General features: G+C 73.8%; 48 protein-coding genes (2 of these 48 cut by a window edge). 14 read left to right on the top strand and 34 right to left on the bottom strand.

The window, feature by feature from the left end; all coding sequences use genetic code 11:
- The 4 genes from PU704_RS04210 to PU704_RS04195 all read right to left on the bottom strand — a co-directional run.
- Window positions 1-1,316 carry the 5' portion of an RNA polymerase sigma factor gene (locus PU704_RS04210; protein WP_277550316.1) on the bottom strand. Its footprint begins 190 nt before the window's first position, so 1,316 of the gene's 1,506 nt are visible here — the first part of the coding sequence; its start codon is at window positions 1,314-1,316; the stop codon falls past the left edge of the window.
- Window positions 1,317-1,503: 187 nt separating this feature from the next.
- Complete coding sequence (locus PU704_RS04205; RefSeq protein ID WP_277550314.1) at window positions 1,504-2,967, bottom strand: DUF4192 family protein; 1,464 nt, start codon at window positions 2,965-2,967, stop codon at window positions 1,504-1,506.
- A gap of 118 nt (window positions 2,968-3,085) precedes the next feature.
- Window positions 3,086-4,381, bottom strand: a complete 1,296-nt coding sequence (locus PU704_RS04200) for an MFS transporter (protein WP_277550313.1) — start codon at window positions 4,379-4,381, stop codon at window positions 3,086-3,088.
- 82 nt (window positions 4,382-4,463) lie between these two features.
- Complete coding sequence (locus PU704_RS04195) at window positions 4,464-5,381, bottom strand: proteasome assembly chaperone family protein (RefSeq protein ID WP_277550311.1); 918 nt, start codon at window positions 5,379-5,381, stop codon at window positions 4,464-4,466.
- Between the two features lie 257 nt (window positions 5,382-5,638).
- On the opposite strand from PU704_RS04195, the gene PU704_RS04190 reads away from it, so the two are divergent.
- From PU704_RS04190 to PU704_RS04175, 4 genes are all read left to right on the top strand, one after another.
- Entirely contained in the window at window positions 5,639-7,192 is a 1,554-nt protein-coding gene (locus tag PU704_RS04190) for a leucyl aminopeptidase (protein WP_277550310.1), read from the top strand.
- Between the two features lie 143 nt (window positions 7,193-7,335).
- Window positions 7,336-8,703, top strand: a complete 1,368-nt coding sequence (lpdA, locus tag PU704_RS04185) for a dihydrolipoyl dehydrogenase (RefSeq protein WP_277550308.1) — start codon at window positions 7,336-7,338, stop codon at window positions 8,701-8,703.
- 109 nt (window positions 8,704-8,812) lie between these two features.
- A complete protein-coding gene (sucB, locus tag PU704_RS04180) occupies window positions 8,813-10,675 on the top strand; it encodes a 2-oxoglutarate dehydrogenase, E2 component, dihydrolipoamide succinyltransferase (protein ID WP_277550306.1) in 1,863 nt (620 codons plus the stop codon).
- 133 nt (window positions 10,676-10,808) lie between these two features.
- On the top strand, window positions 10,809-11,150 hold the full coding sequence (locus PU704_RS04175) for a hypothetical protein (protein WP_277550304.1): 342 nt from the start codon (window positions 10,809-10,811) through the stop codon (window positions 11,148-11,150).
- Window positions 11,151-11,187: 37 nt separating this feature from the next.
- Here PU704_RS04175 and PU704_RS04170 read toward each other — a convergent pair whose 3' ends face one another.
- Window positions 11,188-12,948, bottom strand: coding sequence for a protein kinase (locus PU704_RS04170; protein ID WP_277550302.1), 1,761 nt, complete (start codon window positions 12,946-12,948; stop codon window positions 11,188-11,190).
- A 95-nt stretch (window positions 12,949-13,043) separates the two neighbouring features.
- Between PU704_RS04170 and lipB the strand changes: the two genes are divergently transcribed.
- The 3 genes from lipB to PU704_RS04155 all read left to right on the top strand — a co-directional run bounded on the left by lipB (window position 13,044) and on the right by PU704_RS04155 (window position 15,739).
- Entirely contained in the window at window positions 13,044-13,745 is a 702-nt protein-coding gene (gene lipB, locus PU704_RS04165; RefSeq protein WP_277550300.1) for a lipoyl(octanoyl) transferase LipB, read from the top strand.
- A gap of 69 nt (window positions 13,746-13,814) precedes the next feature.
- Window positions 13,815-14,822 carry a lipoyl synthase gene (gene lipA / locus PU704_RS04160; RefSeq protein WP_075872408.1) on the top strand — a complete coding sequence of 336 codons (1,008 nt, stop codon included), beginning with the start codon at window positions 13,815-13,817 and terminating at the stop codon, window positions 14,820-14,822.
- Between the two features lie 119 nt (window positions 14,823-14,941).
- Entirely contained in the window at window positions 14,942-15,739 is a 798-nt protein-coding gene (locus PU704_RS04155; protein WP_277550297.1) for a DUF4191 domain-containing protein, read from the top strand.
- A gap of 67 nt (window positions 15,740-15,806) precedes the next feature.
- On the opposite strand, the gene PU704_RS04150 is transcribed toward PU704_RS04155, so the two are convergent.
- Window positions 15,807-16,253: an RDD family protein gene (locus PU704_RS04150; RefSeq protein WP_047801481.1), complete on the bottom strand. Its 447-nt coding sequence runs from the start codon at window positions 16,251-16,253 to the stop codon at window positions 15,807-15,809.
- Between the two features lie 194 nt (window positions 16,254-16,447).
- Here PU704_RS04150 and glnA (PU704_RS04145) point away from each other — a divergent pair, with 194 nt between their 5' ends.
- A complete protein-coding gene (gene glnA / locus PU704_RS04145; RefSeq protein WP_075872407.1) occupies window positions 16,448-17,872 on the top strand; it encodes a type I glutamate--ammonia ligase in 1,425 nt (474 codons plus the stop codon).
- Between the two features lie 105 nt (window positions 17,873-17,977).
- Here the strand turns inward: glnA (PU704_RS04145) and PU704_RS04140 are convergent, their stop codons facing one another.
- Window positions 17,978-21,043 carry a bifunctional [glutamine synthetase] adenylyltransferase/[glutamine synthetase]-adenylyl-L-tyrosine phosphorylase gene (locus PU704_RS04140; protein WP_277550292.1) on the bottom strand — a complete coding sequence of 1,022 codons (3,066 nt, stop codon included), beginning with the start codon at window positions 21,041-21,043 and terminating at the stop codon, window positions 17,978-17,980.
- Window positions 21,044-21,062: 19 nt separating this feature from the next.
- A complete protein-coding gene (glnA, locus tag PU704_RS04135; RefSeq protein ID WP_277550290.1) occupies window positions 21,063-22,403 on the bottom strand; it encodes a type I glutamate--ammonia ligase in 1,341 nt (446 codons plus the stop codon).
- Window positions 22,404-22,548: 145 nt separating this feature from the next.
- Here glnA (PU704_RS04135) and panB point away from each other — a divergent pair, with 145 nt between their 5' ends.
- Window positions 22,549-23,385, top strand: a complete 837-nt coding sequence (gene panB / locus PU704_RS04130) for a 3-methyl-2-oxobutanoate hydroxymethyltransferase (RefSeq protein WP_277550289.1) — start codon at window positions 22,549-22,551, stop codon at window positions 23,383-23,385.
- Between the two features lie 10 nt (window positions 23,386-23,395).
- Here the strand turns inward: panB and PU704_RS04125 are convergent, their stop codons facing one another.
- On the bottom strand, window positions 23,396-23,572 hold the full coding sequence (locus PU704_RS04125) for an SPOR domain-containing protein (RefSeq protein ID WP_277550288.1): 177 nt from the start codon (window positions 23,570-23,572) through the stop codon (window positions 23,396-23,398).
- Window positions 23,573-23,697: 125 nt separating this feature from the next.
- On the opposite strand from PU704_RS04125, the gene map reads away from it, so the two are divergent.
- From map to PU704_RS04105, 4 genes are read left to right on the top strand one after another with little or no spacing between them, the layout of a single operon-like run.
- Entirely contained in the window at window positions 23,698-24,591 is an 894-nt protein-coding gene (gene map / locus PU704_RS04120; RefSeq protein ID WP_277550287.1) for a type I methionyl aminopeptidase, read from the top strand.
- Window positions 24,592-24,635: 44 nt separating this feature from the next.
- Window positions 24,636-25,448 carry a polyphosphate--glucose phosphotransferase gene (gene ppgK, locus PU704_RS04115; protein WP_277550286.1) on the top strand — a complete coding sequence of 271 codons (813 nt, stop codon included), beginning with the start codon at window positions 24,636-24,638 and terminating at the stop codon, window positions 25,446-25,448.
- 33 nt (window positions 25,449-25,481) lie between these two features.
- Window positions 25,482-26,498, top strand: coding sequence for a glycosyltransferase family 2 protein (locus PU704_RS04110; protein ID WP_277550285.1), 1,017 nt, complete (start codon window positions 25,482-25,484; stop codon window positions 26,496-26,498).
- Window positions 26,495-27,238 (top strand): polysaccharide deacetylase family protein, encoded by a 744-nt coding sequence (locus tag PU704_RS04105; RefSeq protein WP_277550284.1) that lies wholly within the window; start codon window positions 26,495-26,497, stop codon window positions 27,236-27,238. Before PU704_RS04110 ends, PU704_RS04105 begins: the two co-directional genes overlap by 4 nt.
- Before the next feature lie 141 nt (window positions 27,239-27,379).
- Here PU704_RS04105 and nrdR read toward each other — a convergent pair whose 3' ends face one another.
- The 25 genes from nrdR to dinB form a co-directional block, all read right to left on the bottom strand.
- Window positions 27,380-27,952 (bottom strand): transcriptional regulator NrdR, encoded by a 573-nt coding sequence (gene nrdR, locus PU704_RS04100; protein ID WP_047801488.1) that lies wholly within the window; start codon window positions 27,950-27,952, stop codon window positions 27,380-27,382.
- Window positions 27,953-27,959: 7 nt separating this feature from the next.
- On the bottom strand, window positions 27,960-29,306 hold the full coding sequence (gene hisD, locus PU704_RS04095) for a histidinol dehydrogenase (protein WP_277550283.1): 1,347 nt from the start codon (window positions 29,304-29,306) through the stop codon (window positions 27,960-27,962).
- A 67-nt stretch (window positions 29,307-29,373) separates the two neighbouring features.
- Window positions 29,374-32,862, bottom strand: a complete 3,489-nt coding sequence (gene dnaE, locus PU704_RS04090) for a DNA polymerase III subunit alpha (RefSeq protein WP_380113149.1) — start codon at window positions 32,860-32,862, stop codon at window positions 29,374-29,376.
- Window positions 32,863-32,977: 115 nt separating this feature from the next.
- Window positions 32,978-33,925, bottom strand: coding sequence for an RluA family pseudouridine synthase (locus PU704_RS04085; protein ID WP_277550280.1), 948 nt, complete (start codon window positions 33,923-33,925; stop codon window positions 32,978-32,980).
- Complete coding sequence (lspA, locus tag PU704_RS04080) at window positions 33,918-34,484, bottom strand: signal peptidase II (protein ID WP_277550279.1); 567 nt, start codon at window positions 34,482-34,484, stop codon at window positions 33,918-33,920. The genes PU704_RS04085 and lspA overlap by 8 nt, the downstream gene beginning before the upstream one ends.
- A gap of 151 nt (window positions 34,485-34,635) precedes the next feature.
- On the bottom strand, window positions 34,636-35,331 hold the full coding sequence (locus PU704_RS04075; protein ID WP_277550278.1) for a DivIVA domain-containing protein: 696 nt from the start codon (window positions 35,329-35,331) through the stop codon (window positions 34,636-34,638).
- A gap of 139 nt (window positions 35,332-35,470) precedes the next feature.
- Window positions 35,471-35,761: a YggT family protein gene (locus PU704_RS04070; protein WP_047802084.1), complete on the bottom strand. Its 291-nt coding sequence runs from the start codon at window positions 35,759-35,761 to the stop codon at window positions 35,471-35,473.
- 9 nt (window positions 35,762-35,770) lie between these two features.
- A complete protein-coding gene (locus PU704_RS04065) occupies window positions 35,771-36,301 on the bottom strand; it encodes a cell division protein SepF (protein WP_277550277.1) in 531 nt (176 codons plus the stop codon).
- Window positions 36,302-36,429: 128 nt separating this feature from the next.
- Window positions 36,430-37,188 (bottom strand): YggS family pyridoxal phosphate-dependent enzyme, encoded by a 759-nt coding sequence (locus tag PU704_RS04060; protein WP_277550276.1) that lies wholly within the window; start codon window positions 37,186-37,188, stop codon window positions 36,430-36,432.
- On the bottom strand, window positions 37,185-37,925 hold the full coding sequence (locus tag PU704_RS04055; protein WP_277550275.1) for a purine nucleoside phosphorylase YfiH/LACC1 family protein: 741 nt from the start codon (window positions 37,923-37,925) through the stop codon (window positions 37,185-37,187). The genes PU704_RS04060 and PU704_RS04055 overlap by 4 nt, the downstream gene beginning before the upstream one ends.
- Window positions 37,926-38,028: 103 nt before the next feature.
- The gene (gene ftsZ / locus PU704_RS04050; protein ID WP_047802088.1) at window positions 38,029-39,276 is read right to left on the bottom strand and encodes a cell division protein FtsZ; all 1,248 of its coding nucleotides are present in this window, start codon (window positions 39,274-39,276) and stop codon (window positions 38,029-38,031) included.
- A gap of 249 nt (window positions 39,277-39,525) precedes the next feature.
- Window positions 39,526-40,722, bottom strand: a complete 1,197-nt coding sequence (locus PU704_RS04045; protein WP_277550274.1) for a cell division protein FtsQ/DivIB — start codon at window positions 40,720-40,722, stop codon at window positions 39,526-39,528.
- A complete protein-coding gene (gene murC, locus PU704_RS04040; protein WP_277550273.1) occupies window positions 40,722-42,125 on the bottom strand; it encodes a UDP-N-acetylmuramate--L-alanine ligase in 1,404 nt (467 codons plus the stop codon). Before murC ends, PU704_RS04045 begins: the two co-directional genes overlap by 1 nt.
- Window positions 42,115-43,242, bottom strand: a complete 1,128-nt coding sequence (murG, locus tag PU704_RS04035; RefSeq protein WP_277550272.1) for an undecaprenyldiphospho-muramoylpentapeptide beta-N-acetylglucosaminyltransferase — start codon at window positions 43,240-43,242, stop codon at window positions 42,115-42,117. Before murG ends, murC begins: the two co-directional genes overlap by 11 nt.
- The gene (gene ftsW / locus PU704_RS04030; protein WP_047802092.1) at window positions 43,239-44,474 is read right to left on the bottom strand and encodes a putative lipid II flippase FtsW; all 1,236 of its coding nucleotides are present in this window, start codon (window positions 44,472-44,474) and stop codon (window positions 43,239-43,241) included. The genes murG and ftsW overlap by 4 nt, the downstream gene beginning before the upstream one ends.
- On the bottom strand, window positions 44,471-45,994 hold the full coding sequence (gene murD, locus PU704_RS04025; RefSeq protein WP_277550271.1) for a UDP-N-acetylmuramoyl-L-alanine--D-glutamate ligase: 1,524 nt from the start codon (window positions 45,992-45,994) through the stop codon (window positions 44,471-44,473). The genes ftsW and murD overlap by 4 nt, the downstream gene beginning before the upstream one ends.
- Window positions 45,991-47,106, bottom strand: coding sequence for a phospho-N-acetylmuramoyl-pentapeptide-transferase (mraY, locus tag PU704_RS04020; RefSeq protein WP_047802094.1), 1,116 nt, complete (start codon window positions 47,104-47,106; stop codon window positions 45,991-45,993). Before mraY ends, murD begins: the two co-directional genes overlap by 4 nt.
- Complete coding sequence (locus tag PU704_RS04015) at window positions 47,103-48,704, bottom strand: UDP-N-acetylmuramoyl-tripeptide--D-alanyl-D-alanine ligase (RefSeq protein WP_277550270.1); 1,602 nt, start codon at window positions 48,702-48,704, stop codon at window positions 47,103-47,105. The genes mraY and PU704_RS04015 overlap by 4 nt, the downstream gene beginning before the upstream one ends.
- On the bottom strand, window positions 48,701-50,344 hold the full coding sequence (locus tag PU704_RS04010; protein ID WP_277550269.1) for a UDP-N-acetylmuramoyl-L-alanyl-D-glutamate--2,6-diaminopimelate ligase: 1,644 nt from the start codon (window positions 50,342-50,344) through the stop codon (window positions 48,701-48,703). Before PU704_RS04010 ends, PU704_RS04015 begins: the two co-directional genes overlap by 4 nt.
- Window positions 50,345-50,439: 95 nt before the next feature.
- A complete protein-coding gene (locus tag PU704_RS04005) occupies window positions 50,440-52,434 on the bottom strand; it encodes a peptidoglycan D,D-transpeptidase FtsI family protein (protein WP_277550268.1) in 1,995 nt (664 codons plus the stop codon).
- A gap of 76 nt (window positions 52,435-52,510) precedes the next feature.
- Window positions 52,511-53,218, bottom strand: coding sequence for a cell division protein FtsL (gene ftsL / locus PU704_RS04000; protein WP_277550267.1), 708 nt, complete (start codon window positions 53,216-53,218; stop codon window positions 52,511-52,513).
- Complete coding sequence (gene rsmH / locus PU704_RS03995; RefSeq protein ID WP_277550266.1) at window positions 53,215-54,216, bottom strand: 16S rRNA (cytosine(1402)-N(4))-methyltransferase RsmH; 1,002 nt, start codon at window positions 54,214-54,216, stop codon at window positions 53,215-53,217. The genes ftsL and rsmH overlap by 4 nt, the downstream gene beginning before the upstream one ends.
- Before the next feature lie 222 nt (window positions 54,217-54,438).
- Window positions 54,439-54,870, bottom strand: a complete 432-nt coding sequence (gene mraZ, locus PU704_RS03990; RefSeq protein WP_062736790.1) for a division/cell wall cluster transcriptional repressor MraZ — start codon at window positions 54,868-54,870, stop codon at window positions 54,439-54,441.
- 353 nt (window positions 54,871-55,223) lie between these two features.
- A complete protein-coding gene (locus tag PU704_RS03985) occupies window positions 55,224-55,598 on the bottom strand; it encodes a DUF3040 domain-containing protein (protein ID WP_277550265.1) in 375 nt (124 codons plus the stop codon).
- A gap of 11 nt (window positions 55,599-55,609) precedes the next feature.
- Window positions 55,610-56,935 carry a DNA polymerase IV gene (gene dinB, locus PU704_RS03980; protein WP_277550264.1) on the bottom strand — a complete coding sequence of 442 codons (1,326 nt, stop codon included), beginning with the start codon at window positions 56,933-56,935 and terminating at the stop codon, window positions 55,610-55,612.
- A gap of 133 nt (window positions 56,936-57,068) precedes the next feature.
- Between dinB and PU704_RS03975 the strand changes: the two genes are divergently transcribed.
- Window positions 57,069-57,671 carry the 5' portion of a polyprenyl synthetase family protein gene (locus PU704_RS03975; RefSeq protein ID WP_277550263.1) on the top strand. It continues 543 nt past the right edge of the window, so only the first 603 of its 1,146 coding nucleotides appear in the window; the start codon lies at window positions 57,069-57,071; its stop codon lies beyond the right edge, outside the window.

Below are 57,671 nucleotides of genomic sequence, written 5' to 3'. Positions count from 1 at the left end.
GTGTCCAGGACGGAGTGCAGCTGCTCCTGCAGGAGCGTGAAGCTCACCGCGTCGGCCGGGACCACGGCCTCCGAGTCCTCGATCAGGTCGCCGAACTCGGAGTCGCCGTCCTCGCCCAGCGGGGTGTGCAGGGAGATCGGCTCCCGGCCGTACTTCTGCACCTCCACGACCTTCTCGGGGGTCATGTCGAGCTCGTTGGCCAGCTCCTCCGGGGTGGGCTCCCGCCCGAGGTCCTGCAGCATCTGCCGCTGGACGCGCGCCAGCTTGTTAATGACCTCCACCATGTGCACGGGAATGCGGATGGTGCGGGCCTGGTCGGCCATGGCCCGGGTGATGGCCTGGCGGATCCACCACGTGGCGTAGGTGGAGAACTTGAAGCCCTTGGTGTAGTCGAACTTCTCCACCGCGCGGATCAGACCGAGGTTGCCCTCCTGGATGAGGTCCAGGAACAGCATGCCGCGCCCGGTGTAGCGCTTGGCGAGCGAGACGACCAGGCGCAGGTTGGCCTCGAGCAGGTGGTTCTTGGCGCGTTTGCCGTCGTGGATCACCCAGCGCAGCTCCTTGCGGGTCTGGGGGTCCAGGCTGTCCTTCTCGTCGGCGAGCTTGTGCTCGGCGTACAGGCCGGCCTCGATCCGCAGGGCCAGGTCGACCTCCTGCTCGGCGTTCAGCAGGGCGACCTTGCCGATCTGCTTGAGGTAGTCCTTGACGGGGTCAGCGGTCGCCCCGGCGGAGACGACCTGCTGGGCCGGGGCGTCGTCGTCGTCGTTGGCGGTGATGACGAAGCCGGAGGTCTTCTCGTCCTTGCGCGCGGGCGCCGCGACCTCGTCCTCCGCCGGCGTCTCCTCCGCGGCGTCCTCGTCCTCCTCCACGTCGGGGTCGACGACTCCGGCCTCGTCGGTCAGGTCCGGTTCGAGGTCCGCGTCCTCGGTGACCTCGACGTCCGTGTCCGGCTCGCCGGTGACGTCCGCATCCGCCTTCTTCGGGGCGGCCTTCTTGCGGGTCGCCGGCTTCTGGGCGGACGCGGGCGCCGGGGCGGCCTGGGCCGCGGAGCTCCTCGCGGCCGTCGGCGCCGCCGCGGTCGACTTCGCGGCCGTGGTCTTGGCCGCCGTGGTCTTGGCCGCCGTGGTCTTGGCCGCCGTGGTCTTGGTGGCCGTGGTCTTCTTCGCGGCCACCGTCTTCTTGGCCGCGGTGGACTTCGCCGCGGCGGTCTTCGCCCGCGGCGACGTGCCCGCGGACCCGGACGTCGACCGAGCGTCCCCGGTGACCGGAGCCTCGGCGGCGGTGTCCGTCGTCTTCTTGCTGGCGGAAGGTGACACTGAGAGCCTTTCGTTGAACGGTCACGGCGCCCGCACTCGGGGCAACACGCCTATGACCCTGTCAAGTCCTTGCTCCGGGCGTCGTCCGGCGCGGCAGGCTTGAAGGGTCCTGACAGCCGGAACCACGGTCGGCCGGGATTTGTTCCCGTCCGGCCGGCGGATCCTGAGAAAGCTCGCCGGGGTCACCTCAGGCGTGCCAGGCGGTCGCCCGGTCCCGGGCCCACAGCGGCACCGGGCGGGCGTCCGCGAGCCGCAGCACGCGCAGGGCGGCCGGGTGGCAGGGAACCAGTGCTGTGGCGCGGCGCACGAAGTGCGCCGTGTGCGAGCCGCGGGCGCGGAAGCGGTTGAGCTGCGCCAGCTCCACGAGCACGCCCGCGAGCACTGCCCGGGCCGCGGCGGCGTCCGTCCCGGCCACCGCCTCGGCCGTCCCCTCCGCTGCCTGCCCCGATGCCGTCTCGCCTGCCCGCCCCACGGCCCGCTCCGCCGGGGCCTCTGCCTGCTCCACCGGGGCCTCGCCGGCGTCCAGCAGCCAGGCCAGGGCCTGCAGGACCCGGTACAGCGCGTCCAGCCGCGGCCAGGCCGGGGTCTCACCCCACTCCCCGGACAGCACGCGGGAGAGCCGGATGAGCTCCCCGGCGTCGGACGCGGGCCGCCGCGCGGCGCCGGGGGCCGCCCCGCGCCGGCCGGCACCGGGGCCACGCGGGACGGCCGCGACCCCGGGCGGCGCCGGTGCGCGGGTCGGTCCGGTCGGCTCGTCCGCCGGGTCCGCGGCGCCGGGCTCGCCGTCGCACAGCTCCGCCCACATGGCCGCCGCGGCGAGGACACCGGCGGAGTCGTCCGTGGCGCAGGCGGCGAGGAGGAGGTCGGCGAGCACCGGGTCCGAGAGGCCCGCGGCCAGGAAGCCCAGCAGGTCGTCGTCGTGGGCCAGGACCGCGGGCAGCCAGTCGCCGTCGGCGTCCCGGACCTCCGTCAGGACGTCCTCCCACACGGTCAGGATGCCCGCCAGGCGGTCCAGGCGGTGCCAACCGTCCCGGCCCGCCCGGGCCCAGTGGGCCGCCCGTCCCGCCACCCCGCGGCGGGTGCCCGCCGGCAGCGCACCGTACTCGTGGTCCATGGCCTGCCGCGGCGCCGTCGCGTAGGAGCTGCCGGCGGCCACGAGCGCGGCGTTGACGGCGCTGTCCAGGATGCGGGCCACGTTCCGGACGTCCTCGGGGTCCTCGACCGGCCACCAGTGCTCGCCGGCCACGACCCAGCGCGCCGCCACGGCCCGGTCAGCCCGGCGAGCGGCCTCGTCCACGAGGCCCAGCACGGCGGGCACCGCACCGGGCCCGCCCGGCGGCGGGGGCGTGCCCGGTGACGAGCGGACGGGCGTGCGGCCGGAGGTGTAGACGATGGCGAACACCCGGTCGCTGAGGGCGTCGTGGCCCACGAGCTCGGCGAGCTCCGCGACGAAGGCCTCGGCGAAGCGCTCGTCGTCGGGGTCGGCCGGCAGGTCCACCCGCACGCACGCCCCGGCCGTCCCGCCGCCGGCGGCGAACAGGACGAGCGAGTCGGCGGGCCAGTAGCCGAGGGTGTGCGGGACGACGGCGAGCAGGTCGGCGGCGCAGCGCACGACGGGGACGAAGGGATCACGGGTGGGGTGCTGTCTCATGGGCCCAGGGTGGGCGGTCCCGGGCCGGCGGCGGCGGCCCCGGTGGCGGGCTGTGGAGGGCGGCGGACGGGACACCGCCCGGGTTGCCCGGTGCAGTGCGGACGCCCGAGGACGTCTCTCAGACGGCGTCGGGCCCGTGCCGGCGCCGCACCCGCGCGGCGGTGGCCAGGACACCGACGGCCCCACCTCCGGCGATGAGGAACTGGGCCGCGACGGCGATCCGGAACGCGTCGGGCGCGTAGAGCTCGTCGCGGAAGCCGGCCGCGTACAGGAGGTCCAGGACGAACCCGATGACGAAGATGGCGAGGACCGAGGCGGTGAACCCGCCGACGTTGGCGATGCCCATGGCGGTGCCCGACCGGCGGGGCGGGTTGAAGCTGCGGGTGATGTCGAAGGCGATCATCGACGCGGGCATGCTGATCGCGATCACGCACACGGCCGCGAGCACGACCGCCGCCGGGGCCGTGCCCGGCCACACCAGCAGCACGGTCCAGGCCGCGAAGATGCCGGCGGTGACCGTCAGGGACAGCCGCACCCGGCGCTCGGGGCGCCGGGCGGTCAGCCCGCCGAGCGCCAGGCCGACGGCCAGGTTGGTGAGCACGAAGGAGGTCATCACCACGGAGATCGTGGTGTCGGGCAGGCCCTGGGCGTACTCGAGATACGGGTAGCCCCACATGAGGACGAAGGTGTTGCCGGCGAACTGGGTGGTGAAGTGCACCCAGAAGCCCAGCCGTGTGCCCGGTTCGGCCAGGCTCTCCCGGAGGACCTGCCCCGTGCGCCGCAGCCCCAGCCGGCGGTGGAGCACCTCCACGCCCGGCGGCGCGTCCCGCAGCAGGGCCGCGGCGAGCGTCCCGGCGAGCAGCGCGAGGGCGGCCAGCCCGAGGAAGGACGGGAACCAGCCCGCGCGGTCGAGCACCCAGGCGAAGGGGATCACGGAGACGAGCTGGCCGAGGTTGCCGAAGACCCCCACGACCTGGGTGAGCAGGGGGACGCGCAGGGCGGAGAACCACGCCGGGATCAGCCGCATCACGCACACGAAGGTGGCCGCGTCCCCGGCCCCCACGAGCACGCGGGCCACCACGCCCTCGGCGACCGTGTCCGCCAGGGCCAGCTGCACCTGCCCCACGGTCATCAGCAGGGCCCCGGCGGAGACCATGGCCCGGGCGCCGAAGCGGTCCACGAGCACGCCCACGGGGATCTGCAGGGCGGCGTAGACCAGGACCTGCATGAGGGAGACCAGCGAGAGCGCGGAGGCCGCCGTGCCGAACCGCTCCGCGGCGTCGACCGTCGCGACCCCGAAGCTCGTGCGCTGCGCCACGGCGCTGAAGTAGGCGAGGACGCCGATCCCGAACACCAGGTACGCGCGGCGGGAGTCCTTGCCGGGCTGCGGGGGGCGGGACCGGTCGGACGTCATGCACTTCGCTCTCGGGGGGACGGGGCCGCGGACGGCGGCACCGTCCCGGGTCGAGCCGGCCACGCCCCGCCGGGCGGCGGGCTCAGTCCTGCTCGTCCTCCCGGGCGGCCAGGAAGGCTTCGGCCGCGGCGCCGATCTCGTCGGCGTCGGGGAGCTCGGACTCGTCCCCCACCAGCAGGGAGCGGGGGGCCGAGGCGTCGACGACGTCATCGTAGCGCTGTTCCAGACCCGCCACGACCGCCTGCACCTCCGGCGAGGCGCCCACCTGCTGGTCGATCTGCCGCTCTATCTCGCGGGCCGCCTCGCGCAGCTCGTCCGAGGGCAGGGTGAGCGAGGTCACGGCGTTGATGTGCTCGAGGGCGGCCACCGCGGCGTGCGGCAGGTGCGCCTCCGCCAGGTACTGCGGGACGTGGACGGTGAACCCGATGTTGTCGACCCCCGCCTCGGTCAGGCGGATCTCGAGCAGCTGCGCGGCGGAGGAGCTCATCTCCACCACCGGCCGCCAGGCGTGCTTGACGGGCAGCAGGTCGGTCCGGCTGCCGTGCACGGACACGATGAAGGGGCGGGTGTGCGGGACCGGCATGGGGATGCCCGAGACGATCGCGACGAGCGAGACGTCCATCCGCCGGGCCAGGCCCACGACGGCCTCCGTGAAGCGGTTCCACTGCAGGTCCGGCTCCGGGCCGGTGAGCAGGGCGAAGCTGCGCCCGAGCGGGTCCGTGACCAGCCGCAGGGACAGCTCGGGGGCCTGGAAGTCCTCGAAGTGGTCCTCCGCGAAGCGCACGTGCGGGCGGCGGGCCCGGTAGTCGTAGAGCTGGTCCAGGTCGAACCGGGCCACGACCTCGTGCGGCAGGGAATCGGTGATGGCGTGCTCGATCTGCACGGCCACGTGGCCGGCCTCCGCGTAGCCGGACAGGGCGACGATCAGCGGCAGGCCACGGACCCGGGCGTCCTCGAGCAGCGCGGGGTTGCTCAGGTACAGCGAGGTGGGATCCAGCACGGCAACTTCCTCCTGAGGGGGGATGGGTGGGTCGGGGTCCGGGGGTTCTTCCCGAGGCCGGCGGGAGCACCTCCGGCGGCGCTCCCTGGTTCATGTCAACCGCCCGCGAGGCCCCCCTTATTCCCCGCCCGGCCCGGCGGAGCCTGTCGCCGCCGGGGCCGGGGATAGGATCGACAGCACGCCCGCCGGCCGGGCCGGGACCGCCACGAGCGCCCCGCCCGGACCGGCCGGTCCGGACCTCAGCGAAAGGACGACACATGCCCGACGTACAGGAACTGCTCGAGCCTCGGGGCATCGAGCTCACCGCCACGCACAAGCCCCTGGGCCGGACCCCGGCGCACGCCCTCGTGCTCGCCGTGCAGAAGGGGGCGGACGGCGACGGCGCCGGCCGCGTCGTGCTGCCCGCCGGCGAGCAGCGCAAGCTCTCCCCCGTGCTGGAGGCCGCCGCGGCCCTGCGCGTGGGCGGCGGCGCCGACGAGGTCACCCTCGTGCCCGCACCGTCCGGGCTGCCCTTCACCGTGGTGGCGCTCACCGGTGTCGGCGACCTGCCCGAGAGCGGGCCCGCGCGGGCCGAGGCGCTGCGCCGGGCCGTCGGCGCCGCGGTGCGCCGCCTCGCCGGCACGGACTCGGCGGTCCTCGCGCTGCCCGCAGCCTCGGAGGAGGACGCCGCGGCGGTCGCCGAGGGCGCGGCCCTGGGCGCGTTCGCGTTCTCCCACCAGCGGTCCGTGACCGCCGGCTCCGTGAAGGCCCCGCTGGCCTCCGCCGTCGTGCACGCGCCCGATGTGGCGCGCACCGCGCTGAGCCGCGTCCTGGACCGCGCCACCGCCCTCGGCCGCGGCGTGCGGGCCGCCCGCACCCTCGTGGACCTCTCCCCCAACGTCATCTACCCGGAGGCCGTCGCGGACTATGCCCGGCAGGCCGCCAAGGGTACGAAGGTCTCCGTGACCGTGCTGGCCGAGAAGGATCTCGCCAAGGGCGGCTACGGAGGCCTGCTCGGTGTGGGGCAGGGCTCGACGCACGGTCCCCGCCTGGTCAAGCTCGAGTACTCCCCGGCGCGGGCGTCGCGCCACTACGCCTACGTGGGCAAGGGCATCACCTTCGACTCGGGCGGGCTCTCGCTCAAGCCCCCGGCCTCGATGATGACCATGAAGTCGGACATGGCCGGGGCCGCCGCCGTACTGGCCACCGTCCTGACCGCCGCCGAGCTCGGCCTGCCGGTCAGGGTCACCGGCTGGCTGTGCCTGGCCGAGAACCTGCCCTCCTCCACGGCCACCCGCCCCGGCGACGTCATCACCATCCGCGGCGGACGCACCGTGGAGGTGCTCAACACCGACGCGGAGGGGCGCCTCGTGCTCGCCGACGGCCTGGTGGCCGCCTGCGAGGAGGCCCCCGACGCCGTCGTCGACATCGCCACCCTCACGGGCGCCCAGATGGTGGCATTGGGCTCGCGGACCTTCGGGATCATGGGCGACGACGCGCTGCGCGCGGCCGTGGCCGACGCCGCCCGAGCCGCCGGCGAGGACGGCTGGCCGATGCCCCTGCCGGAGCACCTGCGCCCGTCCCTGGACTCCAAGGTCGCCGATCTCAAGAACATCGGTGACAAGAACGGCGGGATGCTCGTGGCCGGGCTCTTCCTGCGCGAGTTCGTCGGCGGCCCGGACGGTGCCCGGGTGCCGTGGGCGCACGTGGACATCGCCGGACCCTCCTTCAACGAGGGCTCCCCCTACGGCTACACCCCCGCGGAGGGCACCGGGGCGGGCGTGCGCACGCTCGTCCGGCTGCTCGAGGACTCCGCCGCCGCCCGCGGCTGAGCACCCGTGACACCACCTCGGCGGAGGGAGCGCCCGCCTGGTTGCTCTCTCCGCCGTCGGGCTAAGGTATGTACGAAACGAACCCGTCACCGTACGGGTGCACCCCACTCGGAACGACGTCAACGCGCAAGGGAGCCAAACACGTGGCCGACAACGAATTCGACATCCTCGTCCTCGGCGGAGGCAGCGCCGGCTACGCCGCGGCGCTGCGGGCCGTCCAGCTCGGCTTCACGGTGGGCCTGGTCGAGAAGAACAAGCTCGGGGGCACCTGCCTCCACTGGGGCTGCATCCCGACGAAGGCCTACCTGCACTCGGCCGAACTGGCCGAGGACGCCCGGGAGAGCTCCAAGTACGGGGTGCACACCACGCTCGAGTCGATCGACATGGCGGCCGTGCGGGACTACAAGGACAAGATCGTCGCCGGCAAGTTCAAGGGCCTCACCGGCCTGATGAAGATGCGCAAGATCACGGTCATCGAGGGCGTGGGCAAGCTCACCGGGCAGAACACGGTCGACGTCGACGGCACCAGCTACACCGGCAAGCACATCGTGCTGGCCTCCGGCTCCGTCTCCAAGACCCTCGGCGTCGAGATCGGCGGCCGGATCATGACCTCCACCGAGGCCCTGGAGATCGACTACGTGCCCAAGAGCGCGATCGTCCTGGGCGGCGGCGTGATCGGCTGCGAGTTCGCCTCCATGTGGAAGTCCTTCGGCGTGGACGTCACCGTGATCGAGGGCCTCCCCCACCTGGTCGCCAACGAGGACCCCGCGCTGATCAAGATCCTCGAGCGCGAGTTCAAGAAGCGCGGCATCAAGTCCAACCTCGGCACCTTCTTCGAGAAGGTCGAGCAGGACGACAGCGGCGCGAAGGTCACCCTGGCCGACGGCAAGGTCTTCGAGGCGGACATCGTGCTCGTCGCGGTGGGCCGCGGGCCGAACACCGCCGACATGGGCTACGAGGAGCAGGGCATCCCCATGGACCGCGGCTTCGTCACCCCGAACGAGCGCCTGCACACCGGGGTGGGCAACATCTACGCGATCGGCGACATCGTCCCCGGCGTCCAGCTCGCCCACCGCGGCTACCAGCAGGGGCGCTTCGTGGCCGAGGAGATCGGCGGCCTCAACCCCGCCGTCGTCGACGACGTGAACATCCCCAAGGTGACGTTCACGGAGCCCGAGATCGCCTCCGTCGGCTACACCGAGCCGAAGGCCAAGGAGAAGTTCGGCGAGGACAACATCGAGGTCGCCGAGTACAACCTCGCCGGCAACGGCAAGAGCTCCATCCTGGGCACCGGCGGCATCATCAAGCTGGTGCGCGAGAAGGACGGCCCCATCATCGGCTTCCACGCCATCGGCAAGCGCATCAGCGAGCAGATCGGCGAGGGCCAGCTCATCGTCAACTGGGAGGCCTACCCCGAGGACGTCGCCGCGTTCGTGCACGCGCACCCCACCCAGAACGAGGCCATCGGCGAGGCCGCCATGGCACTCGCGGGCGCGCCGCTGCACGGCTGACCGCACCGAGGCCCCGCCCCTCCCGGGCGGGGCCTCCCCCACTACCCCGGCACCGGGCCCGGCGCCCGGACCGCACCATCGAAGGCACCGAAAGAGAGACGGTCGGACCATGTCAGAAACCGTAAACCTGCCCGCACTGGGCGAATCCGTGACCGAGGGCACCGTGACCCGGTGGCTCAAGCAGGTCGGTGACGAGGTCGCCGTCGACGAGCCCCTGGTCGAGGTCTCCACCGACAAGGTCGACACCGAGATCCCCTCCCCCGTGGCGGGCGTCATCGAGGAGATCCTCGTCGAGGAGGACGAGGACGTCGAGGTCGGCGCTCCCCTGGTCGTCATCGGCTCGGGGTCCGGCGGCTCCGCCCCGGACCAGGAGCAGCCCTCCGCCGAGCAGGCCGAGGACGCCGCCACCCAGGCCGAGACCCCGGAGGCCACCGACGAGTCCGCCGAGCAGCAGGCCCCGGCGCAGCAGGAGTCCGCCCCCGAGCAGGCCCCGAAGGCCGAGACCCAGCAGGGCGGCGAGGGCACCGAGATCACCCTGCCCGCGCTGGGCGAGTCCGTCACCGAGGGCACCGTGACCCGGTGGCTCAAGCAGGTCGGCGAGGAGGTCGCCGTCGACGAGCCGCTGCTGGAGGTCTCCACCGACAAGGTCGACACCGAGGTTCCCTCCCCGGTGGCCGGCACCCTGCTGGAGATCCGCGTGCAGGAGGACGAGGACGCCGAGGTCGGCCAGGTCCTGGCGGTCATCGGCTCCGGCGACGCCCCGTCCGGCTCCGCCCCGGACCAGGAGCAGCCCTCCGCCGAGCAGGAGCCCTCCGCCCAGGCGTCCGACGCCTCCGGCGAGGGCTACGAGGGGTCGACGACCGGCGCGCAGGAGAAGGCGCCGTCCCGGGACGAGGCCCTGGTGGAGACCGAGGAGCCCGTCATGGCGGACACCTCGGACGGGACGCAGCAGGACGCCGCCGAGCGCGACGGTGCCCGCACCGAGAACGCCGGCGCGGCGCCCGAGACCCCGACCGGCGACAACGCCGCCTACGTCACCCCGCTGGTGCGCAAGCTCGCCAAGAAGGAGGGCGTCGACCTGTCCACGCTCACCGGCACCGGCGTGGGCGGCCGCATCCGCAAGCAGGACGTGCTGGCCGCCGCGGAGCAGCAGAAGAGCACGGCGGCCCCGGCCGCCGAGGCCCCGGCCGAGCAGCCCGCCGCCGCGGAGCCGCAGAAGGCTCCCGAGGCCGCGCCGGCCCCGGACGCCAAGCGCGGCACCACGGAGAAGGCCCCGCGCATCCGGATGACGATCGCCCAGCGCATGCGCGAGTCCCTGCAGGAGTCGGCCCAGCTGACCCAGGTGACCGAGGTCGACATGACCCGGGTGGCCGTGCTGCGCAACAAGGCCAAGGCGAAGTTCCAGGAGCGGGAGGGCGCCAAGCTCACCTTCCTGCCCTTCTTCGCCAAGGCCGTGGCCGAGGCGCTGCAGGCGCACCCCAAGCTCAACGCCACGTTCCGGGAGGCCGAGAAGGAGATCGTCTACAACGGCTCCGAGAACATCGCCATCGCGGTGGACACTCCCCGGGGCCTGCTGGTCCCGGTGATCAAGGACGCCGGGGACCTCAACCTGGGCGGGCTGGCCAAGCAGATCGCCGACCTCGGCTCCCGGGCCAAGGACGGCAGGATCGCCCCGGACGACCTCACCGGCGGCACCTTCACGATCACGAACATCGGCTCCTTCGGGGCGCTGTTCGACACCCCGATCATCAACCAGCCGCAGGTGGCCATCCTCGGCACGGGGTCGATCGTGAAGCGCCCGATGGTCGTGGCCGACGCCGACGGCAACGACACGATCGCGATCCGGCAGATGTGCTACCTGTCGCTGACCTACGACCACCGTCTGGTCGACGGCGCGGACGCCGGCCGGTTCCTGCAGGCGCTGAAGGCGCGCCTGGAGGAGGGTCGGTTCGAGTCCGAGGTCGGTCTCTGACCGGTCCCGCGGCCCGGCCCGGCGGGGTCTGAGCACCCGCCGGTGACACCCCGGCATCCAGGGGGCGTGTTCCTGATCACAGGGGGCACGCCCCCTCGTCGTGCCCCGGGAACGCTCGACCGGGCTCGGATCCATGACCCTCCTGACCGGACTTCTCGTCCTCCTGCACCTCGTCGGCGCCGCGATCATCGTGGGCACCTGGGTCTACACGATCAAGCGCCCCACGGTCTCCCCGGGTCAGTTCCACGCCTCCCTGCTCAGCCTGGTCACCGGGCTGCTGCTCGTGGCGATCCACGAGACGGGCGACGTCAACCACGTCAAGATCGCGGTCACGCTGCTCGTGGCCCTGGCCGTGGCGGCGGCCGCGTTCGTGGGACAGCGGCGCACCGGGCGCGGCGAGCCGGTCTCGACCGGCCTGGCCCACGCGGTGGGCGGCCTGGCCCTCATCAACATGGCGGTCGCGTCCCTCTGGTGAGAGCCGCCCCGCACGACCCTGCCCCCGGTGCCGCCGTTCAGCGCCGGGGGCTCCGCGTTGCCGCCTCCGTCCCCGCCGGGCGGTCCCGGCGGGGCTCCACGGAGGCCAGGCGCCATCCCTCCTCGCCGCGGACCAGGACGACGACCACGGTCTGCACCCACCCCTCGCCCGCCGGCAGCACCGACGCGTCCCGGCCGGGATCGCCCCGGTAGCCCTCGACCCGCACCTGGGCCTCGAGCGTGACACCGCCCGGCGCGGTGGGCCCCGACCGCGGGGCGGCGCCCCGGATCCGCCCGGCCTCCAGCAGGAGATCGGCGAACACCCGGTCCCCGGACGCGGCGGCCCGCGCGATGGTGGCGCGGTCGTCCGCCGCGGCCTCCGCCCCGGGGACGTAGACCCGGTCGAGCAGCCGGGCGTCCCCGGTCCGCAGGGCCTCGCCGCGCCGGGCGACGAGCCGGCGCAGGGCCTCCTGCGGTTCTCCCGGCTCGATCCGGTCCCCGGCGACCGGGGCGGCCGATGTCGTGGCGACCGGGCCCGGGCCGGCCGGGTCCAGGTGATGCGGATCCAGGAGGGCGGCCTCGGGAGCTCCTGCCGCCCCGCTCGGGGCGACGGGCGGGTCCGGCGCCCCCGGGCCCGGGTGCGGCAGCAGCAGCGCGGTGCCGGCAGTCAGCACGAGCGCGGCTGCGAGGGCGGGCAGCGCCGTGCGCCGGCGGGAGGACGGGACGGCCGACGTGTCGTGCGCCGGCGGGCGGGAGGACCGGATGGCCGCGGGGCCGCGCGCGCCCCCGCGGGTTCGCGGCCACGCCGCGGCCGGGGCCGCCGGGACCGGGAGGACCTCGGGCCCGGCGGCCAGCTCCGCGGCGGTAGGGCGGTCGGACGGGTTCTCCGCCAGCGCGGTCTCCACCGCCCGGCGGAGCGGGTGCGGGACGTCCGGGCGCAGCCGTGCCAGGGGGGCCCGGTGCCGGTCGGCGGCCGGGGCCCGCCCCGTGAGCCCGGTCCAGCAGACGACACCGAGGGCCCGCACGTCCTCCGGCGGGCTCCCGTGCCCGGGTCCCGGCCGTACTGCCGCCACGGCCGGGCCGCCGTCCGCCCCGCTGCCGGGCCGACTGCCTGCCCGCCTGCCGGGCCCGCCATCGGCGCCGCTCGCCGACCCCCTGCCGGTTCCGGGCTGCGGCCCGTCAGGGACCTCCCGCCCGGCCCCGGCACCGTCCTCGGGCTGGGCCACGGTTCCGGTCCGAGCGGTGCGGAAGAGGATCTGCCGGGCGGTGAGCTCCCCGTGGCACCGGCCCAGGCCGTGCAGCACCGCCAGCCCCGCCGCGGCGTCGCGCAGCACCGCGGCCACCTCGTCCGCGGCCAGCGGCCCGCGCTCGGCCAGCCGCTCCGCCAGGGAGCCGCCCGGCAGGTACTCCTCGACGAGGCCCGCGGGTTCCGCGGCGGGTCCGAGCAGCCCGCGCACGGCCACCAGGTGGGGGTCCTCCCGGCCGGCCAGGTCGGCTGCGAGCGCCAGCAGGGCGCGGCGGGAGGCGGCACGCTCCGGCCCCTCCGCACCCGCGCAGAGCCGCAGGACGAAGAGCTCCCCGGAACGGGTCTCGCGCACGAGCCAGGAGCCGTCGCCGAGCCGCCGGACCGGCTCGAGCCCGTCGTCCGGCGGCAGACGCGGGAGCGGTTCCGCCGCCGGGTGCGGCCGGGGACCGCGGGCGTCGTCGCGCACGGCCGCCGCGAGCCGGTCCCGCGCAGAGGCGGGGACCGGCCGGGACCCGGGGTGCCGGCCGCCGGATGCGGGGTTGCGGTCGTCCATGCGCCCAGCATGCCCGGTCCGGGGCCGGCGCCGTCCGCGCCGTCCACAGCCCGGGCCCGGGGCGGGTGTCGCCGCCGCGCGATAGGCTGGGGGCCATGTCCCTCTCCTTCGAACGGCTCGGCTTCGCCCCCCACCTCGTGGACTACCGCGCGGCGCTGGAGCTGCAGAAGAACGTGCACCGCGAGGTCGTCGCCGGTGAGCGGACCAACACCGTGCTGCTGCTGGAGCACCCGCCCGTCTACACGGCCGGCCGGCGCACCGAGGCGCACGAGTACCCCTACGACGGCACCGAGGTCGTGGAGATCGGGCGCGGGGGCAAGCTCACCTACCACGGGCCCGGGATGCTCGTGGGCTACCCGATCGTGCGCCTGACCACGCCCATCGACGTCGTGCGCTTCGTGCGCCTGCTGGAGGAGATCATCCTGGCGGTGGTCGCGGACTTCGGGGTGCCGGCGACCACCGTGGCCGGCCGTTCGGGGGCGTGGGTGCTCGCGGACGAGCACGGCCCCGACCGCAAGATCGCGGCGATCGGCGTGCAGGTGTCCAAGCGGGCGACCATGCACGGCTTCGCCCTGAACTGCTCCAACGACCTGCGGCCGTTCGGCAAGATCATCCCCTGCGGCATCACCGACGCCTCCGTCACGAGCCTGTCCCAGGAGACCGGGCGGATCGTGACCCCGGAGACGGTGGTGGCGCGCATGGAGCAGGAAATATCCGCCCGCCAGGACGAGTTGTGCGAACAGTTCGACCCGTCCGGGCTCCCGGGGCCGCTGCCCTGGCCGACCACCGTCAGCTGATCCGCGCCGCCCCGGAACCACCGGGACCGTGAGCGCACCACCGTCGACATCTCGACAAGGAGACCGACCATGACCGTTGCCCCCGAGGGCCGCCGCCTGCTGCGCGTCGAGGCGCGCAACGCCGAGACACCCATCGAGAAGAAGCCGTCCTGGCTGAAGAACACCGCCCGCATGGGCCCGGAGTTCCAGGAGCTGAAGTCGCTGGCGCGCGGCAAGGGCCTGCACACGGTGTGCGAGGAGGCCGGCTGTCCCAACATCTACGAGTGCTGGGAGGACCGGGAGGCGACGTTCCTGATCGGCGGGTCCAAGTGCACCCGGCGCTGCGACTTCTGCGACATCGCCACCGGCAAGCCGGACCTGCTGGACGTCACCGAGCCGCGCAAGGTCGCCGAGTCCGTCCAGGAGCTGGGCCTGCGCTACGCCACCGTGACGGGCGTGGCCCGCGACGACCTCGACGACGGCGGGGCGTGGCTCTACGCCGAGACCATCCGGGCGATCCACACGCTCAACCCGAACACCGGGGTGGAGATCCTGATCCCGGACTTCCAGGGCAAGCCGGACCGGCTGCAGCAGGTCATCGACGCCGAGCCGGAGGTCTTCGCGCACAACGTGGAGACGGTCCCCCGCATCTTCCGCCAGATCCGCCCGGCGTTCACCTACGAGCGCTCCCTCGACGTGATCACCCAGGGCAAGGAGGCCGGGATGATCACGAAGTCGAACCTGATCCTCGGCATGGGCGAGACCAACGAGGAGATCCACGAGGCCCTGTGCGACCTCCACGACGCCGGGTGCGACATCATCACGCTCACCCAGTACCTGCGCCCCTCCCCCCTCTTCCACCCCATCGACCGGTGGGTGAAGCCGGAGGAGTTCGTGGAGCTCTCCCGGATGGCCGAGGAGATCGGCTTCCTGGGCGTCATGGCGGGGCCGATGGTCCGGTCCTCGTACCGTGCCGGGCGGCTGTGGGCCCGGGCGATGGAGAAGTCCGGCCGCGAGATCCCCGCCCACCTGGCGCACATCGAGGACGAGGGCTCCGCCTCCCAGGAAGCGTCCTCCCTGGTGCAGCGCCTGGGCTGAGCCGGGTCAGGTCACGGCACCTCCCACCCGCTAAACTGGAGGACGGACCACTGCGGGCGCCCCGGCGTCCGCCGTGGTCCCCGAACCACTGCCACCGCACCACAGGACGAGGTCTCACCGTGTCACCTTCCCACGCCAAGTCGCGCCCCGCGTCGCGATCCACCTCCTCCGGGAAGCCCACGGGGAAGCCGAGCGGGAAGCCGACCCGGGCGCAGAAGCGCGAGGCGAAGAAGCAGCGGAAGGCGGCCAAGGGCCCCGGCTTCCTCGGGCAGATCAAGCAGGTCTTCAAGATGACCCGCGAGGTCGAGCCCAACGTGGGCTGGTGGATGCTGCTGATCGGACTCGGCGTGCTCCTGGTCTTCCTGCTCGTCGGCGCCCTGCTCGGCAACTGGATCACCGGGCTGCTCATCGGCCTGCCGTTCGCGCTGCTCTCCGCCTCGTTCTACCTGTCCCGGCGGGCCGAACGCGCCGCGTTCGCCCGGATCGAGGACCAGCCCGGGGCCGCAGGGGCGGCCCTGTCCGCCCTGCGCCGCGGCTGGATCGTGGAGGAGCAGCCGGCCGCGATGGACCCGCGCACCCGCGACCTCGTCTTCCGCGCCATCGGCCGTCCCGGCGTGGTCCTCGTGACCGAGGGCCCCGCCGGCCGGGTCGACAAGATCGTCTCGAAGGAGCGCCGCCGGATCGGCCCCGTGATCCAGAACGTGCCGATCCACGTCATCAAGACCGGCAAGGGCGAGGGTCAGGTGCCCCTGCGCGAGCTGTCCAAGCAGATGAAGAAGCTCGACAAGAAGCTCACCCAGCAGGAGGTGCAGACGGTGCACAAGCGGATCAGCACGCTCGGCAACCGCCTGCCGATCCCCAAGGGCGTCGACCCGATGCGCGCCCGCCCGGACCGCAAGGCCATGCGCGGCCGCTGATCCGCTCGACGACGGAGCCCCCGCCTTCCCACGAAAGGCGGGGGCTCCGTCGTCGGAGCGGCACCGCTCAGCGGGTGCGGACGAGGATCGTGTCCGCGGCCCGGTCGTGCAGGCCGCGCTGGTCCGGGTCGAAGACCACGGGCGGGATCAGCAGGCACAGCAGCAGCGAGCGCACCACGGCCCGGGCGAACCCGGCCGGGCGCCCGTCCAGCGTCTGCACCTGCAGGCCCGTCACCCAGTGCCCCGGGGTGTGCCCGGTGGCCCCGACCAGCAGCACGTTGAGCAGGAGCAGGAGGGCGAGGGTCACGAGCCCGTGCCGGTTCCACTGCGGGGCCAGCCACGCGGCGAGCGCCCAGCACAGGTACCAGTCCAGGGCCAGGGCCACGAGCCGCCGCCCGAGCCGGCCCACCGAGCCCGGCCCGGCCGCCGGGCGCCCCAGGCGCTGCCCCGGGTACTGCCGGGGGCCGGTCCCCGGGCCCTCGAGCCAGGAGCCGACGTCACGTCTGTCGATCATCCCCCCAGGGTATCGGGGCGATCTCGCCTAGACTGACGCCAGACCGTGGCTCCCCCGGGCCGTGCCGTGTAACACCGAGGAAACACCCGGGACACGGAGCCTTAATGCCGGGTCCGTAGCGTTGACCCCGGAAAAGGACGCCGCACGAACGTCTCGGCACGGCGGTCCAGCCCATCTGAGAAGGGAAACAGCACATGTTCCAGACACCCGAGGAAGTCCTGGCGTACATCAAGGACGAGGAGATCGTCTTCGTCGACGTCCGGTTCACGGACATGCCCGGCGTGCAGCAGCACTTCAACCTCCCGGCCAAGTCGGTGGACGACGACTTCTTCGTGCACGGACAGCTGTTCGACGGCTCCTCCATCCGTGGCTTCCAGGGCATCGCCGAGTCGGACATGCAGCTGATCCCGGACCCGACCTCCGCGTTCGTGGACCCCTTCCGCGTGGAGAAGACCCTCGTGGTGACCTGCTCGATCGTGAACCCGCGCACCGGTGAGCCCTACCACCGCGACCCCCGCGGCGTCGCCGAGCGCGCCGAGGCCTACATGGCGTCCACCGGCATCGCCGACATCGCCAACTTCGCCTCCGAGGCCGAGTTCTTCATCTTCGAGGACGTCCGCTACGACGTCCAGCCGCAGGGCTCGTTCTACGCCATCGACTCCGACGAGGCCGCGTGGAACACCGGCCGCAAGGAGGAGGGCGGGAACCTGGGCAACAAGACCGCCACCAAGGGCGGCTACTTCCCGGTCTCCCCCGTGGACAAGCAGGCCGACCTGCGCGACGCGATGTGCGTCGCCCTGGACGAGGTCGGCCTCGAGGTCGAGCGCTCCCACCACGAGGTGGGCGGTCCCGGCCAGGCCGAGATCAACTACCGGTTCAACACCCTCACCAAGGCCGCCGACGACCTGCAGAAGTTCAAGTACGTCATCAAGAACACCGCGGACGCCTTCGGCAAGTCGGCCACGTTCATGCCCAAGCCGGTCTTCAACGACAACGGCTCCGGCATGCACTGCCACCAGTCGCTGTGGAAGGGCGGCGAGCCCCTCTTCTACGACGAGAAGGGCTATGCGGGCCTGTCCGACCTGGCCCGCTGGTACATCGGCGGTCTGCTCGAGCACTCCTCCGCCGTGCTCGCGTTCACCAACCCGACCGTGAACTCCTACCGCCGCCTGGTCAAGGGCTTCGAGGCCCCGGTCAACATGGTGTACTCGCAGGGCAACCGCTCCGCCGGCATCCGCATCCCGATCACGGGCACCAACCCGAAGGCCAAGCGCCTCGAGTTCCGCGCCCCGGACCCTTCGTGCAACCCGTACCTGGCGTTCGCCGCCCAGCTGATGGCGGGCCTGGACGGGATCCGCAACCGCATCGAGCCTGCCGACCCGATCGACAAGGACCTCTACGAGCTGCCCGCCGAGGAGGCCAAGGACATCAAGAAGGCCCCGGCCTCCCTGGAGGAGGCGCTGCTGGCCCTGGAGGAGGACCACGAGTTCCTGCTGGCCGGGGACGTCTTCACCGAGGACACCGTCCGGTCCTGGATCGAGTACAAGCGCGAGTTCGAGCTCAAGCCGCTCTCCGTGGTCCCGCACCCGCTGGAGTTCTCCCTGTACTACGGCGTCTGACTCCCGCGGCCCCCGAGTCGCCGGCGCAGGCCCACGGGAACGGCCCCGGACCCCTCGAAGGGGTCCGGGGCCGTTCCCGTGCGCGGGCTCCCGCGCGAGGGATGGTCAGTGCCCGTAGAAGATCCGCTCGAACACGGCGCGGGCCTTGCGGGTGGTCCGCAGGTAGTCCTCCTCCAGGAGGCGGGCGCCACCATGGCCGTACCCGCACCAGCGGGCCACCGCCTCGAGGTCCGCGCGCTTCGAGGGCAGGGCGTCGGAGCGACGCCCCGTGCGCAGCACGTTGCCGTTGCGCACCGCGGTGGCCAGGCGCCAGGCGGCGGCCAGGGCGGCGGCGTCCTCGGGAAGGACCAGCCCGTCCTCCTCCGCGGCGCGCAGGGCGCGCAGCGTGCTGGTGGTCCGCAGCCCGGGGACCCGGTGCGCGTGCTGCAGCTGCAGGGTCTGCACGAGCCACTCCACGTCCGAGAGCCCGCCCCGGCCCAGCTTCACGTGCCGGGACGGGTCCGCCCCGCGCGGCAGGCGCTCGTTCTCGACCCGCGCCTTCATCCGGCGGATCTCCAGCAGCTGCGCCTCGGTGAACTCGGCCGGATAGCGGCGGGGGTCGATCACCCGGCGGAACGCCTCGGCCAGGTCGTCGCTGCCGGCCACGGGAAGCGCCCGGGTGAGGGCCTGGAACTCCCACGTCTGGGCCCACCGGGCGTAGTACTCCGCGTAGGAGTCGACGGAGCGCACCATGGGCCCCTGCTTGCCCTCGGGGCGCAGGTCGTTGTCGATCTCCAGCACCCGCTCCGCCACGATGGGCGGGCTGCACGGCACCTTGAGCAGCTGCACCATCCGCTGCAGCAGGGTCTCGGCCTGCTCCCGGGCGGCGGCCGGGTCCGCGTCCCCCACGGGACCGTAGACGTACATGACGTCGGCGTCCGAGCCGTAGCCGATCTCCCGCCCGCCCTGCCGCCCCATCGCGACGACCAGCACCTCGGCGACGCGGCCGGAGCGGTCGTAGACCTCGCGCTCCGCGGCGTGCAGGGCGCCCAGGATGCAGGCGCGGTCGATGTCGGACAGCGCCTCGGCGACCCGCTCGACGTCGAGCAGCCCGGACGTGTCCGCGAGCGCCACGCGCAGCTCCTCGCGGCGGCGGATCAGCCGGATCATCCGCATCGCCTCGCCCGAGTCGGGGTGCCGGGCCATCTGCGAGCGGATCTCGGTCCACAGGGTCTCGAAGGGGACGGGGCAGAGGTCGTCGTCCTGGCCGAGCCAGGCGGTCGCCTCCGGGGAGTTCTCCAGCAGGTCGGTGACGTAGCGAGAGCTGGACAGGATCTGGCACAGCCGCTCGGCCGCCGCGTTGGAGTCGCGCAGCAGCCGCAGGAACCAGGGGGTGGTGCCCAGGGACTCCGAGAGCCGCCGGAAGCCCAGCAGCCCGGCGTCGGCGTCCACCCCGTCGGCCAGCCAGGACAGGAGCACGGGCAGCAGGGTCCGCAGGATCTCGGCCCGCCGGCTCACCCCGCGGGTGAGGGCCTCGATGTGCCGCACGGCCGCCTTCGGGTCCCGGTAGCCCAGGGCGGCCAGCCGGTCCCGCACCGACTCCGGGGAGAGGCTGGTGTCGCTCTCGGGCAGGTGGGCCAGCGCGGCCAGCAGCGGCCGGTAGAAGATCCGCTCGTGCATCCCGCGCACGTTGCGCTTGACCCTGCGCCACTCCTCGAGTAGCGACTCCGCCGAGGGCCGGGCGGTGTCCGCGGCACCCCGCAGGGACCGGGCCACGGTCACCAGCTCCCGCTCGGCGCGCGGCATGAGGTGAGTGCGGCGCATGCGGTAGAGCTGGATCCGGTGCTCCAGCAGGCGCAGCCATCGGTAGTGCGCGGCGAACTGCTCGCTGTCGCGGCGGCCGATGTAGCCGCCCTCGGACAGCGCGCGCAGCGAGTCGGTGGTGGCCCGGGTGCGGACCCTCTCGTCCGTGCGCCCGTGCACGAGCTGCAGCAGCTGGACGGTGAACTCGACGTCGCGCAGGCCGCCGGGGCCCAGCTTGATCTGCCGCTCGGCCTCGGCGTCGGGGATGTTGTCGGTGACCCGGCGCCGCATGGCCTGCACGGACTCCACGAAGCCCTCGCGCGCGGCGCTGCGCCAGACGTGCGGCTCGATCGCCTCCCGGTAGGCCTGGCCCAGCTGCGGGTCCCCCGCGATGGGGCGGGCCTTGAGCAGGGCCTGGAACTCCCAGGACTCCGCCCAGCGCTCGTAGTAGCGCACGTGGGACTCCAGGGTGCGCACGAGCGGCCCGTCCTTGCCCTCGGGGCGCAGGTTGGCGTCCACCTCCCACAGCGGCGGTTCTCCCGCGCGCGCCATGATCGCCCGGGCGGTGCCCGTGGCGAGGGCGGTGGCGATGCTCGTCGCCTCCGTGCCGTCGGGCCCGTCCTCCTCGGGCCCGGCGTCCACGGCCATGACGTGGACCACGTCGACGTCGGAGATGTAGTTGAGCTCCCGTGCCCCGCACTTGCCCATCCCGATCACGGCCAGCCGCACCCGGTCCACGAGCTCGGGGGCCCAGGTCCGTGCCGCCTCGGCCCGGGAGACGGCCAGCGCCGCCTCGAGCGCGGCGGCGGCGAGGTCGGCCAGCTGCCGGCCCACCGCCGGCATGTGGTCGGCCGGATAGAGGGCCCCGACGTCGCGGATCGCGATGCGGGTCAGCTCCCTGCGATAGGCGACGCGCAGGGCGGTGTAGGCGTCGTCGCCGGTGTCCCCGGCCACCGGGGTCCGGGCCGCGGGGTCGGCGCCCACCGCGCGCAGCAGCGCGGTGCGGAACTGCTCCGCGGGGATCTCCTCCGGCTCGGCGGCGGCCGGCTCCGCGAGCAGGTCGAGGTGCTCGGGCCGGCGCAGCAGGAACTCGCCCAGCGCCTCGGAGGCCCCCAGCAGCCGGAACAGGGTCTCGGAGGCCTCCGGGCCGGCGTTGATCCGCTCGGCCAGCTGGGGCGAGCCCTCCAGCAGACGGACCGTCAGCTGCAGGGCGACGTCGGGCGAGGCGGCCAGCGCCAGGCCCTCCAGCAGCCGGTCCTGGTCCACCGGGGCGAGCTCCGGGAACCCCAGCCAGCGCTGGGCGTTGGCCGTGTCCGCGAAGCCGAGCTTGATGAGCCGGCCGGAGGCGACGGGGTCCGTGGCGGAGGCGGACTGGGGAGGATGGGTCATGGCGCGCTCCGTCCCGGGCTCAGAGGATGCCGAGGTTGTTCTTGAGCTCGAAGGGAGTGACCACGCGACGGTAGTCGTTCCAGTCCCGGCGCTTGTTGCGCAGGAAGTAGTCGTAGACCTGCTCCCCGAGCAGCTCGGCCATGAACTCCGACTCCTCCGTCTCCCGGATGGCGTCGTAGAGGCTCGAGGGCAGCGGGTTGTGCCCCAGGGCGCGGCGCTCGGCGGAGCTCATCGCGGCGACGTCGTCCAGCTCCACGGGCGGGAGGTCGTACTCGTTCTCGATGCCCTGCAGCCCCGCCGCGAGCAGCGCGGCGTAGGACAGGTACGGATTGGTCGCGGAGTCGATGCCGCGGTACTCGATCCGCGCAGCCTGCACCTTGTCCGGCTTGGACAGCGGCACCCGCACGAGGGCGGAGCGGTTGTTGTGCCCCCAGGAGAGGTAGGAGGGTGCCTCTCCCCCGCCCCACAGCCGCTTGTAGGAGTTCACGAACTGGTTGGTCACCGAGGTGAACTCCGGGGCGTGCCGGAGGATGCCGGCGATGAAGTGCCGGGCCGTGCGGGAGAGCCGGAACTCGGAGCCGCCGTCGAAGAAGGCGTTGGTGTCCCCCTCGAAGAGGGAGAAGTGGGTGTGCATGCCCGAGCCGGGGTGCTCCGTGAAGGGCTTCGGCATGAAGGTGGCGTACAGCCCCTGGGCCAGCGCCACCTCCTTGATCACGGTGCGGAACGTCATGATGTTGTCGGCCGTCTGCAGGGCGTCGGCGTAGCGCAGGTCGATCTCGTTCTGCCCCGGGCCGGCCTCGTGGTGGGAGAACTCCACGGAGATCCCCACGGCCTCGAGCATGTTGACGGCCTTGCGCCGGAAGTCCTGCACGACGCCGCCGGGCACGTGGTCGAAGTAGCCCTCGTGGTCGACCGGCACCGGCTGGCCCTCGGCGTCGAGGTCCGCGGACTTCAGCAGGTAGAACTCGATCTCCGGGGCGGTGTAGCAGGTGAAGCCCATGTCGGAGGCCTTCTCCAGGACCCGCTTGAGCACCCCTCGCGGGTCCGAGGAGGCGGGCTCCCCGTCCGGGGTGAGGATGTTGCAGAACATCCGCGCGGTGGGCTCGGTCTCCCCGCGCCAGGGCAGGATCTGGAACGTGGAGGGGTCGGGCTGCAGGAGCATGTCCGCCTCGGAGACGCGGGAGAGGCCCTCGATCGAGGACCCGTCGAAGCCGAGCCCCTCCTCGAAGGCGGCCTCCACCTCGGCCGGGGCCAGCGCCACCGACTTGAGGGTGCCGACCACGTCCGTGAACCACATCCGCACGAAGCGCACGTCCCGCTCCTCGATGGTCCTGAGGACGAACTCCTGCTGACGGTCCATGGCTGTGTTCCTCGTCTTCCTGCCCGCGGCCGGGGCCGCGGGCGTGTGCCGTGCCGACACGGGCACGCCTGCTGTCCAGGCCACTCTAACGCGCCCGCCCGGGCCCTCCGCCGGGCGCGCGGAGCCCGCCGGTTAGGCTGGGGCCATGACCCAGGAGACCACCCGCCCGGAGCCGGGCGCGCTCGACGTGCGCCGGGTGCGCACCCACCACCTGCGCGAGGCGAAGCGCCGCGGCGAGAAGTTCACCATGCTCACGAGCTACGACGCGCTCACGGCGGCGATCTTCGACGCCGCCGGCGTCGACACGCTGCTCGTCGGGGACTCCGCGGGCAACAACGTCCTGGGCTACGCCACCACCCTGCCGGTGACCGTGGACGAGCTGCTGCCGCTGTGCCGTGCCGTGTCCGGTGCCGCCGAGCGCGCGTTCGTCGTCGCCGACCTGCCCTTCGGCTCCTACGAGGCCTCCCCGGAGCAGGCTGTGACCACAGCGGTGCGCTTCCTCAAGGAGGGCGGGGCGCACGCGGTGAAGCTGGAGGGCGGGGCCTGGTTCGCCCCGCACGTGCGGGCCATGGTCCAGACCGGGGTGCCGGTCGTGGCGCACCTGGGCTTCACGCCGCAGAGCGAGCACGCCCTGGGCGGCTACCGGGTGCAGGGCCGCGGCGACGCCGCACAGGCCCTGGTCGAGGACGCCCGCGCCCTCGAGTCCGCCGGGGCCTTCTGCCTGGTCCTGGAGATGGTCCCGGCCGAGGCCGCCCTCGCCGTGGACGCCGCCGTGGACATCCCCACCGTGGGGATCGGCGCCGGGTCCGGGACCACCGGCCAGGTTCTCGTGTGGCAGGACATGCTGGGGCTGCGCCGCGGACGGATGCCCCGTTTCGTGCAGCAGTACGCGGATCTCCACGGGGTGGTCACCGACGCCGTGGGCCGCTACGTCCGGGACGTGCGCGCCGGGACCTTCCCCGGTCCCGAGCACAGCTTCTGAGCAGCGGCGCTCACCCCTCGTCGAAGGCGCGGTCCTCCTCGTCCCACTTCCGGGTGCGCTCCGCCGCGAGCTTCAGGGCGTTCTGCGCCTCCTGGCGCGTGGCGTAGGGACCGAGCAGCTTGCGGTAGTCCGACTGCGGGCCCTCCTCGACCTCGTGGGTGTAGACGTTGAACCAGTACTCGCTCATGACCTCTCCTTCCCCGGGCCGCCCGGGCCGCCTCGACCGGACCGGCCGGGCACCCGGCGCGTTAGGGTAGATCCTAGGCCCCGACGGGGCCGGCAGACCCGAAGAACCAGGAGGACCAGACCCCCGTGCTCTCGCACAACCTCACCGCTCCCGGCGGCACCGCCCCCGTCGGCACCCTCGCTCCCGGGTCCCTGAGCCCCCAGCGTCCCGTCCCGGCGTCCATCCCGCGGCCCGAGTACGTCGGCCGGACCGAGCCCGACGAGGGCCGGGGCGGGAACGTCTACCCGCCCGAGGAGGTCGAGCTGATCCGGGAGGCGGGCCGGATCGCGGCCCGCGCCCTGCAGGAGGCCGGCCGGGCCGCCGTGCCCGGCGCCACCACCGACGACCTGGACCGGATCGCCCACGAGTACCTGTGCGACCACGGCGCCTATCCGTCCTGCCTGGGCTACCGGGGTTTCCCGAAGTCCATCTGCACGTCCCTCAACGAGGTGATCTGCCACGGCATCCCCGACTCCACGGTGCTGGAGGAGGGCGACATCATCAATCTCGACGTCACGGCCTACAAGAACGGCTTCCACGGCGACACGAACCGGATGTTCCTGGTGGGCGAGGTCGACGAGCAGTCCCGCCTGCTCGTCGAGCGCACCGAGGAGGCGCTGACCCGGGCCGTCAACGCCGTCCGGCCCGGCCGCGAGATCAACGTCATCGGCCGGGTGATCGAGAAGTACGCCCGGCGCTTCGGCTACGGCGTGGTCCGCGACTTCACCGGCCACGGCGTGGGCCGGGAGTTCCACTCCGGGCTCATCGTCCCGCACTACGACGCCGCCCCGTCCTACGCCACCCTCATGGTGCCCGGCATGGTCTTCACGATCGAGCCCATGCTGACCCTCGGCACGATCCACTGGGAGCAGTGGGACGACGACTGGACGGTCACCACCAGGGACCGGATGCGCACCGCGCAGTTCGAGCACACGCTGGCCGTGACGGAGGACGGCGTGGACGTGCTGACCCTGCCGTAGACTGCGCACTGATCATCCGACCACGGCCCCGAGAGGACCGCCCCATGACCACACCAGATCGCACCGTCGCGGACGTCCCGCACCGGCGAGTCATCGGTATCGACTTCGGCGGCACCGGGACCAAGGGCGGCATCGTCGACCTGGACACCGGTGAGCTCGTCGGCGAGCGCTTCCGCATCCCCACCCCGCGCCCGGCCACGCCGGAGAAGGTGGCTGAGGTCGTGGAGCAGATCGTGGCGGAGCTGCAGTCCCGCCCCGAGGCCCCGGCGCCGGACTCGCCGGTGGGCATCGTCTTCCCGGCGATCATCAAGGACGGGGTGGCCCTGTCCGCGGCGAACATCGACAAGTCCTGGATCGGCACGGACGTGGACGCGCTGATGACGGAGCGGCTGGGGCGGCCGGTCGAGGCGCTCAACGACGCCGACGCCGCGGGCCTGGCCGAGGCGGTCTACGGGGCCGGGCGCGGGGTGAAGGGCCTGGTCATCGTGATCACCCTGGGCACCGGCATCGGTTCGGCCCTGATCCTCAACGGCAAGCTGGTGCCCAACGCCGAGCTCGGCCACCTGGAGATCGACGGCCACGACGCCGAGACGAAGGCCTCCGCGGCGGCGCGCGAGCGCGAGGACATGCCCTGGAAGAAGTGGGCGACCACGCGGCTGCAGCGCTACTTCAGCCACGTCGAGTTCCTGTTCACCCCGAGCCTGTTCGTCGTGGGCGGCGGGGTGTCGAAGAAGGCGGACAAGTTCCTGCCCTTCCTGGAGCTGCGCACGCCGGTGAAGGTCGCCGAGCTGCGCAACAACGCGGGCATCGTGGGGGCGGCCCTGTGGGCGGGCATCCCGCACACGTCCGAGAGCTGACCCCCCCCACCAGTACCGCACCGGGAGAGAATCGTGAACAGGACCGAGGGAGAAGTCCGTCTGCCGAGCGTGGCCATCGGAGTGCCGACCTATCGGCGGCCGGAGGTGCTGCCCCGCCTGCTCCGAGAGCTGGGCGAACAGGCCGACGACCTCCTCGGGCGGACGGGGCGGCCCGCCGTGGCCGGGTCGGTGCGGATCGTCCTGGCCGACAACGACCCGGACCGCTCGGCGGAGACCACCGTGACCGAGCTGGCGCGCTCCTGTGCGGAGGGCGGACCGGAGGTGCGGTACGTGAGCGAACCGGTTCCCGGCATCGCCGCGGTGCGCAACCGGCTGCTCGAGGACACGGCCGACGCGGACGTCCTGCTCAGCATCGACGACGACGAACGTCCCCGACCGGGCTGGGCACGGCACCTGCTGGAGACCTGGAACCGGACGGGGGCGGCCTTCGTGGCCGGCAGGGTCGTCCCCGAGTACACCGGCGAGGTCGACCCGTGGCTGCTGGCCGGCCGGTTCTTCGTGCGCCGGCAGCTGCCCACGGGGACCACCGTCCCGTTCGCGGCCGGCGGGAACATGCTCCTCGACCTCGCCCAGGTCCGGGCCGCCGGGGTGCGCTACCGCGACGACTTCGGCCTCTCCGGGGGAGAGGACACCGTCTTCACCAAGGAGCTGCACGCCGCAGGCCGTTCCATCGTCTGGTGCAACGAGTCGGAGGCCGTGGACGTCGTGCCGGCCGAGCGTCAGACCCGCCGTTGGGTCCTGATCCGGGCCCTCAGTCACGGGAACTCCACGGTCCTGTCCGACACCGTGCTGGCGCCCTCCCGTCGGCGCCGGGCGGTCCGCGCCCAGGCCGCCGTCGCAGGTCTGGTGCGACTGGGAGGCGGCGCCGGCCGGGCTCTCGGGGGCTTCGCGGGCCGGGCGCCCGTGCACCAGGCCCGCGGGCTGCGCACCGCGTGCCGCGGCGCGGGGATGCTGCTCGGGGCGGCCGGCTGGTCGTACGAGGAGTACGGGCGCGACGGCCGGCTCGCCCGCTTCCGGCCGGGGGCATGAGCTCCGTGCTCCGCACCGGCTCCCTCCGCGCCCGGACAGCGCGCGGCGTCCTGCGCCCGGCCGCACGGGTGCTCGGGACACCTGTGCGCGTGCGGACGGACGCGCCGCGGATCGCACTGACGTTCGACGACGGGCCGGTGCGCGCGGTCACCCCCGGCATCCTGGACGTGCTGCGCGACTTCGACGCCCGCGCGACCTTCTTCGTGCTCATGACCAGGGCCCGACCCGACCCCGGCCTTGTGCGGGAGCTGGGCGCGGCCGGCCACGAGGTCGGCCTGCACGGGGCCGACCACCGCTCCCTGCGCACGTTCACGCCCGGGGAGGTCCGCGACCGGACACGACGTGCCCGGGACGAGCTGGAGCAGATCACCGGAGCATCCGTGACCTGGTTCCGGCCGCCCTACGGCGAGCAGTCCCCGGCGAGGTGGGCGGCGGTGCGCAGCCTGGGCCTGGAGCCGGTGCTGTGGTCCGCCACCACTTGGGATTGGAAGGACGTCCCGCAGGCCCGCCGTGTCGAGAAGGCCATCGACGGCTGCTCCGCCGGGGCCATCCTGCTGGCCCACGACAACTTCGCCGACGAGGTCGACGGTGTCAGCGACGGGCCCCGGCCCGAGGTGGACAAGACGGACCTGCTCACCCGCGTGCTCTCCGGGCTGGCCGATCGCGGGACGTCGGCCACGACGGTGTCCGAGCTACTCGGCACGGGCCGCTTCGAGCGACGCATCAGCTTCGCCGGCTGATCGACGGCAGAAAAAAACCCGCCGGGGGCCGCGGCTTCCCCTCCGCAGCCCCCGGCGGGAGCTTGTTACGTTCCTTACTCTACGACCCTCCTCCGGCCTGCGGCAAGGGACACGCCGGGACGTGTCGCCGCGGTGCGGCGCTCACAGCAGCCGGGGCTGGGACACGCCGTCGAGGCTGCGGGGCCGGGCCCGGCGGCCGGAGCGCTTCTTCGCCCCGGCACCGGCGGGTTCCACCGCGGCGGGGATGGTCTGCTGGCCGGACTGCTCGGCCTGCTGCTGCCGCAGCAGGTCGATGGCCTCCTCGAAGTCGCCGAGGCCGTCGAAGGCCTGGTAGACGCTCGCGAAGCGGAGGTAGGCCACCACGTCCAGGCGGCGCAGCGGGGCCAGAATCGCCAGCCCCACCTCGTGGGCCTCGATCTCCGCGGCGCCCAGGGCACGGATCGTCTCCTCGACCTCCTGGGCGAGCATCGCGAGGTCGTCCTCGCTCACCGGCCGGCCCTGGCAGGCCTTGCGCACCCCGTTGACGATCTTCTGCCGGTCGAAGGGCTCGGTGACGCCCGAGCGCTTGATCACGGAGATCGTGGTCGTCTCGAGCGTGGTGAACCGGCGGCCGCACTCGGAGCACTGGCGGCGGCGGCGGATCGCCGTCCCGTCGTCCGTGGTGCGGCTGTCCACGACGCGGGAGTCGGTGTGGCGGCAGAACGGGCAGTGCACGGTCGGATCAGCCCCCGGTGCGGATCGTGATGGCCGCGCCGTGCGCGGGCAGGTCCTCGGAGTCGGCCAGGGCCACGATGTCCGCGCCGATCTCGGCGAGGGCCTCCCGGGAGTACTCCACGACCTGCACGGCCTTCAGGAAGGAGGTGGTGGACAGGCCCTGCGCGTGCACGGCCGTGCCCCCGGTGGGGAGCACGTGGTTGGACCCGGCGGCGTAGTCGCCCAGCGGGACGGGGCTGTACGGGCCCACGAAGATGGCCCCGGCGTTGCGCACCCGGGCGGCGACCTCCTGCGGGGCGGCGGTGTGGATCTCGAGGTGCTCGGCGGCGTAGGCGTCGGCCACCGCGATCGAGGCGTCGAGGTCGTCCGTGAGCACCGCCCCGGACTGCGGTCCGGACAGCGCGGTGGCGACCCGCTCGCGGTGCCGGGTGCGGGGCACCTGCACGGCGAGCTCCGCCGCGACGCGCTCGGCCAGGGCCGGCGAGTGGGTGATCAGCACGGACCCGGCGGCGGGGTCGTGCTCGGCCTGGGAGATGAGGTCGGCGGCGACGTAGGCGGGGTTCGCGGTGTCGTCGGCCAGCACGGCGATCTCGGTGGTCCCCGCCTCCGCGTCCACGCCCACCACGGAGCGCAGCAGCCGCTTGGCCGTGGCCACGTAGACGTTGCCGGGGCCGGTGACGGTGTCCACGGGCTCCAGCACGTCCTCGCCGTCGACCACGCCGTGGGCCATGGCCGCGAGGGACTGGGCCCCGCCGACGGCCCAGACCTCGTCCACCCCGAGGAGACCGGCCGCGGCGAGGATCGTGGGGTGCGGCAGGCCGTCGAACTCCCGCTGCGGCGGGCTGCACAGGACGATCGAGCCGACCCCGGCCGCCTGGGCCGGGACGACGTTCATGACCACCGACGAGGGATAGACGGCCAGTCCGCCCGGGACGTAGAGACCGGCCCGGCGGATGGGGGTCCAGCGCTGGACCAGGACGGCGCCGGGAGCGACCTCGAGGCGGGCGTCGGCCGGGCGCTGGGCCGCCGCGAACGCCCGGGTGCGCTGGATCGCCGTCTGCAGGCCGCGGCGCACCGCAGGGTCCAGTGCGTCGACCGCCCGCCGGATCTCGGCGGGGTCCACGCGCAGCCGCTGCTGCTCCACGCCGTCGAAGCGCCGGGCGTAGCGGCGCAGGGCAGCGGCGCCCTCCGCGCGGACGGCGGCGATGATCTCCTCCACGGCCTGCTCGGCGGAGGCCAGGGAGGAGGTGCTCTGCCGGGGCACGGCCGCGCGCAGCTCGGCCCAGGACAGCTGCCGGCCGCGGAGGTCGATCGTGCGCAGGGCGGGAGTCGTGGTGGTCTCAGCAGTAGTCACGTGTCCATGGTATTCCACCGCACCACCGCCGGCGGGGCCCGGGTCTTGCGCTCCGCGGCCGGCTCGGCTAGACCTCCAGGCAGGTGGGCCCGAGCAGCACCTTCAGGTCCCCGAACAGGGCCGGGGAGGGGTTCACCCGCAGGTCCGGGCCCAGCCGCAGGATCTGCACCTTCTGCCGGGTCTCGAGGTGGATGCGCACCTCGGAGTCCCCGCGGTGGTTGCGCAGCACCGCCCCGATCTCCTGCACGGTGGCCTCGGTGGCCCGGAACTCGGGCAGCGCGATCAGCACCGGCCCGTTGTGCCCGTCCGCGGAGAGCTCCGGCACGGTCAGCTCCTGGGCGGAGATGGTCACCGACCCGTCGTCCCGGCGCTGCAGCCGGCCCTTGATCACGCAGATCAGGTCCTCGGCCAGCACCCCGGCGATGGGGGCGTAGGCCTTGCCGAAGAACATGATCTCGATCGAGCCGGTCCGGTCCTCGAGCTCCACCCGGGCGTAGGCGTTGCCGGAGGTCTTGGCGATCCGCCGGGACAGGGAGGTGATCATGCCCGCGACCGTGACGACCGCGCCGTCGGGCCGGCCGTCCTCCCCCAGCAGCGGCTGGATCGAGGTGTCGGCGTACTGCCCCAGGGCCTCGTCGAGCCCGCGCAGCGGGTGGTCGGACACGTACAGGCCCAGCATCTCGCGCTCGAATGCCAGCAGGTCCTTGCGCTCCCACTCGGGGACGTCGGGCACCGCCACGGTCAGGGAGGTGGTGGGGTCCTCCTCGTCCAGGCCCATCCCGCCGAAGAGGTCGAACTGCCCGGCCGCCTCCTGGCGCTTGACGGCCACCGTGGCGTCCACGGCCTCCTCGTGGCACATCACCAGGCCCCGCCGGGTGTGGCCCAGGCGGTCGAACGCGCCGGCCTTCACGAGGGACTCGATGGTGCGCTTGTTGCACACCACCGCGGGCACCTTGGCGAGGAAGTCGTTGAAGGAGGTGAAGGCCCCGTGCTCCTCCCGGGCCTCGACCATGGCGCCGACCACGTTGGCCCCCACGTTGCGCACCGCGCCCATGCCGAAGCGGATGTCGGTGCCCACCGGGGTGAAGTTCAGCGCGGACTCGTTGACGTCCGGGGGCAGCACGGTGATGCCCATCCGGCGGCACTCGGTGAGGTAGAGGGCCAGCTTGTCCTTGTCGTCGCCCACCGAGGTGAGCAGCGCGGCCATGTACTCGGCCGGGTAGTGCGCCTTGAGGTAGGCCGTCCAGTAGGAGACGAGGCCGTAGGCCGCGGAGTGGGCCTTGTTGAAGGCGTAGTCGGAGAACGGCAGCAGGATGTCCCACAGGGCCTTGATCGCCCCCTCCGAGTAGCCGCGCTCCGCCATGCCCCCGTGGAAGCCCTCGTACTGCTTGTCCAGCTCGGACTTCTTCTTCTTGCCCATGGCGCGGCGCAGGATGTCGGCCTGGCCCAGGGAGAAGCCGGCCACCTTCTGGGCGATCGCCATGACCTGCTCCTGGTAGACGATCAGCCCGTAGGTGGTGTTGAGGATCTCGGCGAGCGGCTCCTCGAGCTCGGGGTGGATCGGGGTGATCTCCTGCTGGCCGGTCTTGCGCAGCGCGTAGTTGGTGTGCGAGTTCGCGCCCATCGGACCGGGCCGGTAGAGGGCGATCACGGCGGAGATGTCCTCGAAGTTGTCCGGGCGCATGAGCTTGAGCAGCTGGCGCATGGGCCCGCCGTCGAGCTGGAACACCCCGAGGGTGTCGCCGCGGGCCAGCAGCTCGTAGGACTCGGCGTCCTCGAGGCCGAGGTGCTCGAGGTCAAGGACGAAGCCGTCCTGGTTGAGCGTGATGTTCTCCAGGGCGTCGGAGATGATGGTGAGGTTGCGCAGGCCCAGGAAGTCCATCTTGATCAGCCCCAGCCCCTCGCACGTGGGGTAGTCGAACTGGGTGATCACCTGGCCGTCCTGCTCGCGGCGCATGATCGGGATGATGTCGATCAGCGGGTGCGAGGACATGATCACGCCCGCCGCGTGCACCCCCCACTGCCGCTTGAGGCCCTCGAGCCCCTCGGCGGTCTCGAAGATCTTCTTCGCCTCGGGGTCCTGGGCGAGGACCTCGCGCAGCTCGTCCGCCTCGCCGTGGCGCTTGGCGGACTCGTCGTAGACGTCCTTGAGGGAGATGCCCTTGCCCATCACGTCCGGCGGCATGGCCTTGGTCAGCTTCTCCCCCATGGAGAACGGGTAGCCCAGCACGCGGGAGGAGTCCTTCAGGGCCTGCTTGGCCTTGATGGTGCCGTAGGTGACGATCATGGCCACGCGCTCGTCGCCGTACTTCTCGGTGACGTAGTGGATGACCTCCGCGCGGCGGCGGTCGTCGAAGTCGACGTCGAAGTCGGGCATGGACACGCGGTCCGGGTTGAGGAAGCGCTCGAAGATCAGCCCGTGCTGGAGCGGGTTCAGTTCGGTGATGCGCATGGCGTAGGCGACCATGGACCCGGCCCCGGAGCCGCGGCCCGGGCCCACGCGGATCCCGTTGTTCTTCGCCCAGTTGATGAAGTCGGCCACCACCAGGAAGTACCCGGGGAAGCCCATCTGCAGGATGATGCCCTTCTCGTAGTCCGCCTGGCGCTGGACGTCCTCGGGGATCCCGCCGGGGAAGCGGTGGTGCAGGCCCTTCTGGACCTCCTCCACGAACCAGGACTCCTCGTCGTGGCCCTCCGGGGTCGGGAAGCGGGGCATGTAGTTGGCGGAGGTGTCGAACTCCACGTGGCACCGCTCGGCGATCTCGAGGGTGTTGTCGCAGGCCTCCGGGAAGTCGCGGAAGAGCTCGCGCATCTCGGCCGGGGACTTCAGGTAGAACTCGTCCGCGTCGAACTTGAACCGCTTGGGGTCGGCCAGGGACGAGCCCGACTGCACGCACAGCAGCGCCGCGTGGGACTTCGCGTCCTCGGCGTGGGTGTAGTGCAGGTCGTTGGTGGCCACCAGCGGCAGCTGCAGGTCCTTGGCCAGCTTGAGCAGGTCGCTCGTCACGTTCTTCTCGATCGCGAGGCCGTGGTCCATGAGCTCGCAGTAGAAGTTCTCGGCCCCGAAGATGTCGCGGAACTCCGCGGCGGCCTGCCGGGCCTCCTGGTACTGGCCCAGGCGCAGCCGGGTCTGGATCTCCCCGGAGGGGCAGCCCGTGGTGGCGATCAGGCCCTTGCCGTAGGTGCTCAGCAGCTCCCGGTCCATGCGCGGCTTGTACAGCTGGCCCTCGAGGGAGGCCAGGGAGGAGGCCCGGAACAGGTTCTGCATGCCCTGCGTCGTCTCCGCCAGCAGGGTCATGTGCGTGTAGGCGCCGCCGCCGGAGACGTCGTCGCGGCCGCCGTCGGCGAACTTCACGCGGGTGCGGTCCGAGCGGGCGGTGCCCGGGGTGAGGTAGGCCTCCACCCCGATGATCGGCTTGATCCCCGCGTTGCGGGCCTTGTTCCAGAAGTCGAAGGCGCCGAAGACGAAGCCGTGGTCGGTGGTCGCGAGGGAGGACATCCCCATCTCGTGACAGGCTTCGAAGAGGTCATCGAGCCGTGCCGCACCGTCGAGCATGGAGTACTCGGTGTGCACGTGCAGGTGGGTGAAGCTGTTCTTGCCGGATGCCGTCGTCACCCGACCAGTGTAGTCGTCCCCGCCGACCGCTCCGCCGCGCCGGGGGCCCGCCGGATCAGGCGGGCCCACCGTCCCGGAGGGTCTCCAGGGCGAAGGCGAGGTCCGGCGGATAGGGGCTGTCGAACTCGACCGGCTCCCCCGTGCCGGGGTGCTCGAAACCGAGCCCCTTGGCGTGCAGCCACTGCCGGGTCAGCCCCAGTCCGGCCGACAGCGCCGGGTCCGCCCCGTAGGTCAGGTCCCCGCAGCAGGGGTGGCGCAGCGCGGAGAAGTGCACCCGGATCTGGTGGGTGCGCCCGGTCTCCAGGTGCACCTCCACCAGGGCCGCGCGCCCGAAGGCCTCCAGCACCTCGTAGTGGGTGACCGACGCGCGCCCGCCCTCGACCACGGCGAAGCGCCAGTCGTAGCCGGGGTGCCGCCCGATCGGGGCGTCGACGGTCCCGCGCAACGGGTCCGGCAGGCCCTGGACTACGGTGTGGTAGACCTTCGTGACCGTCCGCTCCTTGAACGCCCGCTTGAGCGCGGTGTACGCCCGCTCGGTGCGGGCCACGACCATCAGCCCGGACGTGCCGACGTCCAGCCGGTGCACCACGCCCTGCCGCTCCGGCGCCCCGGAGGTGCTCACGCCCACACCGGCCCCGGCCAGGGCGCCCACCACGGTGGGGCCCTTCCAGCCCGGCGACGGGTGCGCGGCCACCCCCGCCGGCTTGTCGATCACCACGATGTCGTCGTCCAGGTGGACCACCCGGAAATCCTCGACCAGCTGCGGCACGATCCGGGACGGGTCCTCCGGCACGGGCACCTGCACCGTGAGCGTCTGGGCGGCCTCCACCCGGAAGGACTTGGGGACCGGGCGGTCGCGGTGCAGCACCCGCCCCTCCGCGCACAGGGCGGCGGCCGCGGAACGGGACAGGCCCGCGAGCGCGGCGACCGCCGCGTCCGCGCGCTGGCCCTCCAATTCGGGCGGCACGGTGAAGCGCTCGGTGGTGTGCTCCGGCTCAGCCACGGGAGCCCTCCTCCTCCGGCGCGGGGCGGTCCGCGGTCCGGGTGCCGTCGAGCTCCCGGCCGAGCAGGGTCAGGAGCACCACCAGGCCCACGCCCACCACGACCCCGCAGTCGGCGATGTTGAAGATCGCGAAGCGCGGCACGGCGATGAAGTCCACCACGTGGCCCACCGCGAAGCCCGGCTCCCGCAGGAGGCGGTCGGTGAGGTTGCCGAGGGCCCCGCCGAGGACCAGCCCCAGGGCCAGCGCCCACCCGGCCGAGCGCACCCGGCGCAGGGTCAGCACGATGACCACGGAGACGACCGCCATCACCACGGTGAACAGCCAGGTCACGTTCTCGCCCAGGGAGAACGCCGCCCCGGGGTTGCGGATGAACTGCCACCACAGCAGGCCCTCGACCACCGGGGTCCGCTGGCCGAGCGCCATGGTGCTCACCACCCACCACTTGGTGAGCTGGTCCAGGACGTAGACCAGCAGCGCGGCGCCCGCGGCCAGGAGCAGCACGCGGCGGCGGCCCGCCCCGCCGGTGGCGCCCGCGGGGGCTTCGGGGTGCTCGCTCATGCTCTCCTCGGGAGGGGTCGGGGGGCGGGGCCGGACGGCCGGGCCCGGGTCCATGGTGCCACGTCGGCCGGGGCGGGCGCGGGGCCGGGACCACGACGGAGGGACCGGCCGCGCGGCCGGTCCCTCCGTCGGGGTCCCCGTGCGCGGGAACTCAGGCCCGGGCGGCCGCGGCGGGGGCCTCGTCGCCGTCGGCGGGAGGCGCGGGCTCGAGGGCCGGGGTCGTCTCCAGGTCGTGCAGCTGATCCTGGATGAAGCCCCGCAGCTTGTCGCGGTAGTCCTGCTCGAAGCCGCGCAGCCCCTCGACGCGGTGCTGCAGCGCGGCCTCCTCGTCCCGCAGGGCGGTCAGGGTCTGCTCGCGGGTGCGCTGTGCGTCCTCGACGAGCTCCTCGGCCTGCGCCCGGGCCTCGGCGACGAGCCGGTCGCGCTCCGCGGCGCCCTCGGCGACGAACTCGTCGTGCAGCTTCTGCGCCATCGCGAGCACACCGGCCGCGGACTGCGCGGCGCCGGCCGGGCTCTCCCCGGCGGACGGCTCGGCGAGGACCGGCTGCTCGGCGGACGGCTCAGCGGCGGCGGGCTCGCTCACCGCGGTCCCGGCGGCGTCCGGTCCGGCGGAGGGCTCCTCGGCCGCGGCCGGGCCCGGCTCCGTGGACGGCGCGGACTCCCGGGGGGCGACCGGCCGGCCGGCCGTCTCGAGCTGCTGCTTGAGGTCCGTGTTCTCCTGGTTCAGGCGCCGCAGCTCCACGACGATCTCGTCGAGGAAGTCGTCGACCTCGTCCTGGTCGTAGCCCTCCCGGAACTTGGTGGGCTGGAACCGCTTGTTGATGACGTCTTCGGGCGTCAGGGCCATGAGTGCATTCCTCCTAGGGCGGGGCGCGGGCGCGGCCCGCGGCGGGGGCTCCGTCCGACCGGCGCCGGGGGCGGACCGGCGGCCGGCACCCGGTGGGTCGTGCGGTTACAGCGTACAGGCAGGTCGCAGCGGGGCCGGGTCAGACCAGCAGCTGGCCGACGATGCCCTGGACGATGCTGACGGCGAAGATGAGGATCAGGAAGCCGAGGTCCAGGGCCACCCCGCCGAAGCGCAGCGGCGGCACGATCCGGCGCAGCCACCGCATGGGCGGGTCGGTGACGGTGTACACGGCGGAGGCGCCCACGAGGGCGATCCCGCGGGGCCGCCAGCTGCGGGCGAACATCTGCACCCAGTCCAGGACGAGCCGGGCCAGCAGCGCCACGTACACGAGGTGCAGGGCCAGGTACAGCAGGGAGAGCAACAGGTCCATCGGTCCGCCTCAGTCCTCCGAGTGGTCGTCGGTGCCGTCCTCGGCCTCGCCGCCGGCCGGGTGGCCGACGACCTCGACGTAGGACGGGGTGAGCAGGAAGACCTTGCCGGTCACCCGCTCGATGGAGCCGTGGAGGGCGAAGACCAGCCCGGCGGAGAAGTCCACCAGCCGCTTGGCCTCGGCGTCGCCCATGTCGCTGACGTTCATGATGACGGGGGTGCCCTCGCGGAAGGCCTCGCCGATGGACTTCGCGTCGTTGTAGGAGCGGGGGTGGACCGTGGTGATCGTGCGCAAGGTCGAGCTGTCCTCTCGAGAGCTGGAGGGGGCGCGTTTGATGGGGGTGACCGGCGCCCTGTACTCGGCCGACCGGCGCGGCACGGCCACGGCCGTGGACTCGTGGGCGCGGGCCTCGCGCGGCTCCTCGCGGACCGCGACGGCGGACTGGTGCTCCTGGCGGGCAGGCGTCGGGTCGTCGTCGTAGTCCTCGTCCGTCTCGGCGAGGCCGAGATAGATCATGGTGCGGCGCAACGCTCCGGCCATGGTGCTCTCCTTGACTGTCTGTGCGGATATCGGCGGTGGGGGGAGTTCCGGGATCCTCGGACCGTCCGGCACCCGTCGTGCTGCACGGATCGCGGTACGGCCCTGGCCCCGCAGGGCCGTCCTCCAAGCTATCCTACGGGCGGTCGGGGGCCGAGGATATCGGAGCCGACGCGCACGTGCGTGGCTCCCCGGGCGACGGCCTCCTCGAGGTCCTGGCTCATGCCGGCGGAGACGGCGCCGGCCTCCGGCAGGACCTCCCGCACCCGGTGCGACAGGTCCCGCAGGCGGTCGAAGGCCGGGCCCGCGGCCGCGCCCAGCGGGGCGACGGCCATGACCCCGCCGGCGCGCAGGCCGTCCGTGGCGGCGATCTGCTCCGCGAGCCCCACGACGTCCTCGGGGCGGGCGCCGCCTCGGTGCTCCTCGGCGTCCAGGGACACCTGCACCAGGCAGGTGAGGTCCTGCCGGACGCACGGACCGGCGGGGACCTGCCCGGCCGCGGCCTCCTCCCGGTGTCGCCGCACCGCCTTGCCCAGCGCGGTGACGAGGGAACCACGGTCCACCGAGTGCACCCACGAGGCGTAGCGGACCACGGACTTCGCCTTGTTCGACTGCAGCTGGCCGATGAAGTGCCAGGCCAAAGGGCCGTCGAGGAGCTCCGCGACCTCCCGGGCCTTGCCGGCGGCCTCCTGGTCCCGGTTCTCCCCCACGTCGCGCACGCCCAGCCGGTGCAGCCGGAGGACGTCCGCGGCGGGGAAGAACTTGGTCACGGCGACCAGCGTGGGCTCCGGAGCGCCGGCGCCGCGGGCCGCGGCCCCGATCCGGGCCCGGACGCGCCCCAGGGCCTCGGCGAGCTCGCGGCTGCGCGCGTCGTCCGCACCGGCGCTCATGCCGTGCGCTCCGCCCGGGCGCCGGGGCGGCTGCGCCAGACGAGGCCCACGATCCGGCCCGAGCCGGGGTCCCGCCGGTGCGAGGAGAGCCGCTCGTCCTCCAGGGTGCAGGCCGGCCCGTGGCCGGCCGAGGGCTCGGTGACGACCACGCCGAGTCCGGCGAGCCGGTCCCGGGCGCCGGCGCGCAGGTCCAGGGCCGGGGTGCCCCAGGACGTGGTGGCGGCCACCGCGGGGATCCGCCGCAGCGACTCCTCCCGCATCGCGGCCGGCACCTCGTAGCAGCTGCCGCAGATCGAGGGTCCCACCCAGGCGGCGACCCCGTCCGCACCCCGCTCCCGCAGCCGCTCCACGGTGCGCTCCAGCACACCGTCGAGCAGACCTCGCCGGCCGGCGTGCGCCACGGCCGTGACCGGGCCGCCGGGGCCCGCGCCCAGGAACAGCACGGGCACGCAGTCGGCCACCATCACGGCCAGCGGCACGCCCGTGGCCGAGACCGCGGCGTCGGCCACGGGCACCGCCGCGCGGTCGGTGCGGTCGGCGTCCACGACGTCGGTGCCGTGCACCTGCTCCAGGAAGAGCAGCGAGCCGGCGGCCACCCCCATCGACCGCTCGAGGGCGGCCCGGCGGCGGCGCACCGCGGCCGGGTCGTCGCCCGTGTGCAGCGCGAGGTTGCCCGCGCCGCGGTCCGTGAAGGCCATCCGGACGCCCGGCCCGACCTCGTCCTGCCACCAGAACACCCTGGTCCTCCTCTGTCGTGCCGCACCGGCCGCGGACGGACGGGGCGGGGTTAAAGCGCCCGGGGGCGGACGCGGTGCACCGCGTCCGCCCCCGGGCCGGGACTCACTTCAGGAAGTCGGGGAAGTCCAGGGAGTCCTTGCGGGCGGAACCGGCGGGCGAGCCGGCCTCGGCCTCGGCGGGCAGGTCGACGTCGAAGCCGGCGTCGTCGGGCACGTCGTCGTTGGCCGCCGGCTGGGCCCACCGCTGCGCGGTGGCGGGCTGGCCGAAGGAGGCGGTGCCGCCGCGCTGCGGGGAGCGGCCCAGGCCGGCGGGCTGGCCGGCGCCGGAGCCGAAGGCGGCGCGGGTGCTCGCGGCCTGCTGGGCGGCGGCGTTGGTGTTGTTCGCGTTGGTCTCCGGGCTCACGGAGTCGAAGCCGGCGGCGATGACGGTGACCCGGGCCTGGTCGCCGAGGGCGTCGTCGATGACGGCGCCGAAGATGATGTTCGCCTCGGGGTGGGCCACCTCCTGCACCAGGCGGGCCGCCTCGTTGATCTCGAACAGGCCGAGGTCGGAGCCGCCCTGGATGGACAGCAGCACGCCGTGGGCGCCGTCGATGGAGGCCTCCAGCAGCGGGGACGCGATGGCGAGCTCCGCGGCCTTCACCGCGCGGTCCTCGCCCTGCGCCGCGCCGATGCCCATGAGCGCCGAGCCGGCGCCCTGCATCACGGACTTCACGTCGGCGAAGTCGAGGTTGATCAGGCCCGGGGTGGTGATCAGGTCGGTGATCCCCTGCACGCCGGAGAGCAGCACCTGGTCCGCGGACTTGAAGGCGTCGAGCATGGACACGTTGCGGTCGGAGATCGACAGCAGCCGGTCGTTCGGGATCACGATGAGGGTGTCGACCTCGTCGCGCAGGGTCTCGATGCCGTTCTCCGCCTGGTTGGAGCGGCGGCGGCCCTCGAAGGTGAACGGGCGGGTGACCACGCCGATGGTCAGGGCCCCCAGGGAGCGGGCGATCCGGGCGACCACGGGGGCGCCGCCGGTGCCGGTGCCGCCGCCCTCGCCGGCGGTCACGAACACCATGTCGGCCCCCTTGAGGACCTCCTCGATCTCCTCGTGGTGGTCCTCCGCCGCCTGGCGCCCGACATCCGGGTTGGCGCCGGCGCCCAGGCCGCGGGTCAGCTCGCGCCCGACGTCGAGCTTGACGTCGGCGTCGCTCATCAGCAGGGCCTGCGCGTCCGTGTTGATCGCGATGAACTCGACGCCGCGCAGCCCCTCCTCGATCATCCGGTTGACGGCGTTGACACCGCCGCCGCCGATTCCGACGACCTTGATGACGGCCAAGTAGTTCTGGGGGGTGGAGGAGTCCATGGGTACCTAACTCGAGATGGTTCGGGGCCGGGGTCGCGAGCCGTTGCTCAACCTTCGATCGAAGGTGGAACGTCAGGCCGTCAGCTGCTGCTCCGGGCGGTTGGATGTCGGGTCAAGACTAACAACCGAGGGGACCACCTGCACGACAAGCCATACCGCTTTCGACACTTTTCGCCAAAACCGCAGGCTGCACCGGTGTCCGGCCCAGGTCTCAAGCTCTGGTGGAAGCTGAGTCGCAGCACGCGGTGCTCAGCGCACCACGGGGCGCGTCGGGCTGGACACGTCGTAGGTTTCCACGCCGCTGCCGGCCCCGCGCGCCTCGACGAGCTCCCGGAGCACCTGGGCCTTCAGCTCGCTGTCCTCGGCGGTGCCCCACACGACGGTGCGGCCGTCGGTGAACGCGAGCTCCACGGAGGACAGGGACTCGGCCGAGGCTGTGCGCAGCTGGGCGAGGACGGACTCGGGCAGGGCGGCCAGCACGTCGGTGATGGCGTCGAAGCGCTCGCCCTCCAGCACGTCGGGGCCGCCCGTGATCACCGGCACGGCCGCCTCCTCGGCGGTGGCCGCGGTGGTGAGCCGCACGCCCTCCGAGTCCACGACCGCGAACTGGTCGCCGTCCTGGATCGCGGCCACCGGCACCCGCTCGTGCAGCTCCACGATCAGGTGGTGCGGAGGTTCGAGCACGACCTCGATCGAGCGGACCTGCGGGATGGCCCCCACGCGGGCACGGACGTCCTGCTTCGAGATCCGGGTCAGCGGGATCCCGCGGTAGCCCTCCAGGGTCTCCTCGACGCTGGAGGGGTCGGTCAGCTGGGCGCCGCGCACGGAGATGTCCCGCACCGCGAGGGCCGGGGAGAGGAACAGGACGCCGGCGAGCACGGCGAGGGCCACGAGCGCGCCCAGGGCGGCGCCGAGCCGGCGGCGCCGGCGCCGGGCCCCGGCCGAGGCGGGGAACGCGACGACGGTGGCCCCGGCCGCCGTGGAACCGGCCGCCGTGGAGCCGGCCCCGGTGGAGCCGAGGTGGGCGGACTCCGCCGGCGCCCGGGAGGCGGTGAGCGTGCGGGACGGCGCGCGCTCCTGCCGGTGCCGTCGCCAGGCGCTGAACCGGCCTCCCGCCGCGGGGGCCTCCACGAGCTCGTCCTCGTCGGAGACGGGCGAGACCTTGGTCCCGTCGTTCACGCGCACCCGGCCGCTAGGCCCCGCGCCCTCGGCGGGGGCCGCGGACCAGGGCCCTGCGGCCGACCGGTCCCCGGCGGTGTCCTGGGGAGCCCCCTCCCGGCCGCCCCCGGTGGGGACGTCCGGGTCGTGCGGGCCCGGAGCGGGCGCTGCCGCGGCCGGGGTCTCCGCGGCCGGGACCTCCTGGGCCGGGACCTCCGGCGCCGGGGTGCCGGCGTCCCGGGGGTCCTCGCCGAACCGGGGCTGGTGCGGTCGGCCGTGCCGGCTCATCAGCTCTCCCCGAGCCGGTCCACGAGCAGGGGGCCGAGCCGGGTGACGTCACCGGCCCCGACCGTGAGCACCAGGTCGCCGGCGCGGGCGGCGCGGGCGGCCTCGGTGACCGCCTGCCCGCCGTCAGGGACGTAGCGGACGTGGGCGGGGGCGCGGTCGGTGATGACCTCGCTGGTGAGCCCGGGCACCGGCTGCTCGCGCGCGGCGAAGACGTCGATGACCAGGCTCTCGTCCGCGAGGGCCAGGGCGTCGGCGAACTCCGCGGCGAACTCCCTGGTCCGGGAGAACAGGTGGGGCTGGAAGATGGCGATCACGCGGTGCCCGCCGGCGACCTCCCGGGCCGCGGTGAGGGCCGCGACGACCTCCGTGGGGTGGTGGGCGTAGTCGTCGAAGACCCGTACGCCGCGCCCCTCGCCCCGCAGGTCGAAGCGCCGGGCCGAGCCGTGGAAACCGGCCAGCCCGCGCACGGCGTCCGCGGGCGGGACGCCGGCCTCGACGGCCACGCAGAAGGCGGCGGTGGCGTTGAGCACGTTGTGCCGCCCGGGCACGGCGAGCTCGAGCTGCTCCTCGCGGCGGTCGGCGCCCTCCCCCAGCACCAGGGTGCTGCGGGTGCGCAGCCCGTCGGTCCCGTGCGGGACCACCCGCACGTCCGCGGTCGCATCGATGCCGTAGCCGACCACGCGTCCGCCGGCGGCCCGGTGCCGCTCTGCCAGCGCCCGCGAGCCGGGGTCGTCCTGGCAGGCCACCAGCAGCCCGTCCTCGGTCAGGGTCGCGGCGAAGTCGTCGAAGGCCTGGTAGAAGGCCTCGCGGGACGGGTAGAAGTCGAGGTGGTCCGGCTCGATGTTGGTGACCACCGCGATCCGGGGACCGTACTTGAGGAAGGAGCCGTCGGACTCGTCGGCCTCCGCCACGAACCACCGGCCGTCCCCGAGGGCGGCGTTGGCCCCGAGGTCGGCCACGTGCGCCCCGATCGCCCAGGAGGGGTGCCGGCCGGCGGCGTGCAGGGCCAGGGCGGCCATCGCGCTCGTGGTGGTCTTGCCGTGGGTGCCGGCCACCGCCACGACGTCGCGGCCGTGCATCGTGGCGGCCAGGGCGTCGGAGCGGTGAAGCACGCGCAGCCCGGCGGCCCGCGCCGCGGCGTACTCGGGGTCCTCGGGCGGGATGGCGGTGGAGACGACCACGGTGCGGGCGCCGGTGACGTGCTCGGCCCGCTGGCCCACGAACACCGTGGCCCCCAGGTCCTCGAGCTGGCGCAGCGCCGGGGAGTCCTGGCGGTCGGAGCCGCTGACCGGGACGCCGTGGGCGAGCATGAGCTTGGCGACGGCGGACATGCCGGCCCCGCCCATGCCGATGAAGTGCACCCGGCCCAGCCGGGCGGGGTCGAGCTCGTGCTCAGCGACCACGGGGCACCTCCTCGAGGATCAGCCGCGCCAGGACGGCGTCGGCATCGCGCACGCCGTGCTCCCGGCTGGCGGCGGCCATGGCGGCGAGCCGGTCAGGCTCGGCCAGCAGCGGGTGGACGTGCTCGCGGTACCAGCCCGGGGTGAAGGCGTCGTCGGGCACCAGCCGTGCCGCGCCCGCGGCCACGAGGGAGGCGGCGTTGAGCGACTGCTCGCCGTTGCCCACGGGCAGCGGCACGAACACGGCCGGCAGCCCGACGGCCGCGACCTCGGAGACGGTCGCCGCCCCGGCGCGGGCCACGAGCAGGTCCGCGGCGGCGTAGACCCGCTCCATGCCGTCGACGTACTCGACCTGCACGTAGCCGGGGGCCTCCAGCAGCGTGCCGTCGTCGCGGGTGACCTGCTTGCCGCGACCGGTGACGTGCAGCAGCTGGTGGCCGTGGGCGGCGACCTCCCCGGCCACCGCGGCCACCGTCCGGTTCATGTTCAGGGCCCCGGAGGAGCCGCCGGTGACCACGACGGTGGGCACGTCGGGGTCCAGCCCGAAGGACCGCAGGGCGTCGGCGCGCCGGCCGGCCCGGTCCAGGCCGGCGATCTCCCGGCGCATGGGCATGCCCACGGTGACGGCCCCGCGCAGGGGCGTGCCGGGGAACGCGGTGGCCACGGTCCGCGCCCAGCGCGCGCCCACCCGGTTGGCGAGGCCCGGGCGGGCGTTCGCCTCGTGCACCACGACGGGCAGCCCCCGCCGGGCGGCGGCGAGGTAGACGGGCGTGCAGACGTACCCGCCGACGCCGACCACCACGTCGGGGCGCACCCGGTCCAGGACCTCCCCCGCCTGCCGCACGGCGGCGAGCAGCCGTCCGGGCAGCCGGACGAGGTCCACGGAGATCCGCCGGGGCAGCGGCACCCGGTCGACGAGCTCGAGCGCCAGCCCGGCCTGCGGCACAAGCCGGGTCTCCATCCCGGAGGCGGTGCCCACCGCCGTGAGCCGGGCTGCCGGGGCCTGCTCGCGCAGGGCGGCGGCCACGGCCAGCAGGGGACTCACGTGCCCGGCGGTGCCGCCGCCGGCGAGCAGGACCGACGGGGCGGAGCCCTCGGTGGTCGGTTCGGACGGTGTCATGCGCGATCCTCGTTCGGGGTGCGGGGGCGGGGGGTGCGGGTGGGGACCGGGATCCGGCGCGGCAGGCGGGTGAAGGACATCACCACGCCGACGGCGGCCAGGCTCATCAGCAACGAGGACCCACCGTAGCTGATGAACGGCAGGGGGACGCCGATCACCGGCAGCACCCCGGTGACCATGCCGATGTTGATGAACGCCTGGCCCACCAGCCACGTCACCACGCACGCCGTGGCGATCCGCACGAACCGGCTGCGCGCGCGCAGGATAATCCGGGCCATCGCCAGGGTCATGACCGCGAACAGCGCGAGGATCAGCACCGTGCCCAGCAGCCCCAGCTCCTCCCCGATGATGGAGAAGATGTAGTCGTTGTGCGCCTCGGGGACGTAGTTGTACTTGAGCCGCGACTGGCCCAGGCCCACCCCCCACCAGCCTCCCGAGGCCAGGGCGTTGAGCCCCTGGTCGGCCTGGTAGCAGGCGTCGGTGGCGCCGCACTCGCCGAACAGCCAGCCGGTGATGCGGTCCACCCGGTGGGGCGCCGCGGCGACGGCGACCGCCCCGAGCGCGACCGCCCCGGCGGCGGCGACGGCGAACAGCCGCAGCGGCGCCCCGGCGAAGAACAGCGCGGCGGCGTAGATCAGCGCGAAGACCAGCGCGGTGCCGACGTCGTCGCCGAGCACGACCAGCAGGGCGGGGATCCCGATGCCCAGCGCCGAGGGCCACAGCGCCTGGCGCCACTCGCGCACGGCGTCGCCCTGCCGGGCCAGCATCATCGCCAGCCACACGGACACGGCGAGCTTCGCGGCCTCGGAGGGCTGGAAGGACTGTCCGCCCACCACGATCCAGTTCCGGTTGCCGTTGATCTCCTGCCCGAGTCCCGTGAACACGAGCAGCAGGAGCAGCACCCCCAGGACCAGCAGGCCCGTGGCGCCGCGCCGGTACCAGGACGTGGGCACGAAGGAGAGCCCGAACATCAGCACGATGCCCAGGCCCGCGTACGTGGCCTGCTTCGTGAAGTACGAGTAGGCGGACTCCTGGGCGGAGATGGACTCCACCGCGGAGGCGGAGAGGACCATCATGATGCCGATCCCGGTGAGCAGCACCACGGACCCGGCCAGCGCGTAGTAGGAGTGGATCAGCGGGCCGTCCACGAGCGTGCGCCAGAAGCGCCGCAGCCCGCCGCGGGGCCCGGGTGCGCTCCCCGCGGCGCCGGTGCGGTCCTGGACCTGCGTCACGACAGCCGCTCCACGAGCTCGGCGACCTCGCGGATGAACGCGTCGCCCCGGTGGGCGTAGGAGGTGAACTGGTCCATCGACGCGGAGGCCGGGGCCATGAGCACGGTGTCCCCCCGCTGCGCCGCCCCGTGGGCCAGGCGCACCGCCGCGGCCATCACGGCGTCCCCGTCCGTGGCGCCGTCCGCCGCGGCCGGCAGGACGGGCACGGCCGGGGCGTGCTCGGCGAGCGCCGCGAGCAGCCCGTCGTTGTCCGTGCCGATGAGCACCACCGTGCGCAGCCGCTCGGCGTGCCGGGCCACGAGCCGGTCGTAGGACACGCCCTTGGAGAGCCCGCCGGCGATCCAGACCACCGAGCCGAAGGCCGACAGGGCGGCGTCCGCGGCGTGCGGATTGGTGGCCTTGGAGTCGTTGACCCACACGACCCCGTGCGTGGTGGCCACGGCCTGGATCCGGTGGTCGCCGGGCTCCCAGGCGCGCAGCCCGTCCCGCACGGCCTCCGGGGGCGCGCCGGCGGCGCGGGCCAGCGCCGCGGCGGCCAGGGCGTTGGTGACCCCGTGCGGGGTCGGGATGGGCCCGGTGTCCGCCACGGAGGCGAGCTCCAGTGCGGAGCCGCGCCGGTCCTCGAGGAACGCCCGGTCCACGAGCAGGTCCTCGACCACGCCGAGCATGCTCACGTCGGGGGTCTCCAGGGTGAAGCCCACGGCGCGGCAGCCCTCCACGACGTCGGCCTCCTCGACCATCCGCACGGTCTCGGGCTGCTGGGCGTTGTAGACGCAGGCCACCCGGGTGTGCTCGTAGATCCTCGACTTGTCCGCGACGTAGTTCGCGTAGCCGCCGTGCCAGTCCACGTGGTCCTCCGCGACGTTGAGCACCACCGAGGCCAGCGGGGACACCGAGTGCGCCCAGTGCAGCTGGAAGCTGGAGAGCTCCACCACGAGCACGTCGTGCTCCACCGGCTCCCGCAGCGCGTCGAGGACCGGGGTGCCCACGTTGCCCACCGCGGCCACGGTGAGCCCGGCGGCCCGCAGCATCGCCTCCGTCATCCCCACCGTGGTGGTCTTGCCGTTGGTGCCGGTGACGCACACCCACTCGGCGGTCCTGCGCCCGGCGCGCTCCCGGACCCGCCAGGCGAGCTCGACGTCGCCCCAGATCTGGATGCGCTCCGCGGCCGCGGCGGCCAGCAGCGGGGAGTCGGGCCGAAGCCCGGGCGAGGTGACCACCAGCTCGGGGCGCTCGCCGTCGACGTCGGGCACGGAGGACCCGTGCGCCTCCCCCAGCAGGACGTCGGCGGCGCCGACGATCCGCAGGGTGTCGGCCTTGCCGCGGGTCGCGGGGGTGTCCGCCCCGTCGACGACGACGACGCGGGCGCCCAGCTCGATCAGGGTGTCCGCGGCGGCGAAGCCCGACACGCCGATCCCGGCCACGACCACGCGCAGCCCGGACCAGTCCGCGTCCCAGCCGGTGAGCCCGGCCAGCCGCGGGCGGTCCAGGACGGGGTTGTCGTTGCTCGCGTGGATCATTGGATCATTCCTCCGTGGGAGAGCAGCCAGTCGCCGTAGAAGACGCCGAGCGCGGCCGCGACGAACAGCCCGGCGATGATCCAGAAACGGACCACGATGGTCACCTCGTTCCAGCCCTTGAGCTCGAAGTGGTGCTGCAGGGGCGCCATCTTGAAGATGCGCTTGCCGCCGGAGAGCTTGAAGTAGCCGACCTGCAGGATCACGGAGACCGTGATCACCACGAACAGCCCGGCGATCAGCACGAGCAGCAGCTCGGTGCGGGTCAGCACGGCGAAGGCGGCCAGCGCCCCGCCGAGCCCGAGGGAGCCGGTGTCGCCCATGAAGATCTTCGCCGGGGAGGTGTTCCACCACAGGAAGCCCACGAGGGCGCCCACCAGCGCGGAGGCGGTGAGGGCGAGGTCGGCGGCGTCGCGCACCTCGTAGCACACGCCCTCGGCCACCGTCCCGCACAGATGGGTGTTCTGCCACATGGCGATCAGCATGTAGCCGCTGAACACCAGGATGGACGCCCCGGTGGCGAGCCCGTCCAGGCCGTCGGTGAGGTTCACCGCGTTGGTGGTGGCCGTGGCGATGAGGTTGACCCAGACCACGAAGAGCAGCGCCCCGAGCACGGAGCCGGCGAAGGCGAGGTCCAGGGCGGTGTCCCGGGTGAAGGAGATCGCCGAGGACGCGGCGGTCGAGCCCTCCGGGCCGGGCACGAGCAGCACGAGGAGCGCGAACGCCGTGCCGATCAGCCCCTGCAGCACGATCTTGCCCAGGGGGCTCAGGCCCAGGTTCTGCTTCTTGGCGATCTTCTTGTAGTCGTCGATGAAGCCGACCAGGCCCATGCCGAGCATGAGCAGCAGCGCGGACAGCCCGGAGAGGGTCATCCCGCCGTAGGAGGGCCACAGCAGCCCGGAGGCCAGATGGGTGAGGCCGTAGGCGAGCACCACGGAGCCGAGGATCGCGACGCCGCCCATGGTGGGCGTCCCGCGCTTGGTGTGGTGGCTGGTCGGACCGTCGTCGCGGATGAACTGGCCGTAGCCGCGGCGGGCGAGGAACTTGATGAAGGCCGGGGTCCCGAACAGGGACAGCACGAGGGCGAGCCCGGCGGCCATGAGGATCTGGATCATGCCCGGTCCCCCTCGGCGCCGGTGCCCGGGGCCACCGGGCGTCCGCTCGCGTCGAGGGAGGCGTTGACGAAGGGCCCCGCCGAGCGCCAGTGGTCGCCGCGTGCGGGGGCGTCGTTGCCGGGCGCGGGCCCGTCGGCGCCGGTGGCGGCCGTGGCCGCGACCCGCTCGCCGAGCACCCCCAGGCCGGAGGCGTTGGACGCCTTGAACAGGACGATGTCGCCCGGGGCCAGTTCCCGGCGCAGGATCTCCTCGGCCTCCTCGGCCGTGGCCACCCACGTGGCCTCGTTGCCCCAGGAGCCCTCCAGCTGGGCGGCGTCGTAGACGGGGCGGGCGAGCTCGCCCACCGCGACCAGCTTGGAGATGTTGAGCCGCACGACCATCCGGCCCAGGGTGTCGTGCTCCTCAACGGTGCTGTCCCCGAGCTCCAGCATGCCGCCCAGCACCGCCCAGGTGCGGCGGGGGGCGGTGCCGTCGGTCCCGCGGCCCAGCTGGGCGAGGGTCTGCAGCGCCGCGCGCATCGACTGCGGATTGGCGTTGTAGGCGTCGTTGACCACGCTCACCCCGTCGGCCCGCTCGGTGCGCTCCATACGCCACCGGCTCGCGGGGCCCTGGGCGTTGAGCGAGGCGGCGATCCGCTCCGGAGCCACCCCGGCCACGAAGGCCGCGGAGGCGGCCGCGAGGAGGTTGCTCACGTGGTGCTCCCCGATGAGCCGGGAGACGATCCGGTGCGCGGAGCCGTCCGGGAGGTGCAGCAGGAACTCGGGGTTGCCGCCGGGTCCCAGGCGCACCTCCGAGGCGTGCACCCGGGCGGCCGGGACGTCCGGCAGGGCGTTGGCCGGGGACTCCCCGAAGAACAGCACGGGGGCGGCGGTGCGCCGGTGCATCTGCCGCACCAGGGCGTCGTCGTCGTTGAGGACGGCGACCCCGTCGGCGCGCAGGGACTCCACCATCTCCCCCTTGGCCCGGGCGATGTTGGCCACGCCGCCGAACTCCCCGGCGTGGGCGGAGCCCACGCACAGCACCACCCCGACGTCGGGGCGGACCATGCGGCACAGGTAGTCGATGTTGCCGATCCGGGTGGCGCCCATCTCGACCACGAGGTAGCGCGTCTCGGCGGTGCACTCGAAGACCGTCAGGGGCACCCCGACCTCGCCGTTGTACGAGCCGCGGGGGGCGACCGTGGGTCCCTCGGCGGAGAAGACGCCCCGGAGCAGGTCCTTGGTGGTCGTCTTGCCCACGGACCCGGTCACCGCGACGACCGTGAGCTCGTGGTCGGCGCGCAGCTGGGTCACGACCCAGGCGGCCAGCCGGCCCATCGCCTCGACCACGTCGGGGACGAGGACGCCCGGGTAGGTCGCGCCGGCGGCGTCGGTCACCTCCCGCTCCACCAGGGCCAGCACCGCCCCGGCGGCGAAGGCCGCGCCCACGAACTCGTGGCCGTCGGTGACCTCGCCCGGCTTCGCCACGAACAGCGTCCCGGGGCGTGCCTCGCGGGAGTCGGTCGTGACGTGCCCGACGACGACCTCCCGCGCGGCGGCGTCGCCGACGGCGCGCCCGCCGGTGATCTGCGCGATCTGCGCTGCGGTCAGTTCGATCATCGGTCCTCCCTACGGCCCTGCCGCGCGTCGGCCAGTGCGGCGCGCAGCTCTTCCCTGTCGTCCAGCGGGTGGTCCACGCCCCGGATCTCCTGGACCGTCTCGTGCCCGCGGCCGGCCACGAGCACGGAGTCGCCCGGTCCCGCCATGGCCACCGCGGCCCGGATGGCCACGGCCCGCGGTGCGAGCACGAGCACCTCCTCGGCGCGGGCGCCGTCGGCCGCCCGCGCTCCGGCGGCGACCTCCTCGCGGATCCCGGCCGGCTCCTCGTCGTGGGGGTCGTCGTCGGTGACGATCACCACGTCGGCGTGCCGGGCGGCGACCGCGCCCATGATGGGGCGCTTGGTCCGGTCCCGCTCCCCCGTGGCGCCGAAGACCACGATCACCCGGCCCTGCTCCTCGGGCGGCTCCACGGCGGCGAGCGCCCGGCGGAGGGCGTCGGGGTTGTGCGCGAAGTCGACGACGGCGGTCGGCTCGGTGCCGATCAGCTGCATCCGCCCGGGCACGTCCGTGGTGAGCGGGTCCTGCTCGTCGAGCACGCGCTGCAGCTGCCCGACGTCGGTCCCGGAGGCCAGCACCATCACCACGGCGAGCGCGGCGTTGGCGACGTTGAAGTCCCCCGGCAGGCCGGTGGACACCCGCAGCGAGCGGCCGTCCCGGTGCACCAGGGTGAAGGAGTGGCCGATGCCGCGGCGGGTCAGTGCGGTGAGGGTCCAGTCGGCGCCGTGCCGCTCCGGTCCGGCGTCCCGGTCCTCGGCCACGTCGCCGCGCAGGGCGATCGTGTCCACCCGGTCCGCGCCGAGCTGCGCCCGGGCGTGGGCGGCCATGCGGGCGCCCCAGACGTCGTCCTCGTCCTGCAGCACCACCACGGCGCGCCCGGTCCGCCCGGGGGTGAACAGGCGGGCCTTCACGGAGAAGTACTCCTCCATGGACCCGTGGAGGTCCAGGTGGTCCTGGGTGAGATTGGTGAACCCGGCGACGTCGAAGCGGACCCCGTCGACCCGGGAGAACTCCAGGGCGTGGGAGGAGACCTCCATGGACGCCGCGGTGATGCCGCGCTCGCGCATGAGGGCGAGCAGCGCGTGCACGTGCGGGGCCTCGGGGGTGGTCAGCCGGGAGGGGATGGCCTGCTCCCCGGCGAGGATCTCGATGGTGCCGATCAGCCCGGTCGTGCGGCCGAGAGCGCGCAGCAGCGAGTTGGTGAAGTAGGTCGTGGTGGTCTTGCCGTTCGTGCCGGTCACCGCGAGGAGCACCGGGGCGGTGCCGTCCTCGGGGTGGGAGCCGTAGACGCGGGCCGCGATCGTCCCGACCGACCGGCGGGGGTCCGGGGCCACGACGACGGGCAGGTCCACGCCGGTGCGCTCGAGCAGGCCGACGCCCTCCGCGTCGGTGAGCACCGCGGCCGCGCCCGCCCGCTCGGCCTGTGGCGCGAACTGCGCCCCGTGCGCCCGGGCCCCGGGCAGCGCCGCGTAGAGGTCTCCCCGGCGCAGCTGTCGGGAGTCCAGGGAGATGCCGGTGACGTCCACGGTGCGGGCCGGGGCCGCCGCCCCGGCCAGCCGCGCCACCTCCGTGAGGCTCAGCGGGCGGGGCCTGGCGGGGCGCATCGTCTGCGCGTCGTGTCCCTGCTGGGCTGTCGCGTCCATCAACGTCCTTCGTGGTCTGGGGGGGCGGGTGGGTGGTCCGCCGGGTGCTGGGGGGAAGGCGCCCAGGGGGTCTCCGGGCACAGCGATACGGAAGTCTAGTCGCCCTCGTCGGCCCGCCGGGACGGGTCGGTCCCGGCGGCGCCCGGATCCGCGGTGGTCCCGGTCGCGCCCGTCCCCTGCGCCGCGGCGTCCTCCGCGGCGCCGTCCGCGGACCCGGTGGTGCCCTCCGCGGCGTCCTCCGCGGTGCCCGTGGCGTCCTCCGTCCCGACGACGTCCGGGGCGGCGTCCTCCGGGGCGGTCTCCTCCGGCTCGTCCGTGCGCAGGGGGATCTCCACCGGGTCGTCGGTCGACGGCGGGACGTCGTAGTGGCGCAGCACCTGGCCCATGATCTTGCTGAAGGTGCCGGTCGTGCCGATGCTGCGGACGTCGCCCTGGGGACGCTGGAGGGTCACGGCCACGAGGTACTGAGGATCCTCGATGGGCGCCACGCCCACGAAGGAGGTGGTGTAGCCGTCGTAGCCGCCCTGCGCACTGGGGGCCTCGGCCGTGCCGGTCTTCCCGCCCACGCGGTAGCCCTCCACGGCCGCCTCCTTGGCGCCGCCCTCCGTGACGGTGACCTCCATGATGTCCAGGAGCTGCTCCGCCGTCTCCTCGGAGACGATCCGCTCGCCCTCCGGGCGCTCGACCGGGGTGCGGGTGCCGTCGGGGTCGATGACAGCCTCGACGACGCGCGGCTCCACCTGGACCCCGCCGTTGGCGATCGCCTGGAAGACGGTGGCGGTGCGCAGGGGCGTCTGGGACACGCCCTGGCCGAAGAGCACGGTGTACTGCTGGCGCTTGTCCCACTGGTCGACCGCGGCCAGGATGCCCGGGGACTCCCCCGGCAGCTCGATCCCCGTGGTCTCGCCCACCCCGAAGCGCTGCATCCAGTCGTGGCGCTGCTCGCGGGAGAGCTGGCTGCCGACCATCACGGTGCCCGTGTTCATCGAGTCGGCGATGATCCCGGCGAACGTGCGGTCCTGCTCGCCGTGATCGAAGGCGTCGGTGATCTTCTCCCCGTCGATCTCCAGGAACGGCGGCACCGTGATCTCCGTCCGAGGAGTGACCAGGCCCTCCTCCACGGCCGCCGCGGCGGTGAGGATCTTCTGGGTGGAGCCAGGTTCCACGGCCTGGGTCACGGCCCGCGCCCCGAGGTCCTCGGCGTCCGCCGAGCCGATGTCGTTGGGGTCCACGGTCGAGGAGTCCGCCAGCGCCAGCACCGCGCCGTCCTCGATGCGCATCACCACGGCGGTGCCCCACTCGGCGTCGAGCTCCTGGGCGCGTTCGGTGACGGCCTGCTGGGCGATGAACTGGACGTCGCTGTCGATGGACAGCTGCACCGAGGACCCGTCCACCACGGGGCTCTCCTCGGTGGGGGCCACCGGGATGCGCACCCCGTCGGCGCTGATCTCGAAGGTGCGGCTGCCGTCCGTGCCGCGCAGCAGCTCGTCCTGGGTCTGCTCGATCCCGCCGAGGGCCTCGTCGTCGCCGCCCATGAAGCCGACCACGCTGCCGGCCACGGGCCCGTTGGGGTAGATCCGATCCGAGGACGGCTGCCCGTAGACGTAGGGCAGGTCGAGCTCGCGCACGGTGTTCCACTGCTCGGGGGTGACCCCGCGCGCCACGTACTCGAACGGCTTGTCGCCGTCGAGGGAGTCCTTGACCTCCGCGTCCTCGAGCTCGAGGGCGTCGGCGAGCTGGTACACCGCCTGTGTGGGCGTGACGGTCTCGGTGGTCCCGTCCGCCTTGAGCCGCTCGAACTCCCGGACCTTGCTCTGGTCCACCGTCACGTCGTAGCGCTGCAGCGTCCGCGCGAGCACGTTGCCCTCGGTGTCGCGGATCTCCCCGCGCTGGGCCGGGACCACCTCGGTGCGGGAGCGGTCCGTGGCGGCGGCCTCGGCCCGGCCGGAGACGTCGAAGCCCTGCACCCACACGAGGCGCAGCCCCAGCACCACGAGCAGGGCGAGCACGAGGAGCACCCCGACGTGGCTGCGGCCGAGGCCCGGTGCGCGGGGGGTGCCGTCGGTGGGCGTCGAGCGTGCGCGTGCCACGTGAATGCCTCGTTCCTGGTCTCGGCTGGGGGTCTCCGGTGAGCTGCGGGGTGCGGGGGCGGTGTCGGCGCCCCGGTCACTCCCCGGGCGCGCGCTGCTGCGGGGCCGGCAGGCTCCCGCCGCCGAGCCCGGCGTTCGGCGCCGCGTCCTCACGGGCCCGCCGCTCGGCGTCCTCCCGCTGCTGTTCCGCCTTCTCCCGCTCGCGGTCCTCCGCGCGCTGGGCGGCGCGGTCCGCGGCCTCCGAGCCGGTCTGCTGCGCGTGGTCCACCAGGATCTCGTGGTTCTCCTGCGGCTGCGCCGGCAGGGGGTCGCCCTCGACGGACCCGGTCGTGAGGTCCACCGTGCCCGAGCCCTGCGCGGGGACCATGCCGAGGTCCGAGGCCATCACCGCGAGGTTCTGGGGGGCGTCGTAGAACTCGAGGTCCTGGGTGAGGGCCTCGTTCTGCTGGCTGAGCGCCTGCTCCTGGGCGCGCAGCTCCACCAGCCGGTACTGGCCCCCGGAGATCTGGATGTTCAGGACGAGGATGGAGGCCAGCGCGACCACGAGCGCGAGCAGGCTCAGCGCCACCGTGGAGACCCGCCCCCGCCGGGCCCGGCTGGGCACCACGGACAGGGGCGCTCGGGTGGATCCACCGGTCTCCGGCGCGGGAGGGGCCGGGGTCTCGAGCTGACGGGCGGAGCTGCCGTCCGGCGGGCGCTGGCCCCGCCGGACGGCCCACGCCCCGATGCCGCTGCGCGGAGGAGCCGGGCGGGCCGGTCGTCGCTGGAGTCCGGTGCCGCTCATGCGTTGTACCTCTGCGCGTTCTGTGAGGAGTGCGGTGGGTTCTGCCGGATCCGCTCGGCGGCCCGCAGGCGCGCCGAGGCGGCCCGGGGGTTCTCCTCGACCTCCGTGGGGGTGGGGGTCTCGGTGCCCCGGGTGAGGATCCGCAGCGTGGGCTTGTGCTCGTCGAGCTCCACGGGGAAGCCCTTGGGCGCGGAGGAGGTCGCCCCGCCGGCGAAGGCCTGCTTGACGATCCGGTCCTCCAGGGAGTGGTAGCTCATCGCCACGACCCGCCCGCCCACGGGCACGGCGTCCAGTGCGGCGGGAACGGCCCGGCGCAGGACGTCGAGCTCCTCGTTGACCTCGATCCGCAGCGCCTGGAACGTCTGCTTGGCCGGGTGGCCCTTGCGGTGCTGGGCACCCTGGGGCACGGCCGCGCGGACGACCTCGACGAGCTCGCCCGTGGTCCGGAGCGGGGCCTGCGCCCGGCGCTCCACGACGGCCCGGGCGATCCGGGACGCGAAGCGCTCCTCGCCCCAGTCGCGCAGGATCCGGCGCAGGTCGGCCTCGCTGTAGTCGTTGAGCACGTCCTGGGCCGTCACGGGCGCGGTGGAGTCCATCCGCATGTCGAGCGGGGCGTCGTAGGAGTAGGCGAAGCCGCGCTGCCGCTCGTCGAGCTGGAGCGACGAGACCCCGAGGTCGAACAGCACCGCGTCCGCGGCGTCGAAGCCGTGCTGGGCGAGGGCCTCGGGGATCCGGTCGTACGTGGTGTGCACCGGGTGGAACCGGTCCCCGAACGGGGCCAGCCGGGCCCCGGCCAGGGCGTGCGCCTGCGGGTCCCGGTCGATGGCCACGAGCTGCAGCCGGGGGAAGCGGCGCAGCAGCGCCTCGGAGTGACCACCCATGCCCATCGTCGCGTCCACCGCCACGGCACCGTCCTCGGCGAGCGCGGGGGCCATCAGGTCCAGGCAGCGCTCGAGCAGCACGGGGACGTGGAGCTGCTCGGCTGGGCGTTGCGCCATGGGCCCTCTCTTCGGCGGTCGGTCGGTCTGGGGTGGCCGGCGCCGGATCGACGCCGTGGTGGGGCCGCGGGCGTTCCAGGATCAGAACCCCATCCGCTGGCCGTCCCTCGAATCCGGCCTGGCTCAGGGGAAGGTGAGCCAGGACGGTGACGGCTGTGCGGCTGGAGATCTCATCCGGGAGGCGGTGCCGCGCCCCGCAGGTGATGGTCGGCGACCCTGTGCTCAGAAGAGCCCGGGTACCACTTCCTCCTCGGTCTCGGAGAAGACGGCCTCCTTCTCGTTCAGGTACTCGTTCCACGCCTGGGCGTCCCAGATCTCCGCCCGGGTGCCCGCGCCGATCACTGCGAGCTCCCGGTCCAGACCGGCGTACTCCCGCAGCGGCGGCGGAATGGTGACGCGGCCCTGCTTGTCCGGGACCTCGTCCGAGGCGCCCGAGAGAAAGACCCTGATGTAGTCCCGGGCCTGCTTCGAGGACAGCGGCGCCGCCCTCAGCTGCTCGTGGACCCGCTCGAACTCGCGGACGCTGAAGACGTACAGGCACCGCTCCTGACCTCGCGTCAGGACCAGTCCCTCCGCCAGCTCCTCCCGGTATTTCGCCGGCAGGATCAGGCGGCCCTTTTCGTCGAGACGGGGTGAGTACGTTCCGAGAAACATGCTCACCGCCTCTCCAGCCCGAGAGTTCTCCCAGATCCATCTCTTCGCCCCACTTTACTCCACTTCACTCCCCGGTCAACGAAACCGGGGCCCGCCCGGCCCGGCGTGGCGTGGCGGGCGGCGCGCCCGCCCGGCATCGTCGCAGGTGGGGCGCGGCGGCGCCGGAGTGGGGGCTCCTGGAGGCCCGCGGGGAGGAGAGTGGAGGGGCGGGCCGCGGCAGGGGCCCCGGGCACGAAGAAGCTCCCCGGCGGGACGCCGGGGAGCTGTTCGGGAACGGTGCGGGCGCCCGGTGGGGCGCCGAGGTGGTGGGTGGTGGAGGGGCCGGCCGGGCGGCGGTGCCCAGGGGCCCCGGTCTAGGACTGGCCCCCGGAGTTGCGCTGGTCCCAGCGCTGCTCGAGGTTCTGCAGGAACGGCGAGGACCGGCGCGGCGGTCCGCCCTTGCCGCCGGCCCCCTCGGAGCGGGGCTTGCCGGAGCGCAACGTGGCGACATAGACGCCGGCGCCCATGACGACGAAGCCAAGCACCCCCAGCAGGACGGACTTGAGGACGACTCCACCGAGCAGGACGAGCAGGCCGACGACGGCGATGACGATCCCGAGGACGATGTTGCGGGTGGACGCTCCCCGGACGGCGCGGGACCCCATGCTCGTGACGAACCGCGGGTCGTCCGCGTGGAGCTGCTTCTCGAGCTGGGCCAGGAGCTGTTGCTCGTGCTCGGACAGTGGCACGGTATGCCTCCTCATCCTTCGGGTGCGGAAATCCCCGGCTGTTCCGGCGCCGCCTGGTACCAGGATAGACCGTCGGCTGTGGATTGTGCACGGCGCGCGCGGCTGTCAACAGCCTTGGAATTGCCTTGCCGCTCGCGCGGTGCGGCGGGCAGCAGGCGGGCCGGGCCGAGCCGGTCCGCCCCGAACCGGGCGTGCACCCGGTCCATGGCCTCCTCGGCGGCTCCCCACTCCTCCTCGCGGCCGTCGAGGCTCAGCTGCAGGGCGTCCGTGGACTGCTCCAGGGCCTCGGCGCGGATGCCGATGAGGCGCACCGCCTGCGGGCGGTGCCCCAGCTCCTCGAGCAGGCCGGCACCGTGCTGGAGGAGGTCGTGGGCGGAGGTGAACGGCTGGGACAGGGTCCGCGAGCGGGTGAGGGTGGTGAAGTCGGCGTAGCGCAGCTTGAGCCCCACCCGGCGCGCCCGCAGGCCCTGGCGCCGCAGCCGCGAGGCGGTCCGGTGGCTGAGCCGGAGCAGGACCTCGTGCAGCACCCGGTCGTCGGAGACGTCCTGCGGGAAGGTCTCCTCCGCGCCCACGCTCTTCTCCTCCCGCACCGGCACCACCGGGCGCGGGTCCCGGCCGTTGGCCAGTTCGTGCAGGTGGTGCCCCGCGGCCCGTCCGACCACCCGGGTGAGCTGGGGCAGCGGCGCGGCCGCGAGGTCGCCGACCTGCCGCAGGCCGGCACCGACCAGGGCCTCCGCCGTGCGGCCGCCGACCCCCCACAGGGCCGTGACCGGCAGCTCGGCGAGGAAGGCGACCGTGTCCTCGGGCTGCACCAGCAGCAGGCCGTCGGGCTTGGAGCGGGTGGAGGCGATCTTGGCCACCGTCTTGTTGACCCCGATGCCCACGGAGGCCGTGAGCCCCAGCTCCTCCTGCACCCGGGCGCGCAGCGTCCGGGCGATGCCCACCGGCGAACCGAGCCGCCGGACGGCGCCGGCGACGTCCAGGAAGGCCTCGTCCACGCTGATCTGCTCCACCCGGTCGGTGACCTCCCAGAACATGGCCATCACCCGCCGCGAGTAGGCCTCGTAGGCGCTGCGGTGCGGCTCGAGGAGCACGGCGCCCGGGCACATGGCGCGGGCGCGGGCCAGCGGCATGCCCGAGCGCACGCCGAAGGCCCGTGCCTCGTAGGAGGCGGAGAGGACGACGGAGCGGTGCCCGGAGCCGGCCACGATGACGGGCCGGCCGCGCAGCCCGGGGGCCGCGAGGAGCTCCACGCCGACGTAGAACATGTCCATGTCGACGTGCATGACGGCACACGCCCGCCAGCGGGCCAGCCGGTCCTTCGGCGTCTCGGTCACCGCGCCCTCCTCCTGCGTCCGGCACAGCATAGTTCCCGGCCCGGACATCCGAGCCCCTTCGCTAGGCTGGGCGGAGACCGCGGACGGCCGCCCGGCCCGTCCTCCGCAGCCCGAGATCGAGGTCCTTCCGCCCATGACGTCACCGTCCCTGCCGCACTCCTCCCCCGCGCGCGCCGACACCGTGCCGCGGGCGGCGCCCGAGGACGCCTTCCGGGCCGAGGACGGTCGTTTCGTCGGCCGGCTGCACGCCGAGCTGGGGCGCTTCTTCGAGGGCCAGCGGGACGTCCTCGGAGCCATCTCGGCGGACACGCTGCCGCTGCTGGAGGCCGTCGCCGGGCTCTCCTCCGGGGGCAAGCGGCTGCGTGCGCGGCTGTGCTACTGGGGCTGGCGAGCGGCGGGCGGCGACCCGGAGGACCCCGCGGTGGTCCGTGCCGGGGCGGCCCTCGAGCTCTTCCAGTCCGCCGCCCTGATCCACGACGACGTCATCGACCGCTCCGACACCCGCCGCGGCGCGCCCAGCGTCCACCGCCGCTTCGAGGCCCTGCACGCCGAGCACGGCTGGTCCCTGGACGGGTCCGCCTTCGGGGTGGCGGCCGCGATCCTCTCCGGGGACCTGTGCCTGTCCTGGAGCGAGCAGCTGTTCGCCGGCGCGGCCGCGCCGGGCGCGGCGCGGGCCCGGGCCGTGTTCGACCTCATGCGCTCGGAGGTGATGGTCGGCCAGTACCTGGACGTGCAG

The sequence above is a fragment of the Kocuria oceani genome, assembly GCF_029524215.1.
Taxonomy (GTDB): domain Bacteria; phylum Actinomycetota; class Actinomycetes; order Actinomycetales; family Micrococcaceae; genus Kocuria; species Kocuria oceani.
The sequence above is the reverse complement of the archived record's forward strand: the minus strand, read 5'-3'. Positions and strand labels throughout refer to the sequence as shown.

Excerpts from the sequence above, each read along its gene's own strand:
- PU704_RS04140 (WP_277550292.1), bottom strand. The coding sequence starts at position 21,043 with ATGACCCATCCTCCCCAGTCCGCCTCCGCCACGGACCCCGTCGCCTCC.
- glnA (WP_277550290.1), bottom strand. The coding sequence starts at position 22,403 with ATGGACCGTCAGCAGGAGTTCGTCCTCAGGACCATCGAGGAGCGGGAC.
- lipB (WP_277550300.1), top strand. The coding sequence starts at position 13,044 with ATGTCCCTCTCCTTCGAACGGCTCGGCTTCGCCCCCCACCTCGTGGAC.
- PU704_RS04075 (WP_277550278.1), bottom strand. The coding sequence starts at position 35,331 with ATGGCCCTGACGCCCGAAGACGTCATCAACAAGCGGTTCCAGCCCACC.
- lipA (WP_075872408.1), top strand. The coding sequence starts at position 13,815 with ATGACCGTTGCCCCCGAGGGCCGCCGCCTGCTGCGCGTCGAGGCGCGC.
- PU704_RS04065 (WP_277550277.1), bottom strand. The coding sequence starts at position 36,301 with ATGGCCGGAGCGTTGCGCCGCACCATGATCTATCTCGGCCTCGCCGAG.
- rsmH (WP_277550266.1), bottom strand. The coding sequence starts at position 54,216 with ATGGCGCAACGCCCAGCCGAGCAGCTCCACGTCCCCGTGCTGCTCGAG.
- PU704_RS04045 (WP_277550274.1), bottom strand. The coding sequence starts at position 40,722 with ATGAGCCGGCACGGCCGACCGCACCAGCCCCGGTTCGGCGAGGACCCC.
- PU704_RS04170 (WP_277550302.1), bottom strand. The coding sequence starts at position 12,948 with ATGGACGACCGCAACCCCGCATCCGGCGGCCGGCACCCCGGGTCCCGG.
- PU704_RS04010 (WP_277550269.1), bottom strand. The coding sequence starts at position 50,344 with ATGGACGCGACAGCCCAGCAGGGACACGACGCGCAGACGATGCGCCCC.
- glnA (WP_075872407.1), top strand. The coding sequence starts at position 16,448 with ATGTTCCAGACACCCGAGGAAGTCCTGGCGTACATCAAGGACGAGGAG.
- PU704_RS04015 (WP_277550270.1), bottom strand. The coding sequence starts at position 48,704 with ATGATCGAACTGACCGCAGCGCAGATCGCGCAGATCACCGGCGGGCGC.
- sucB (WP_277550306.1), top strand. The coding sequence starts at position 8,813 with ATGTCAGAAACCGTAAACCTGCCCGCACTGGGCGAATCCGTGACCGAG.
- mraY (WP_047802094.1), bottom strand. The coding sequence starts at position 47,106 with ATGATCCAGATCCTCATGGCCGCCGGGCTCGCCCTCGTGCTGTCCCTG.
- dnaE (WP_380113149.1), bottom strand. The coding sequence starts at position 32,862 with ATGCTCGACGGTGCGGCACGGCTCGATGACCTCTTCGAAGCCTGTCAC.
- panB (WP_277550289.1), top strand. The coding sequence starts at position 22,549 with ATGACCCAGGAGACCACCCGCCCGGAGCCGGGCGCGCTCGACGTGCGC.
- PU704_RS04205 (WP_277550314.1), bottom strand. The coding sequence starts at position 2,967 with ATGAGACAGCACCCCACCCGTGATCCCTTCGTCCCCGTCGTGCGCTGC.
- ftsZ (WP_047802088.1), bottom strand. The coding sequence starts at position 39,276 with ATGGACTCCTCCACCCCCCAGAACTACTTGGCCGTCATCAAGGTCGTC.
- lspA (WP_277550279.1), bottom strand. The coding sequence starts at position 34,484 with ATGAGCGAGCACCCCGAAGCCCCCGCGGGCGCCACCGGCGGGGCGGGC.
- PU704_RS04060 (WP_277550276.1), bottom strand. The coding sequence starts at position 37,188 with ATGAGCGCCGGTGCGGACGACGCGCGCAGCCGCGAGCTCGCCGAGGCC.
- PU704_RS04150 (WP_047801481.1), bottom strand. The coding sequence starts at position 16,253 with ATGATCGACAGACGTGACGTCGGCTCCTGGCTCGAGGGCCCGGGGACC.
- PU704_RS04105 (WP_277550284.1), top strand. The coding sequence starts at position 26,495 with ATGAGCTCCGTGCTCCGCACCGGCTCCCTCCGCGCCCGGACAGCGCGC.
- PU704_RS04190 (WP_277550310.1), top strand. The coding sequence starts at position 5,639 with ATGCCCGACGTACAGGAACTGCTCGAGCCTCGGGGCATCGAGCTCACC.
- PU704_RS04125 (WP_277550288.1), bottom strand. The coding sequence starts at position 23,572 with ATGAGCGAGTACTGGTTCAACGTCTACACCCACGAGGTCGAGGAGGGC.
- murD (WP_277550271.1), bottom strand. The coding sequence starts at position 45,994 with ATGATCCACGCGAGCAACGACAACCCCGTCCTGGACCGCCCGCGGCTG.
- ftsL (WP_277550267.1), bottom strand. The coding sequence starts at position 53,218 with ATGAGCGGCACCGGACTCCAGCGACGACCGGCCCGCCCGGCTCCTCCG.
- ppgK (WP_277550286.1), top strand. The coding sequence starts at position 24,636 with ATGACCACACCAGATCGCACCGTCGCGGACGTCCCGCACCGGCGAGTC.
- mraZ (WP_062736790.1), bottom strand. The coding sequence starts at position 54,870 with ATGTTTCTCGGAACGTACTCACCCCGTCTCGACGAAAAGGGCCGCCTG.
- murG (WP_277550272.1), bottom strand. The coding sequence starts at position 43,242 with ATGACACCGTCCGAACCGACCACCGAGGGCTCCGCCCCGTCGGTCCTG.
- PU704_RS04175 (WP_277550304.1), top strand. The coding sequence starts at position 10,809 with ATGACCCTCCTGACCGGACTTCTCGTCCTCCTGCACCTCGTCGGCGCC.
- PU704_RS04070 (WP_047802084.1), bottom strand. The coding sequence starts at position 35,761 with ATGGACCTGTTGCTCTCCCTGCTGTACCTGGCCCTGCACCTCGTGTAC.
- PU704_RS04200 (WP_277550313.1), bottom strand. The coding sequence starts at position 4,381 with ATGACGTCCGACCGGTCCCGCCCCCCGCAGCCCGGCAAGGACTCCCGC.